At 45.2% G+C, this 57,671-nt stretch carries 40 protein-coding genes (1 of these 40 running past the window's edge); 16 read left to right on the plus strand and 24 right to left on the minus strand.

The window, feature by feature from the left end; genetic code table 11:
- Positions 1–115 precede the first annotated feature (115 nt).
- From panC to sfsA, 7 genes are all read right to left on the minus strand, one after another.
- Positions 116–1,006: a pantoate--beta-alanine ligase gene (gene panC, locus AACT19_RS10595; RefSeq protein WP_076646242.1), complete on the minus strand. Its 891-nt coding sequence runs from the start codon at positions 1,004–1,006 to the stop codon at positions 116–118.
- 8 nt (positions 1,007–1,014) lie between these two features.
- A complete protein-coding gene (gene panB, locus AACT19_RS10600; protein WP_004735458.1) occupies positions 1,015–1,809 on the minus strand; it encodes a 3-methyl-2-oxobutanoate hydroxymethyltransferase in 795 nt (264 codons plus the stop codon).
- Positions 1,810–1,831: 22 nt separating this feature from the next.
- Positions 1,832–2,317, minus strand: coding sequence for a 2-amino-4-hydroxy-6-hydroxymethyldihydropteridine diphosphokinase (folK, locus tag AACT19_RS10605; protein WP_004735459.1), 486 nt, complete (start codon positions 2,315–2,317; stop codon positions 1,832–1,834).
- Entirely contained in the window at positions 2,314–3,669 is a 1,356-nt protein-coding gene (gene pcnB / locus AACT19_RS10610; protein WP_004735460.1) for a polynucleotide adenylyltransferase PcnB, read from the minus strand. The genes folK and pcnB overlap by 4 nt, the downstream gene beginning before the upstream one ends.
- A 183-nt stretch (positions 3,670–3,852) precedes the next feature.
- The gene (gene gluQRS / locus AACT19_RS10615; protein ID WP_065682532.1) at positions 3,853–4,728 is read right to left on the minus strand and encodes a tRNA glutamyl-Q(34) synthetase GluQRS; all 876 of its coding nucleotides are present in this window, start codon (positions 4,726–4,728) and stop codon (positions 3,853–3,855) included.
- 197 nt (positions 4,729–4,925) lie between these two features.
- The gene (dksA, locus tag AACT19_RS10620) at positions 4,926–5,372 is read right to left on the minus strand and encodes an RNA polymerase-binding protein DksA (protein WP_017073117.1); all 447 of its coding nucleotides are present in this window, start codon (positions 5,370–5,372) and stop codon (positions 4,926–4,928) included.
- Positions 5,373–5,507: 135 nt separating this feature from the next.
- Positions 5,508–6,269: a DNA/RNA nuclease SfsA gene (gene sfsA / locus AACT19_RS10625; protein ID WP_019350583.1), complete on the minus strand. Its 762-nt coding sequence runs from the start codon at positions 6,267–6,269 to the stop codon at positions 5,508–5,510.
- 94 nt (positions 6,270–6,363) lie between these two features.
- On the opposite strand from sfsA, the gene hrpB reads away from it, so the two are divergent.
- The 10 genes from hrpB to AACT19_RS10675 all read left to right on the plus strand — a co-directional run bounded on the left by hrpB (position 6,364) and on the right by AACT19_RS10675 (position 23,127).
- Positions 6,364–8,802 carry an ATP-dependent helicase HrpB gene (gene hrpB / locus AACT19_RS10630; RefSeq protein WP_242658941.1) on the plus strand — a complete coding sequence of 813 codons (2,439 nt, stop codon included), beginning with the start codon at positions 6,364–6,366 and terminating at the stop codon, positions 8,800–8,802.
- On the plus strand, positions 8,799–11,192 hold the full coding sequence (gene mrcB, locus AACT19_RS10635; RefSeq protein ID WP_076646246.1) for a penicillin-binding protein 1B: 2,394 nt from the start codon (positions 8,799–8,801) through the stop codon (positions 11,190–11,192). Before hrpB ends, mrcB begins: the two co-directional genes overlap by 4 nt.
- A gap of 38 nt (positions 11,193–11,230) precedes the next feature.
- Positions 11,231–13,564: a patatin-like phospholipase family protein gene (locus AACT19_RS10640; RefSeq protein ID WP_076646247.1), complete on the plus strand. Its 2,334-nt coding sequence runs from the start codon at positions 11,231–11,233 to the stop codon at positions 13,562–13,564.
- 272 nt (positions 13,565–13,836) lie between these two features.
- A complete protein-coding gene (gene acnB, locus AACT19_RS10645) occupies positions 13,837–16,425 on the plus strand; it encodes a bifunctional aconitate hydratase 2/2-methylisocitrate dehydratase (RefSeq protein ID WP_026012369.1) in 2,589 nt (862 codons plus the stop codon).
- Between the two features lie 269 nt (positions 16,426–16,694).
- Positions 16,695–17,063, plus strand: a complete 369-nt coding sequence (locus AACT19_RS10650; RefSeq protein ID WP_017088701.1) for a YacL family protein — start codon at positions 16,695–16,697, stop codon at positions 17,061–17,063.
- A gap of 258 nt (positions 17,064–17,321) precedes the next feature.
- A complete protein-coding gene (gene glnK, locus AACT19_RS10655) occupies positions 17,322–17,660 on the plus strand; it encodes a P-II family nitrogen regulator (protein WP_004738200.1) in 339 nt (112 codons plus the stop codon).
- Between the two features lie 27 nt (positions 17,661–17,687).
- Positions 17,688–18,917, plus strand: coding sequence for an ammonium transporter (locus AACT19_RS10660; protein ID WP_017088370.1), 1,230 nt, complete (start codon positions 17,688–17,690; stop codon positions 18,915–18,917).
- A 297-nt stretch (positions 18,918–19,214) separates the two neighbouring features.
- Positions 19,215–20,228: a Fe(3+) ABC transporter substrate-binding protein gene (locus AACT19_RS10665; protein ID WP_017084266.1), complete on the plus strand. Its 1,014-nt coding sequence runs from the start codon at positions 19,215–19,217 to the stop codon at positions 20,226–20,228.
- 245 nt (positions 20,229–20,473) lie between these two features.
- The gene (locus AACT19_RS10670; RefSeq protein ID WP_076646249.1) at positions 20,474–22,099 is read left to right on the plus strand and encodes an ABC transporter permease; all 1,626 of its coding nucleotides are present in this window, start codon (positions 20,474–20,476) and stop codon (positions 22,097–22,099) included.
- The gene (locus AACT19_RS10675) at positions 22,099–23,127 is read left to right on the plus strand and encodes an ABC transporter ATP-binding protein (RefSeq protein ID WP_076646250.1); all 1,029 of its coding nucleotides are present in this window, start codon (positions 22,099–22,101) and stop codon (positions 23,125–23,127) included. The genes AACT19_RS10670 and AACT19_RS10675 overlap by 1 nt, the downstream gene beginning before the upstream one ends.
- A gap of 152 nt (positions 23,128–23,279) precedes the next feature.
- Here AACT19_RS10675 and AACT19_RS10680 read toward each other — a convergent pair whose 3' ends face one another.
- The 13 genes from AACT19_RS10680 to AACT19_RS10740 form a co-directional block, all read right to left on the minus strand.
- Positions 23,280–24,692, minus strand: coding sequence for a phosphoglucomutase/phosphomannomutase family protein (locus AACT19_RS10680; protein ID WP_076646252.1), 1,413 nt, complete (start codon positions 24,690–24,692; stop codon positions 23,280–23,282).
- A 74-nt stretch (positions 24,693–24,766) separates the two neighbouring features.
- Complete coding sequence (locus AACT19_RS10685; protein ID WP_076646254.1) at positions 24,767–27,172, minus strand: GH36-type glycosyl hydrolase domain-containing protein; 2,406 nt, start codon at positions 27,170–27,172, stop codon at positions 24,767–24,769.
- Between the two features lie 145 nt (positions 27,173–27,317).
- A complete protein-coding gene (locus AACT19_RS10690; protein WP_076646256.1) occupies positions 27,318–29,279 on the minus strand; it encodes a beta-N-acetylhexosaminidase in 1,962 nt (653 codons plus the stop codon).
- 12 nt (positions 29,280–29,291) lie between these two features.
- Entirely contained in the window at positions 29,292–30,176 is an 885-nt protein-coding gene (locus AACT19_RS10695; RefSeq protein WP_076646258.1) for an N-acetylglucosamine kinase, read from the minus strand.
- A 2-nt stretch (positions 30,177–30,178) separates the two neighbouring features.
- On the minus strand, positions 30,179–31,900 hold the full coding sequence (locus AACT19_RS10700; RefSeq protein WP_076646260.1) for a glycoside hydrolase family 9 protein: 1,722 nt from the start codon (positions 31,898–31,900) through the stop codon (positions 30,179–30,181).
- Positions 31,901–31,998: 98 nt separating this feature from the next.
- Positions 31,999–32,994, minus strand: a complete 996-nt coding sequence (locus AACT19_RS10705) for an ABC transporter ATP-binding protein (RefSeq protein WP_017080764.1) — start codon at positions 32,992–32,994, stop codon at positions 31,999–32,001.
- An 87-nt stretch (positions 32,995–33,081) separates the two neighbouring features.
- Positions 33,082–34,065 carry an ABC transporter ATP-binding protein gene (locus AACT19_RS10710; RefSeq protein ID WP_004734530.1) on the minus strand — a complete coding sequence of 328 codons (984 nt, stop codon included), beginning with the start codon at positions 34,063–34,065 and terminating at the stop codon, positions 33,082–33,084.
- 2 nt (positions 34,066–34,067) lie between these two features.
- A complete protein-coding gene (locus tag AACT19_RS10715; RefSeq protein ID WP_004734531.1) occupies positions 34,068–35,093 on the minus strand; it encodes an ABC transporter permease in 1,026 nt (341 codons plus the stop codon).
- Positions 35,094–35,095: 2 nt separating this feature from the next.
- Positions 35,096–36,082: an ABC transporter permease gene (locus AACT19_RS10720; protein WP_004734532.1), complete on the minus strand. Its 987-nt coding sequence runs from the start codon at positions 36,080–36,082 to the stop codon at positions 35,096–35,098.
- A gap of 169 nt (positions 36,083–36,251) precedes the next feature.
- Entirely contained in the window at positions 36,252–37,934 is a 1,683-nt protein-coding gene (locus tag AACT19_RS10725) for an ABC transporter substrate-binding protein (RefSeq protein WP_076646262.1), read from the minus strand.
- Positions 37,935–38,644: 710 nt separating this feature from the next.
- Positions 38,645–42,034: a response regulator gene (locus AACT19_RS10730; RefSeq protein WP_076646264.1), complete on the minus strand. Its 3,390-nt coding sequence runs from the start codon at positions 42,032–42,034 to the stop codon at positions 38,645–38,647.
- A 216-nt stretch (positions 42,035–42,250) separates the two neighbouring features.
- Entirely contained in the window at positions 42,251–43,273 is a 1,023-nt protein-coding gene (gene rsmC, locus AACT19_RS10735; protein ID WP_076646266.1) for a 16S rRNA (guanine(1207)-N(2))-methyltransferase RsmC, read from the minus strand.
- 110 nt (positions 43,274–43,383) lie between these two features.
- Entirely contained in the window at positions 43,384–44,469 is a 1,086-nt protein-coding gene (locus tag AACT19_RS10740; RefSeq protein ID WP_076646268.1) for an AI-2E family transporter, read from the minus strand.
- Between the two features lie 76 nt (positions 44,470–44,545).
- Between AACT19_RS10740 and AACT19_RS10745 the strand changes: the two genes are divergently transcribed.
- Positions 44,546–44,671: a hypothetical protein gene (locus AACT19_RS10745; RefSeq protein ID WP_004734537.1), complete on the plus strand. Its 126-nt coding sequence runs from the start codon at positions 44,546–44,548 to the stop codon at positions 44,669–44,671.
- 141 nt (positions 44,672–44,812) lie between these two features.
- Here the strand turns inward: AACT19_RS10745 and hemL are convergent, their stop codons facing one another.
- Complete coding sequence (gene hemL / locus AACT19_RS10750) at positions 44,813–46,108, minus strand: glutamate-1-semialdehyde 2,1-aminomutase (RefSeq protein ID WP_076646270.1); 1,296 nt, start codon at positions 46,106–46,108, stop codon at positions 44,813–44,815.
- Between the two features lie 296 nt (positions 46,109–46,404).
- On the opposite strand from hemL, the gene erpA reads away from it, so the two are divergent.
- The 3 genes from erpA (at position 46,405) to AACT19_RS10765 (ending at position 51,328) form a co-directional block, all read left to right on the plus strand.
- A complete protein-coding gene (erpA, locus tag AACT19_RS10755) occupies positions 46,405–46,746 on the plus strand; it encodes an iron-sulfur cluster insertion protein ErpA (protein WP_004734539.1) in 342 nt (113 codons plus the stop codon).
- 339 nt (positions 46,747–47,085) lie between these two features.
- Positions 47,086–48,210: an efflux RND transporter periplasmic adaptor subunit gene (locus AACT19_RS10760; protein WP_004734540.1), complete on the plus strand. Its 1,125-nt coding sequence runs from the start codon at positions 47,086–47,088 to the stop codon at positions 48,208–48,210.
- A 10-nt stretch (positions 48,211–48,220) separates the two neighbouring features.
- Complete coding sequence (locus tag AACT19_RS10765; RefSeq protein ID WP_076646271.1) at positions 48,221–51,328, plus strand: efflux RND transporter permease subunit; 3,108 nt, start codon at positions 48,221–48,223, stop codon at positions 51,326–51,328.
- A 96-nt stretch (positions 51,329–51,424) separates the two neighbouring features.
- On the opposite strand, the gene AACT19_RS10770 is transcribed toward AACT19_RS10765, so the two are convergent.
- A complete protein-coding gene (locus AACT19_RS10770; protein ID WP_017088382.1) occupies positions 51,425–52,714 on the minus strand; it encodes a peptidoglycan DD-metalloendopeptidase family protein in 1,290 nt (429 codons plus the stop codon).
- 129 nt (positions 52,715–52,843) lie between these two features.
- Between AACT19_RS10770 and tyrS the strand changes: the two genes are divergently transcribed.
- Together tyrS and AACT19_RS10780 are read left to right on the plus strand one after the other, a co-directional pair.
- Positions 52,844–54,031: a tyrosine--tRNA ligase gene (gene tyrS, locus AACT19_RS10775; RefSeq protein ID WP_004734518.1), complete on the plus strand. Its 1,188-nt coding sequence runs from the start codon at positions 52,844–52,846 to the stop codon at positions 54,029–54,031.
- A 392-nt stretch (positions 54,032–54,423) separates the two neighbouring features.
- Complete coding sequence (locus tag AACT19_RS10780; protein WP_029222732.1) at positions 54,424–55,269, plus strand: magnesium transporter; 846 nt, start codon at positions 54,424–54,426, stop codon at positions 55,267–55,269.
- Between the two features lie 135 nt (positions 55,270–55,404).
- Here the strand turns inward: AACT19_RS10780 and dacB are convergent, their stop codons facing one another.
- Positions 55,405–56,838 carry a serine-type D-Ala-D-Ala carboxypeptidase gene (dacB, locus tag AACT19_RS10785; protein ID WP_076646275.1) on the minus strand — a complete coding sequence of 478 codons (1,434 nt, stop codon included), beginning with the start codon at positions 56,836–56,838 and terminating at the stop codon, positions 55,405–55,407.
- A gap of 112 nt (positions 56,839–56,950) precedes the next feature.
- Positions 56,951–57,671, minus strand: partial view of a porin gene (locus AACT19_RS10790; RefSeq protein WP_076646277.1) — the 3' portion only. The gene runs 329 nt beyond the window's last position; 721 of the gene's 1,050 nt are visible here — the last part of the coding sequence; the start codon falls outside the window, past its right edge; the stop codon is at positions 56,951–56,953.

The following is a 57,671-nucleotide window of genomic DNA, read 5'->3' on the forward strand; positions in this document are numbered from 1 at the left end:
TTTAATGGAATTGGTATTAATCTAAGTAACAGGTAAAGAAAAAGGTCGATATAACATCGACCTTTTTTATGTTTTGCGTTTTGTGCTTTTATTTCGCCTTTAGAGCAGGGAGCGATTACTCCGCTGTTTCTTCTTTCACTTCTTCTTTCGTTTCCGTGACCAAATCGAGAACTTGGTTGTCGATAAGACGAGTCTTACCTAGGAAAGCTGACATCAAGATAACGGCCTGAGTCGATTCTGAAGTGATCGCTTGCAGTGTTTTCGCATCACAGATAAAGATCTCATCTGGTTGTAAGTCAGCTGCGCGTAGCTGGTCTGTCGCATCTTCAATCACTGACGCGTAATCATCGCGGCCACCACGAATAGCGCTGCTGATCCAACGCATAGTGCGCGCTAGAACTGGAGCTCGTTGACGCTCGTCAATCGTTAGGTTGCTATTGCGAGAGCTCATTGCTAAGCCATCCATTTCACGAACGGTCGCTACGCCGACAACTTCAATGTCTAACGCTAAATCTGTTGTCATCTGGCGAATAACAGCAAGTTGCTGAAAGTCTTTCTCACCGAAGCATGCAAAGTTTGGCTGAACGATATTAAACAGTTTAGCGACAATCGTTGATACGCCGCGGAAGTGACCTGGACGAGACGCGCCTTCAAGCATGTGAGATATGCCTGGAACTTCAACAAACGTCTGTTTATCTAATCCATCTGGATACATGACTTCTGGTGTCGGTGTAAACACGAGCTCAACACCTTCGGCTGTTAACTTACTTAAATCAGCTTCTAACGTACGAGGGTAGTTGTTCAAGTCATCAGTACGATCAAACTGCATTGGGTTAACAAAGATGCTTACCACAACAATATCAGCCAGCTCACGAGCTTTCTTGACCAGAGTCAGGTGACCTTCATGCAGGTTTCCCATTGTCGGGACAAAAGCAACCGTACGTCCATCACGCTTAAACTGTTTAATCTGCTCACGAAGAGCCGCTATTTCAGCAAAAGTTTGCATAGTTACTCCTAAGCGATTGTATGAGCATCATCAGGGAAACGTGCGCTCTCTACTTCTTCTTTGTATAGAGCGACGGCTTTACGCATATCACCTGTTTCAGCTAGGAAATTCTTAGAGAATTTCGGCATGTAGTTTGCAGAAATACCGAACATGTCATGCATAACCAAGATCTGACCATCGGTAACATTACCTGCGCCGATACCGATAACGGGTACGTCACAAGCTTCTGTAATTCTTTTTGCCAATGAAGCGGGCACACATTCAAGGAGAACGATTTGAGCACCTGCGTTTTGCAGTGCTAGAGCGTCAGCAACCATTTTGTCGGCTTGCTCGTCGTCACGACCTTGCACTTTGTAACCACCAAAAATGTTCACAGACTGAGGCGTTAAGCCTAAGTGTGCACATACTGGTACGGCACGTTCTGTTAGCATCTTCACAGTATCAACCAACCAGCTTCCGCCTTCGATTTTTACCATGTTCGCACCAGCACGCATCAAGGTTGCTGCGCTCTCACAGGCTTGCTCTGGCGTTGCGTAGCTCATGAAAGGCATGTCAGCCATAAGAAGACAGTTTGGGCTACCTGCGCGCACTGAGCGAGTATGGTAAGCAATGTCTTCAACGGTTACTGGTAATGTGTCGTTATGGCCTTGTAGAACCATACCCAGTGAGTCACCGACAAGCAGAACTGGCATTTCTTGGCTTTCGAATAACTGAGCAAAGCTCGCATCATAAGCTGTCGACGTCGCGAATTTACGGCCTTCACGTTTGCATTTGATCAGGTCGTTAATGGTTACTTTTTTCATTGGTTTTCCTTAATGCGCTTGGCTATTGTTGCCAAACATTGAGCCCGTTCTTATCAACTATTTTGAGTAGTTCTGTCAGCTCAGTCCCATCAGGGAGTTGTAAACTTGGTGCGATTTCAGCAAGCGGGTAAAGTACAAACTCTCGTTCTTTCATTCCGTAATGAGGAACGATTAAGCGCTCTGAATCGATCACCTCATTGCCGTATAACACAATGTCGAGATCCAAAGTTCTTGGCCCCCAACGCTCGTCTTTACGGACGCGCCCTTGCTCTAGCTCGATCTTTTGAGTGCAATCAAGCAGTTCAATTGGCGTTAATTCGGTTTGGATTGCTACTACCGCGTTGATGTAGTCAGGTTGGTTTTGCGGCCCCATTGGAGTGCTACTATATAGCTGAGAGGTCGCAATAAACGTTGATCGCGGTAGGCTTTTTAGCGTTTCGATAGCCAAGTTTGCTTGGCTAACTGGGTCGGCAAGGTTGCTGCCGACCGCAATATAAGCCGTTATCATTCGGACTGCTTACTCTTTTTGTTTCGGTAAGTCTTACGGCGACGATGGCCTGACTTTGATGGTGCTGCAACGTCGTTAGCCATCGCTTGGCGCATGTTGCGGCCTGCGGTCTGATAACGCTCCCACCATTTTGCTAGTTCTTTGGTTTCGCCACCCTCAATCTCGCCACGCATTTCTAAGAAGTCGTAACCAGCACGGAACTTATTCAGTTCCATAAGACGAACAGCACGTTTACCGTTACGACGAGGCAGTCGCAATTGCAGTTGCCAAACTTCACGAACGGTCGCCGTGTGACGACGAGGAATAGCAATAGACTTAACTTGCTGGTCAAGAATGATGTTGCTCGCTTCCATGATCGCATCGTAATGCGCCATACCCTGTTCAGCGACAAGCTTGTCTGCGAGCTTGTTCATTGGGTACCAAAGAATCGCTGCAAACATGAATGCAGGGTTTACTCGCTTGCCATCTTCTATGCGAAGATCGGTTGAGTCGAGTACTAAGTCAAGCATCTGCTCTGTATGAGAGTCGTAACCTTCAGTGAAGTGCTCTGCAATTGCAGGGAACATCTGTTGGAACAGATTGTATTCACGCATTAGGTGATAGGTTTCTAAACCGTGACCTGATTGAAGTAATTTCAGAGACTCTTCGTAAAGGCGCGCTGCTGGGATATCTTTTAGCAGGTGTGCCAGCTCTTCGATAGGGTCTGCTGTGTCTTCTTCAATATCGAAATCCAGTTTAGCGGCGAAACGCATTGCGCGAAGCATACGTACCGGATCTTCACGGTAGCGAGTTTCTGGATCGCCAATTAGGCGGATCAGCTTGTCTTCTAAATCTTCCACACCACCCGCGTAATCGTGAATGCTGTAGTCTGCAATGTTGTAGTACATCGCATTAATAGTGAAGTCACGACGCTCTGCATCTTCATCAACATTGCCGTACACGTTATCGCGTAGCAACATGCCTTCATCAGATTGCGCAGAAACGTTTTTCGATGGCTCTTGGTGGTGGCCACGGAAAGTTGCCACTTCAATGATGTCACGACCAAACATGATATGTGCTAAGCGGAAACGGCGACCGATAAGGCGACAGTTTCTGAAGAGGTTTTTGATTTGTTCTGGTGTTGCGTTGGTCGCAATATCAAAATCTTTTGGCTGTGAGCCTAATAAGATATCGCGAACACCACCACCGACTAGAAATGCGTCAAAACCCGCACCATTCAGGCGATATAGCACTTTTAGTGCGTTGTCGCTGATCTGCTTGCGTGAAATATTGTGCTCTTGACGAGTATATATATTCAGAGCTAATTCGTGGAATCCGCGTTGTTCGCTTGGGGTATTGTCGTTTGTATTCATTAGTTTAGAACAAAGTAGGTATCGCCAACTTTGTTTTTCTCTTAGTCCAAAGTGGTAGTGCAGAGTTTAATTGCGGCTAATGATAGCTTAGCGCGAGCCATTTGAGAACATCGTCTGCTTAACCACTGCTGTTGGTTATGGCATTTTTATGTATCGTTTTTGCTATTTGCCGTTAGTTTTGAGCTAATCGCTGTGCTCTTTTTGTAAACTATCAGGTAACTGGCTGACGTTCCATTGCTGAGTTCCCCATAACAAAATCTCATCCATTGAAGCCTCACTGAGGGCATGCGGGATATCAAAACCTAAGAATCGCATAGCGTCGAGCAGCGTTGGTTTTGGGTTGTCGAGATCGATCGCGGTGGCATGGTTCTGTTTTGACAGTTTATTCCCCAAGCCATCGGTTGCCAATGGTAAGTGCAAGTAACTCACTGTTTTTTGCTTGAGTGTCTTATACAAACTGATTTGTCGACCTGTAGGCTCTATCAGGTCTGCGCCTCTTACGACTTCTGTTACCCCTTGCTCGATGTCATCAAGGACAACGGCCAAGTTATAGGCAAACAATCCATCTCTGCGTTTGATAATAAAATCTTCTTCAGCCAATGCTTTAGGGATTTGAATCGCGCCGTGACGAACATCGTCAAAAGACTCGACTGGAAAGTCCATGCACAAGCGCACGGCTTGTTCGCCTGAATCAATCAAACCTGCGTCTCGGCAGTGACCATTATAAAACCCACCCAGAGACTTTATCTGCTTGCGTGTGCATTGGCAGTAATAGGCTTGCTTGTCAGCGACCCATTGATCAATTTGCGCTTGGTAAAGGTCATGGCGTTGGCTTTGATAGATGACTTCGCCATCCCAAAATAGGTGGTAAGCCTCAAGCGTCTTAAGAATGAGGTCTGCAGCGCCGACCATTTCTCTTGGTGGGTCGAGGTCTTCCATGCGAACTAACCATTGTCCTTGGTTCGATTTCGCTTGAAAGTAGCTACCAAGAGCAGCAACAAGTGATCCAAAATGAAGAGGACCTGACGGTGATGGTGCAAAGCGCCCGATATAATTCATAAGTGAAAAACCTAATCTTGATGGTACCGCAGTAGCCGATTCTTAAGACGTTTATCTATTGCTTTGGTTCGTTTAGTCATCGTATTAATACGTAAAAACAAGCTAAAGCTGTTGATTTGCTATCAAAATCTTGAAATATTCAGCTTGGATAACAAACAAAAAGGGAGCCAAAGCTCCCTTTTTTACATCCGCAAGAATTAACCTTGCATCTGTTTCTCTTTGATCTCTGCAAGTGTTTTACAGTCAATACAAAGGTCAGCAGTTGGACGAGCTTCAAGACGACGAATGCCAATCTCGACACCGCAAGAGTCACAGAAGCCGAAATCGTCTTCTTCGATCTTGTCTAGTGTCTTCTCAATTTTCTTGATAAGACGGCGCTCACGGTCACGGTTACGTAACTCTAGGCTGAATTCTTCTTCTTGAGAAGCACGGTCAACTGGGTCTGGGAAATTTGCTGCTTCGTCCTGCATGTGGTGCACAGTACGATCAACTTCTTCCCTGAGCTGGTTGCGCCAAGCTGCTAAAATTTTTGTAAAATGTTCCGTTTGCTCAGGTGACATGTATTCTTCACCTGGCTTTGCTTGGTACGGTTCAACACCTGCGATGGCTAGGATGCCTAGCGCTTTTTTCTTAGATTCTGGCATACAGCATCTCCTATTTACACCTAGTCAACTGCAAAGCAGCTAATTTTAAGGCGGGTATCTATAGCAGAAAGAACGAATGGTGGCAAATACTCTTGTTCAAACTTGCAATCAATGTGAATAGTTCAGCATTTTTGCTTAGCTATTGATAAATTCAACAGCTTGTTTTAGTTGTATTTGAGTACTGCTGAGCTCTGCTTTATAGCAAAGCACTTCAACACCAGCGTCTTGTGCTTGTTTAAGTAATAACGAATATTTGGCGTCTATATGGTGTGCCGCAGACACTTTTTCAATACCTGAATGCAAAACAGTGAATAAAAGTACGGCTCTATTTCCAGATTCGACCATTTCTGTGAGTTCACGCAGATGTTTCTGGCCTCTAGTGGTGACCGCATCAGGGAAAAAGCCTTGTCCTTTGGTTGACGTTTTTTGCTTAGTTGATATTTGTTGCTTAGTGGACGTTTGTTGTTCGTCGAGCAAAGTGACGCTTTTTACTTCGATATAGCAAGGCGGCTTTTCGTTATCTTCAAGCAGAATATCAATTCGACTATTCTCACTGCCATATTTCACTTCGGTTCGTAACGCGTTATAGCCTAAGAGTTCAACTATAGTATTATTTTCAATTGCTTCCACTGCCAACTGGTTTGCTCGCGCAGTATTTACACAAATACGGTGACCTTTGTCTGTTTCTGAGATCTCCCAGCTGTTTGGGTATTTTCTTTTTACATTATCTGAGGTTGAGTACCACACCGTATTGCCAGGGGTCGCACATCCCGTCATTGCTCCAGTGTTAGCGCAATGAATAGTACGTTCGCTGCCGTCTGGAAGTTGGATGTCAGTGAGAAAACGTTTATAGCGTTTAATAAGAGTCGCTGGCTCTAATGGAGGATTGAAGTGCATATTACTTATTTAGACAGGTAGGTTTTTATGTACAATGTTGCCAACATTACACCACAAGGTTCTCCCATTGCCACAACTGCCCATAGAAGCTGTGATGCCAGATCTGCTCGCTGGCGTAGAAACACACACTCAACTTATTCTAAAGGCCGCTCCCGGTGCGGGTAAGTCAACATTCTTCCCTTTACAGTTAGTTAAGACCAACGCCGTTCAAGGCAAAATCATTATGCTTGAACCGAGGCGTTTGGCGGCAAGGAATATCGCAACTTACTTAGCCAACCAATTGGGAGAAAAAGTGGGAGAGAGCATAGGTTTTAGAGTTCGTGGTGAATCTAAAACCAGCAGTGCGACTCGCTTAGAGATTGTTACTGAAGGGATCATGACAAGAATGATCCAAACCGACCCTGAATTGACTGGGGTTGATATGGTGATCTTTGATGAATTTCATGAGCGCAGCATTCACGCCGATACCGCACTGGCCTTTAGCTTGGAGATCCAAGAAGCACTGCGTGATGATCTAAAAGTGGTGGTGATGTCGGCAACCTTAGATCAACACGCGCTGCAATCTTTGTTGCCTGATGCCAAGTATGTTGAATCACAAGGGCGAACTTTCCCGGTCGACTTCCGTTATCTGCCATTAGGCTCGAATGAATATTTAGCCCCTAAGATGGCCAACGTGATTCGTTCTCTGATGGAGAAACAGTCAGGCTCACTTTTGGCTTTCTTGCCGGGTGTCTCGGCGATAAAACAAGTCGAATCTCAACTAGAACAACTCGCCAGCGATATCGATGTGTGTCCTTTGTACGGTCAGCTCAGCTTCCCTCAACAACAAAAAGCGATCGCGCCATCAGAGAAAGGGCGTCGAAAAGTGGTATTGGCCACTAACATTGCCGAAACATCGTTGACGATTGAAGGCGTTCGATTAGTCGTTGATTCAGGATTAGAGCGAGTTGCAAAGTTCGATTTGAAAACCGGTATTACTAAGCTTGAACAAGTGAAAATATCGCAGTCTTCTGCTGAACAAAGAGCAGGTCGTGCTGGGCGAATCGAAGAGGGCCTGTGTGTTCGTTTGTACAGCGAAACACAGCTTATGCAGCAACCTGCTGTGCCAGAACCTGAGATTCTTCATTCTGATTTGTCTTCGTTGGTGTCTGAATTGACACAATGGGGAGCCGCAAGTGCTGATGAATTGCAATGGTTAGACATTCCACCGAAAGCTTCAACAGAACAAGCTAAGCAACTCTTACAAAACCTGGAACTGTTAGACGGTAATGGTCAATTTACGGCACTAGGAAAACAGGCTCAACGCTTAGGAATTGAACCTCGCATCGCCAGTATGTTGGTTAAAGCGCAGCAAAGCAGCCAAGAGCTACTGAATGTCGCGATTGTTGCTGCCGCTTTACTTGAAGAGCCAGAGCGCAATGTGACGGATATTCAGCATTCGTTGCATCGACTGAAGCAAAGAAAACACTCAAAAAATAGCGTGGTGATGCAGCGAGCGAAAAGTCTCGCGAGCAAACTCAAACATCACTTAGATTTGTCACAAGTTGACGAATCATTGCTACCATTAGTGCTTTGTTTTGCCTTCCCAGACCGAATTGCACAAGTGAGAAGCGCAACCAGCAGTGCTTTCCTTCTTGCGAATGGCCACGGGGCTGAGGTTCGTGACGATGATTCATTGGCGAACAATGACTATATCGTAGTGATTGATTTGATGCGCAGCACAGGGCGAGCCAGTCAGATTTTCTTAGCCACTGCCGTTGATATTTCGCAGCTAGAAGCTGAATTCCCAAAACTGTTTGTGCGTTCCGATTACGCCGATTGGGATGAAAAACGTGGCCGCTTAGTGGCAGAGCAGCGAGTGTCTTTGGGCAAGTTGATTATCAGCACCAAAGCTTTACCAGAGCCTGATGCGAATCAGGCGAGCAAAGCGCTACTCAATTATATCGCTCGATGCGGGCTGGATCGCTTACATTGGACCCCTTCGGCTAAACAGCTGGTTGAGCGGGTACGCTGTGCAGAACTTTGGATGCCTGAGCATGATTGGCCAGCGATGGATGATGCGAGTTTAGTTGAACATCTTGATGAGTGGCTGTCGCCGTATTTAAATGGCATTAAGTCTGCCAAAGGGCTGTCGAATGCATCGATTGAACAAGCACTGTCGGCATACCTTGGTTGGCCGTTGAATCAAGAAATTGATCAATGGCTGCCTACCGACTATCTGATGCCGACGGGCAGTAAAAAAGCAATTCGCTACCAGTATCAGTCTGAGCCAGTAATCTCAGTACGAATGCAGGAAGTCTTTGGTGAACAAGACTCGCCATTGATCGCGCAAGGGCGTAAAAAAGTGGTGCTTGAGCTACTTTCTCCAGCACAACGACCACTACAAATTACTCAAGATTTAGCTGGCTTTTGGGCTGGCGCGTACAAAGAAGTACAAAAAGAAATGAAAGGCCGTTACCCAAAACATCCTTGGCCAGATGACCCTGCTAACCATGTAGCAACCACTAAAACCAAACGACAGTTGAATCGATGATGACCAAAATGTTAACGCCCAAAAAGGCACCACCTAAAAAAGCGCCAGCAAAGAAGTCACCAGCGACCAAAGCCAAGCCCAGAAAGCCAAGAGCAGCAGCGAAAAAGACTAAACCTAAGCCATCTGGTAAGAGAGGTTGGTTGAAGATCCTGTGGGGCATTTCTTGGAAAGCAGGCTTGGCTCTTGCTGCATTGCTGTTGTTCGTCGGTATTTATCTTGATTCAGTGGTCAAGCAGCGTTTTGAAGGTCAGTTGTTTGATTTGCCAACCGTGGTTTATGCGCGAGTGCTGGACCTGTCTCCGGGAACCCAGGTGAGTTTGGTGCAGGTTAAGAATGAGCTGGATGTACTCAATTATCGTAAGGTGAACGCTCCTCGTCACCCTGGCGAATACTCTTCTTCCTCAACCAAGATTGAAATGATTCGTCGCCCGTTCGAGTTTGTCGATGGACCGGAAGCGGATCGTCATGTGATGCTGCATTTCAACGGTAACGAGTTAACTCGTATTCAGTCGCTAGAGAAGAAAGGCGACATGGGGTATCTGCGTGTTGAACCGAAAATGCTTGGCATGCTTGAAAAAAGCAGCGATGAGCAGCGTCTGTTCTTAAAACGTAATCAGTTCCCTGAGGTGATGGTTGATGCATTGCTGGCAACCGAAGACCGAAATTTCTATCAGCACGATGGGGTATCGCCACTGGCCATCGCTCGTGCGATGGTGGTCAATGTAAAAGCAGGGCGAACCGTACAAGGTGGCAGTACGTTGACGCAACAGTTGGCAAAAAACCTGTTCTTATCTAGCGAGCGCACATTATGGCGTAAGGTTCGCGAAGCCTATATTGCACTTATCTTGGATCATCGTTACAGCAAAGATCGCATCTTAGAAGCCTACTTAAACGAGGTTTATCTTGGGCAAAATGGTGGACAAGCGATTCATGGCTTTGGATTAGCATCTCGCTTGTATTTCGGGCAACCGATTCAAGAACTCCGAATCGACCAACTAGCACTGCTGGTCGGCATGGTCAAAGGACCTTCGTATTACAACCCGGTTCGTTACCCTGAGCGAACTAAGACTCGACGTGATTTGGTTCTACGTTTGCTGATGCAACAAGACATATTGACGCCGAAACAGTACGAAGAAGCCGCAAGCCGAGACTTGGATATTCAAGATAACCCACGTATTGCGAGCCGTCAGCCCGCTTACTTCCAGCAAGTAAACATTGAGCTTAAGAGATATGTCGGTGACCGATTTGAAGCACAGAAAGGCATTCGAGTCTTTACCTCTCTGGATCCGGTGTCCCAAGACAAGCTAGAGAAGTCTATTGCTCGTAAGGTGCCTGATTTATCTAAAACGGCAGGTAACAAGCTCGAGGCTGCTGCTATTGCAGTGGATAGAAATACTGGTGAAATTCGTGCGATGGTTGGTGGTAAGCGTACCGGCTACGATGGCTTTAACCGTGCCTTGAATGCGAGTCGTCCTATTGGTTCTTTGGTTAAACCAGCAATCTACTTAACCGCACTAGATCAACCCCAGAAGTACACGTTGGCGACAACATTGAAAGACACGCCACTGAGCTTGAAAGGCAGTAAAGGCAGCGTGTGGAGCCCGAGAAACTTCGATCGTAAGTTCCGTGGCGATGTGCCCTTGTATGTGGCGCTTTCTAAGTCTTACAACGTACCAACGGTTCGTTTGGGCATGCAGTTAGGTATTGATAGCGTTTCGGATACGATTGGAAAACTGGGTGTCGATAAAAACGAAATTCGCCCAGTGCCATCGATGTTTTTGGGTTCATTCTCATTGACCCCGTTTCAGGTAGCGCAGATGTACCAAACCATCACCAACTCTGGCCGTATAGCACCTTTGTCTGCGCTTCGTTCAGTTGTTGATAACGATGGTGAGGTTTTATATCAGTCGATCCCTCGAGTATCACAAAGCGTTGACCAGCAAGCTGCTTGGTTGACAACGTATGCGATGAAACGTGGCGTGTCTGAAGGTACGGGGCGTTTTCTACAAGGTCAGTTTGCATGGGCAGGATTAGCCGGTAAAACGGGCACCAGTAATGATAGCCGAGACAGTTGGTTCGTGGGTGTTGATGGTCGAGAAGTCACTACCATCTGGCTAGGGCGCGATGATAATAAGCCGACTAAACTCACGGGCTCTAGTGGTGCGCTACGTGTCTATGCCGATTATCTGAAACATCGAACTCCAGAGCAGTTACTGTTGCCTTGGCCGAATGGCATTACGACGGCAAGTTTTACTCGAACTTCTCAAGGGGCTTTAGAGTTTGACTGTGACGGTACGGTTAAACTGCCGGTTTGGGATGAGAATGGAAACATTAAAAAGGGTTGTGAAAGTCAACCAAAACAGTGGCTAAAAAAGCTTTTTCAGTGGTAAAGTCGTAAAAGAAAAGAATGACAAGGATAGTTTAAAGAATGATTTCTCGTTGGATAGTGAGCGGCTTAGGCATTGTCGGTACTGTGATCAGTTTTCAGCTGTTTGCATCTACTGTGACACCGGTGGAACAATCTCAGCAAGCTGGAAAAGCTCATAAAAGACCAACCGTTGCTGTCGTACTTGCTGGTGGAGGAGCCAAAGGAGCGGCTCACATTGGTGTACTTAAAGCGCTAGAAGAGATGCAAATTCCGGTCGATTACATTACCGGTACCAGCATGGGTTCTTACGTTGGTGGGCTTTATGCGACAGGGATGAGTGCTGATGAGATTGAAAGTTTTATTTATACGGTTGATTGGAATCGCGGCTATCGTGATCGCGTTAACCGTAGTGATCGCCGAGTGCGTGACAAAGAATATGAAGACCGTTACCAACTGAACACCGATCTCGGTTTAGGTTGGGGCGAAATCAAAGCTAGGAAAGGTGTGGTTCAAGGTCAGAATATGTTACGTATTCTGCGTGAGACCACAGGTAACCTATCTCCACTCGATTCTTTTGACCATCTTGCTATTCCCTACCGTTCAGTCGCAACTGACATTATTGAGCTTGAAGAAGTGGTCATCGACCATGGTCACCTTGTTGATGCGATGATGGCCAGTATGTCAGTTCCCGGCGCGCTTCCCCCTTATGAATTAGATGGCCGAATGCTGGTTGATGGTGGTGTCACCAATAATATGCCAGTCGACGTTGCTAGAGCGATGGGCGCGGACATCGTCATTGCGGTGGATATCAGTACCAATTACAAAGGCAAAGAAGACTTCACGAATTTTCTAGCGGCAGCTGACCAACTCTCTAATTATCTGGTCCAACGCAGCACTCAAGAGCAAGCTGAAACACTGACGGATGATGATGTTTTCTTGAGTCCTGATGTTGGGCAAATGGAGACAACTGACTTTGATAAAATGCCATCGGCTTTCCTCGCGGGCTATGAAGCCGCTAAGCAGCATACTGATGAGCTTTCTAAGCTATCGCTCTCAAATGCCGATTATCAGCATTATATCGAGGACAAACAAAAAGCACGCAGACAGCTGAAACATGGCGATAAGACTGTCGTCGATAGGGTGGTCATCAACAACAACACCCACTATTCAGATAAGTTGATCGAAAACCGCTTAAATCTCGATTCTGGTGAGGTTTTGAAAACCAGTGAAATCGAATCTAAAGTGAAAGATCTCTATGCACTGGATAGATTTGAATTGGTCACTTATGAGTTTGATAATGTTGATGGCGAGGATCAACTGTTAGTGGATGTGAACGAAAAGTCTTGGGGCCCAAACTATCTCAACTTTCGATTCTTTCTTGAAGATGACTTCTCGACTACCAGTCAATACTCACTCGGTGTCTCAGCCAACTTTACCGATATTAATAAGCATGGTGCAGAACTAAGAACCAATATCGAGATGGGTACTGACAAACGAATTGAAGCGGAACTTTACTCGCCATTTTTTTCGAGTCAAAAACTGTTCACTTCAGCATCGGTTGTTTACAGCAAAGAGAACAGAAACCTACCAGCAGATATTGACGATATTGAAGAGCCGACACTGGACGTAACGAAAGATTACCTCCCAATGACGTATAGTGAATATGTCGGTGAATTGGCATTAGGCTATCAACCAACGTTGTGGCAAGAGCTGAAATTTGGTGTTCGTTATACTGATGGGGATGTTGAGGTTTCTTCGTTACCCTCATTGGGCAGCGGTGGCTACAAGCGTATTGGCGGGTTTATGGGGTATCGACTCGATACTTTGGATAACTTCAGCTTGCCGACCAAGGGTTACTTTGTCGATTTAGAGTACCTCGTCTCTCATGATGATTTTGATAACGACAGCTCTGTTGGTGAATCGGATTTAACGTCTGAGAGTGATACGGTTTATGAATTCTCAGCTAATTTCATGGCAGCAAAGAGTATTGAGAAGCATACTTTAGTCGCAAAGCTTGATTACGGTATTGTAGAGAGTAAGAACTCGATTTTTCCAATCGACCCCAAAGAGCTTGGCGGTTTCTTAAACCTGTCAGGTATTCCAAGGAATAGTATGATAGGTCAGAACTTGGCCTACACCAGCCTTATCTATCGTTATAAGTGGTTTGAAAATGACTTCGGCCTCTTTAAATCACCGTTCTACGTAGGTGCATCCATAGAACATGGTGGTGTTTGGTCGAACAATGATTTAACCATTGATGAAGCACCAATGTACACCGCAGGTTCTGTTTTTGCAGGTGTCGATTCGCCAATAGGACCGATCATTTTGGCTTATGGCCGAACTGAAGATAACTATGATTCGGTCTATTTGATTGTCGGTACTTCCTACAAATAATCATGCGTAGAGTAGCCATTTAACTGCGTAATTAGGCAAAAATAGTGGGACTTTCGTCTTAACTTGCTATGTTGGTCAAAATGATAAGATTTTAATTTAACGTTAAATTTGCTATTCTGTCGCCCACAGTTTGGCCTCTATGACGCCGCTCATCAATACAAATTGAATGACAAAAATGGCAATGGAGAGCCAAGTTTCCAAGGATGTTCACTTCTTTATTTTACTAACAATTATGAAGGTAAGAAGTGAACCGCAATGAGAGGAAAAAAGTCGTGCTTGAAGCCTACCGTAAACACGTCGAAGAACGTGCTGCCGAGGGAGTTGTTCCAAAACCACTAGATGCTGAGCAGGTAGCTGGCCTAGTTGAACTTCTGAAGAATCCACCTCAAGGTGAAGAAGAAATCATTCTTGACCTACTAGAAAACCGCATTCCACCGGGTGTAGATGAAGCTGCTTATGTAAAAGCGGGCTTTCTTACGGCTATCACTAAAGGTGAAGTGACATCTCCACTAGTAAGCAAAGCAAAAGCTGCACAACTGCTTGGCACTATGCAAGGCGGTTACAACATCGAATCTCTAGTATCTCTACTAGATGACGCTGAACTTGCTCCAATCGCTGTTAAAGCCCTGTCTCATACTCTACTGATGTTCGATGCGTTCTACGACGTAGAAGAGAAAGCGAAAGCAGGTAATGCTTCAGCACAACAAGTGCTTCAATCTTGGGCTGATGCTGAATGGTTTACAGCTAAAGACAAAGTAGCGGAAAAAATTACCGTTAAAGTATTTAAAGTCACTGGTGAAACGAACACCGATGACCTATCTCCAGCGCCTGATGCATGGTCACGTCCTGATATCCCAGTACACGCGAAAGCGATGCTGAAAATGGAACGTGATGGCATTACTCCTGACGAACAGGGTAATGTTGGTCCAATCAAACAGATTGAAGAAATGCAAAAAGACGGCATTCAACTGGCTTACGTTGGTGATGTTGTTGGCACAGGTTCTTCACGTAAATCGGCAACGAACTCAGTGCTTTGGTTTATGGGCGAAGATATCCCATTCGTACCAAACAAGCGTACTGGCGGTGTTTGTCTTGGTGGTAAAATTGCACCAATCTTCTACAACACAATGGAAGATTCAGGCGCACTACCCATTGAACTGAACGTACAAGACATGAACATGGGCGATATCATTGATATCTACCCGTACGAAGGTGTTGTTCATAAGAACGGTTCTGTGATTTCAAACTTTGAACTAGGCAAAGTTTTGCTAGACGAAGTTCGTGCTGGTGGCCGTATTCCACTGATCATTGGTCGTGGCCTAACAGGCCGTGCTCGTGATGCTCTAGGCCTAGCTGAAACAGACCTGTTTGCTAAACCAATCGATCCATTAGCTTCTGATAAAGGCTATACGCTAGCTCAGAAAATGGTAGGTAAAGCGTGTGGTGTTGAAGGTGTACGTGCTGGTCAGTACTGTGAACCTAAAATGACGACAGTGGGTTCTCAAGATACTACGGGTCCTATGACTCGTGATGAACTTAAAGATCTGGCGTGTCTTGGTTTCTCAGCAGACCTTGTAATGCAGTCTTTCTGTCACACATCTGCATACCCTAAACCGGTTGATGTAAACACTCACCATACACTGCCTGATTTCATCATGAACCGTGCAGGTGTTTCACTTCGTCCGGGTGATGGTGTTATCCACTCATGGTTAAACCGTATGCTTCTTCCTGATACTGTAGGTACAGGTGGTGACTCGCATACTCGTTTCCCTCTTGGTATTTCATTCCCTGCGGGTTCTGGCTTGGTCGCATTTGCGGCGGCAACAGGCGTTATGCCTCTTGATATGCCTGAATCTATCTTGGTTCGCTTTAAAGGTGAAATGCAACCGGGTATCACACTACGTGACCTAGTACATGCCATTCCACTTTACGGTATCAAGCAAGGTCTACTAACTGTTGAGAAAGCAGGTAAGATCAACGAATTCTCTGGTCGTGTACTAGAAATTGAAGGCGTTGAACACCTGTCTGTAGAGCAAGCATTTGAGCTTTCTGATGCATCTGCTGAGCGTTCAGCTGCAGGTTGTACTGTTAAGCTATCTCAAGAGTCTATCGATGAGTACCTGAACTCGAATATCGTTATGCTTAAGTGGATGATTGCTGAAGGTTACGGTGATGTTCGTACGATTGAGCGTCGTATTACGGCAATGGAAGAGTGGGTAGCGAATCCTGAGTTGCTATCTGCTGATTCAGATGCGGAATACGCGCATGTTATCGAGATTGATCTTGCTGATATTGACCAACCAATCCTATGTGCGCCAAACGATCCAGATGATGCTCGTCTTCTTTCTGATGTTCAAGGGACAGAGATTCAAGAAGTGTTCATCGGTTCTTGTATGACCAACATTGGTCACTTCCGCGCTGCAGGTAAGATGTTAGAAGAGTTTAACGGCTCACTAAATACTCGCCTATGGGTTGCTCCGCCAACGAAGATGGATAAAGACCAACTGACAGAAGAAGGCTACTACGGCATCTTCGGTCGTGCTGGGGTACGTATCGAAACTCCTGGCTGTTCACTATGTATGGGTAACCAAGCTCGTGTTGCTGATGCTTCGACGGTTATGTCGACGTCAACGCGTAACTTCCCGAACCGTTTGGGTAATGGTGCGAACGTTTACCTAGCTTCTGCTGAGCTTTCTGCTGTTGGTGCGATTCTTGGTCGTATTCCAACGAAAGAAGAGTACTTAGAGTACGCAGAGAAGATCAATGCAACCGCTGCTGATACATACCGTTACCTGAACTTCCATAAAATGGGTCAGTACACGGAAAAAGCAGACACAGTTATCTTCCAAGAGCCTGCATAAGCGCTTTATAGATAATCAGTCAGTCGCTACTGCATTGCAGTAACGTACTCGCTGCTAATACAACGCCTTCTCTATACGAGAGGGCGTTTTTGTTTGTGCGCGTTGTTAGTGGGCTTGTTCTTGGTGATTTGTTCTTGCTGATTTTTTATTGGTGGTTTAGTGCAGCATTAAACACACTCGATCTCTCGTAGACTTAGCTATATACTCTCGCCTCATTTTTGCTACACCCTCTTTATTGAATCCTCTTTTTATTAGAGCTTTGGAGCCTTATGGAATTCGAATTTACTAGAAACACTCTAATGGGTGAATACTATGTGAAATGCAGCATGGGTCATGAAATTGTTGGCCGCTGGCTTCAAGAAGAGATCGGGAAAGATAAGCAGAAATTGGATCACGTGATGGCGTTGATTGAACAATCTCGACAGGATCTGAGTAATGAAGTGACGCTGCTTGGCAAAGAGATCAGCCTTGCTATCAATGAAGATGACGTAACGATTCAGGAAAACGTGTTAGCGCATGAGCAAGAGATGGAAGAGGGCAGTGAATTTGACTTCTATAACTGTGAAAGCCAAGCAAGCTGTGGAATCGATGATTTCGAGCGACTTATCGAACGCTGGATGGACTTTTTAGGCTATTAAGGTCTAACTTTCTACTCGCTAGTTAGCCCCTATTCTTAAGTCACTCAGAGCTTTGAAGGCTCCGTTGCCCAAAACTGGAGCAACAATAGTGCAACGCATTAAGATAGTGAAAAGGCCGCACCATATTGGTGCGGCCTTTTTCGTTATTACGAACTTATTATCTTCATGTTGTTTAAAATCAATGATTTAACTTTTTGGCACGCTACTTGGATTGTAATAAGAGAATTAACGGATTAAGTAAGAATTTAAGGAACGAATATGAAATTAATAAATGCCATTGTTAAGCCATTCAAATTAGACGATGTACGCGAAGCGCTCTCTGATGTGGGTATTGAAGGTATGACTGTTTCTGAAGTGAAAGGCTTTGGTCGTCAGAAGGGACACACTGAATTGTATCGTGGTGCGGAGTACCAAGTGGACTTCCTACCAAAAGTGAAGCTAGAGATTGCTACCCAAGCTGAAAACGTTGACCGAGTTGTTGAAGCGATTAGCCAAGCAGCACATACCGGAAAAATCGGTGATGGCAAAATTTTTGTGTATGACCTAAGCCAAGCCGTACGTATTCGTACTGGTGAAATGGATGCTGAAGCACTTTAAAGAATTACAAGGACTGGAGACTTTAATATGGAACTTACGACAACAGTAATGGAACTACGTTACGCACTAGACACTTTTTTCTTCCTCATTTCAGGTGCGTTGGTTATGTGGATGGCAGCAGGCTTCGCAATGCTTGAAGCTGGCCTAGTTCGTTCAAAGAACACAACAGAAATTTTAACTAAGAACATCTGTTTATACGCTATTGCTTGTACGACTTTCTTAGTGGTTGGCTACAACATTATGTACGTAGATAACGGTGAAGGTGGTTGGTTACCTTCATTTGGTACTTTAATTGGTACTCAAGGTGAAGGCGCAGACCATTCACTAGAATCTGACTTCTTCTTCCAAGTTGTGTTCGTTGCAACGGCAATGTCGGTCGTTTCGGGCGCAGTGGCTGAGCGTATGAAGCTTTGGTCATTCCTTATCTTCTCTGTGGTTCTAACAGCGTTTATTTACCCAATGGAAGGTTACTGGACTTGGGGTGGTGGCTTCCTATCAGAAGCAGGCTTCAGTGATTTTGCAGGTTCAGGTATCGTGCATATGGCTGGTGCTTCGGCTGCGCTTGCTGGCGTATTGTTACTCGGTGCTCGTCGAGGTAAATACGGTAAAAATGGTGAAATCTACCCAATCCCTGGTTCAAACATGCCGTTAGCAACATTAGGTACGTTCATCTTATGGTTTGGTTGGTTCGGCTTCAACGGCGGTTCTCAGCTAATGGTTTCAGACTTTGAAAACGCGACAGCGGTTGGCCAGATCTTCCTTAACACCAACGCAGCAGCAGCAGCTGGCGCAATCGCAGCATTACTAGTATGTAAAACAACTTGGGGTAAAGCAGACTTAACAATGATTCTTAACGGTGCGTTAGCTGGCCTAGTCGCAATCACTGCAGACCCTCTATCACCATCACCTTTATTTTCTGTAGCGATTGGTTCGGTATCTGGTGCCTTGGTTGTATTCAGCATCATTGCTTTAGATAAAGTGAAGATTGATGATCCAGTGGGTGCTATCTCAGTACACGGTGTATGTGGCTTCTTCGGTCTAATGGCTGTGCCTCTAAGCAACGCGGATGCAACGTTTGGTGCTCAACTATTGGGTGCAGCAGTAATCTTTGCATGGGTATTCGGAGCTAGCCTAGCGGTATGGGCAGTGCTTAAAGCAACAATTGGTATCCGTGTAACCGAAGATGAAGAACTAGAAGGTATGGACATGCACGATTGTGGTGTTGGCGCTTATCCTGAATTTGTATCAGTAAAGTAATCAAAGCATAAAGCTTAATGTAGACAAAGAGTAAGCTAGTTTAAGAAACCCCATAACCATTGGTTATGGGGTTTCTTGTTATCTATGTCTAAGCAACAATGATCTCTCAAGAGAGAGTGAGCGAGTATTTTGAATAGGAGATGACATGAATATCCCCTGAAATACATTGTTACAAAAGTGCGAGCTTGATGGTGCTGAGTAGACGAATTTTTTGTCGGACATCATTGTAATTATGTTACTGATGAATATAATAACGCAACTGATATAGATTATCATTTCGATATAAAGGATTTTACAATGAAAAAACTGCTAACACTTTCAGCTCTAGCGTGTAGTGTGATTGCCCCGACAGCAATGGCTGCGGAAGAAGTGAACGTATACTCTTACCGTCAACCTTTCCTAGTTGAGCCTATGTTCAAGGAATTCACGAAAGAGACTGGCATTAAAGTAAACGTTAAGTTTGCTAAAAAAGGTTTAGCAGAGAAGTTAGCTCAAGAGGGTGAATACAGCCCAGCTGACGTTGTATTAACTGTCGATATCAGTCGTTTATCTGAACTAACTAAACAAGGTCTAGTTCAGTCTGTTGAAAGTGATGTACTTGAAAAGAACATCCCTGCTCAGTACCAAGATACTGCTAACGAGTGGTTTGCTCTAACAACTCGTACGCGTAGCGTTTATTCTTCACGTGACCGTGTTGGTCGTCTAGGCGAAGAGTTCACTTACGAAGATCTAACTAAGCCTGAATTTAAAGGCAAAATCTGTACTCGTAGCGGTAAGCACCCGTACAATGTTTCTCTAGTATCTTCGATGATCGCTCACAAAGGTGAAGCTGAAACGAAAGAGTGGCTAGAAGGCGTGAAAGCAAACCTAGCACGTAAGCCTCAAGGTAACGATCGCGCACAAGTTAAAGCGATTAAAGAAGGTCTATGTGATGTTGCTCTTGGCAACAGCTACTACCTAGGTAAGATGGTTAACGATAAAGAGCAAAAAGCTTGGGCTGACGCTGTTTACATTAACTTCCCTAACCAGGAAACAACGGGTACTCACGTAAACATCTCTGGTATGGCAATGGCTAAATACTCTCCAAATGAAGAGAATGCCGTTAAGCTAATGGAATTCCTATCTGGTAACACAGCGCAAAGCATGTACGCAGAAGTAAACTACGAGTACCCAGTGAAAGCAGACGTTAAACCTTCTGAGCTTGTTGCTTCATGGGGTGAATTCAAAGCTGATACAATTTCTCTAGACCAGATCGCTGACCACCACGCAGCAGCAATCAAGTTATTAGATGAAGTTAAGTTCGATCTTTAATTTATTACTGTAGGCTTCGGCCCAAGTAAAATGACAACCTCAAGTCGCCATTTCCGGTCACTTGGGGTTGTTTGTTTTTGGAAAATCACTTTTTGATACAAAGCTCGTCGTTGATCCCTTGAGTTATTAGCATCTCACCTTGAAGTCGTTACAGTATATGGGTATAAATAACCCCACCATTAAAAGGATATGAGATGTATTTGCAAATGCATTTGTGTTTCATTAAGCCTCGTTGTAGTTAGGCGATGAAAGAAAAGAATTATTTATGGAACACCAGTAGCGGCATTATTGCAGTATTGCTGGTTTTACCGATCTTAGCGATTTTTACGACGGCTGTTGGAGAAACAGATGAGCTATTTTCTCATCTGATGTCCACAGTGATGCCCACCTATGCTTACAATACGGTGGTTTTAGTCATAGGAACCATGTTCCTGTCTTTAGTTTTTGGTATTCCGTCTGCTTGGATTATGGCTATGTGCCGTGTGCCGGGTGAGCGTGTTTTACAGTGGGCACTGGTACTGCCATTAGCTATGCCAGGCTATATTGTCGGGTATATCTTTACCGATTGGTTCGACTTTGCAGGCCCTGTTCAAGTGCTACTGCGAGATCTGACTGGATGGGGACCCGGTGAGTATTGGTTCCCGGATATTAGAACGTTATCGGGTGCTATTATTGTTCTGTCCCTCGTTCTTTACCCGTATGTTTACTTGTTGTGCCGCGCGGCATTTATGGAGCAAAACGTCTCCTTATTGCAATCCGCTCGGTTGCTAAAATGCTCACCTTGGGAAAGCTTTCGTCGTATCTCTTTACCGCTTGTTCGTCCTTCTATGGCGGTAGGTCTATCGCTTGTCGCAATGGAAACCATCGGTGACTTTGGTACCGTGAGTTACTTTGCAGTCAACACCTTAACGACAGCGGTTTACGATACCTGGTTAGGTTACTCGAGTTTAACGGCTGCAGCGAAAATATCGGCAATTATGCTGGTGATCGTGATCCTACTGTTGAGTTCAGAGCGCTATAGCCGTCGTAAACAGAAACTGTTCCAGAATCAATTCAGCAGTAGTGAAGACTTTCGCTACGACCTGTCCGGTTGGAAAAAGTGGTTGGCACTGTTCTGGTGTTGGGGATTAGTGTGCGTTGCATTCTTGTTCCCTCTCGGTCAGTTGATGATCTATGCCTACAAATACTTTGCGCAAAGTTGGACGCCTGAATTCAGAGAGTATGCGGTTAACAGCCTTTATGTGTCAGTAGTCGCGGCGATTATTGGCGTTACCATTGCGATGATTGTGAATTTTAATCAGCGTGTTAGCCCAGGTAAGAAAAATCAGGCTTACATGCGTATTGCTTCGATGGGCTATGCCGTTCCAGGCACCGTGTTAGCGATTGGCGTGATGGTACCTGTTTTGTTTATGGATCACTTGGTCAATGACATCGCTAAAGTGATGGAGTGGGGACGACCTGGTTTGATCTTCTCTGGTTCCATGTTTGCGCTTATCTTTGCAATGGTCGTGCGTTTTTCTGCAGTGGCGATCGGCAGTATCGAAAGTAGCTTGAGTAAAGTATCTCCTTCATTGGATATGGCTTCTAAAACCATGGGTTGTAATACCAACCAGATGTTACGTCGTGTCCATTTGCCTTTGATTAAACGCGGCGCGTTGATCGCAGGTTTACTGGTGTTTATCGAATCAATGAAAGAGCTAAATGCGGCATTGCTGTTACGTCCTTTCAACTTCGAAACATTGGCGACCTATGTTTATAACTATGCCTCAGATGAGCACCTAGAGTTGGCGGCAATGCCTGCTGTATTATTGGTGTTGGTGGGTTTAATTCCTCTGATCATCGTTAACCGTTCTTTGGAGCAGAAACACTAATGAGTTGTGCATTATCAATTAAAGATCTGACTTGCAAATATGAGTCGCAAACCATCTTGGAATCGCTCTCGTTAGAAGTTGAGCATGGTGAAATTGTTTGTCTTCTTGGTGCCAGTGGCTGCGGAAAAACGACTTTGCTTAAGGCGGTTGCAGGGCTGCTTCCATTAAGTAGCGGAATCATGAGCTTGAACTGTCAAACCATTGATGATGGTGATAATTGGTTGCCACCAGAGCAACGAAACATCGGTATGATTTTCCAAGATTACGCTCTGTTTCCGCACCTAACGGTAAACCAGAATGTCGATTTTGGCCTTAAAGATCTCTCTGAACAGCAAAAGAAAGAGAAAGTCCAAGAGATGTTGGAGCTGGTTCATTTAGATGAATTCGGTGACCGATACCCACATCAACTTTCTGGTGGTCAACAGCAGCGCGTAGCGATTGCTCGTTCTTTAGCATACAAGCCAGATTTATTGTTATTGGATGAACCTTTCTCAAATATCGATACTCAGGTTCGCCATGAGTTGATCTCTCAGATTCGTAAAATATTTAAGAAGCAGGGTGTGACGGCTATTTTTGTGACTCACAGTCGTGAAGAGGCGTTCGCGTTTGCAGATAAGATGGCAGTAATGAACCATGGTGTGATTGAACAGTATGGTTCGGCATCGGAGCTTTATTTCCACCCTTCGAGTAAGTTTGTTGCAGACTTTTTGGGCGGCGGCAGTTACCTCAATGCACAGCGTATTTCAGAGCTGGAGTTTGAAACCAGCTTGGGTGTGGTTGAAGCTAAACCACAAACGGAGATTGAATTTGGCAGTGCGTGTGAGCTTCTTTTAAGACCACAGCATATCCAAGCTAGTTACGAACAAGACAGTGCTATTTCAGTACTAGAGCAGCAATTTATGGGCGATCACTGCCGTTATGTTATTGAAGCACATGGTCAAAAGTTATTGGCAACCTCGTCAGAAGCGCTTGAAGTTGGTATGCCGGTTAACGTAAAAGTGGATACCAAAGGCGTATTGGCGTTCTAATTAGGTACAACTCATAGTACCGCTAATTCTCGATGAACCATAAAAAAGCCCAGCACTTTAATCGAAAGTACTGGGCAAAAGCTCTTCATCTATAGGGGTTAACAAGGCAGTGATTTGTTAAGTCCCATACAAGACTGCTGCGCTCTATAAGCCTATAGAGAGAGGAAGTCTTTCACTTTTTGAAGAACATGTTCTGCAGTGTCTTTATCTTCCATTTCTGCGAAGATTCGTAGCAATGGCTCAGTTCCTGAGAAACGAGCAATCACCCAGCCGCCATTCTTGAAGTACACCTTGGCACCATCTTCATAGCTGACTTTTTCAATTTCGTATTCAAATTCAGGCAGTTGTTTTTCGACGTAGATCTTGGTGTAGAGCGCTTCCTTCTCTGAAGGTTTAAACTTGCAATCGCCTTCCGCCGTATACGCATAGCCATACTTAGAGTAAATCTCATCAAGCAGCTCAGACAGCTTCTTGCCTGTCACACTGATCATCTCAACCAGTAAGCTCGATGCGAACACGCCATCCTTACCTTTGATGTGACCTCGAATGGTTAAACCGCCCGAGCTTTCACCGCCAATTAGTGAATCATCGGCTTCCATTTGAGAGCTGATATGCTTAAAGCCTACAGGAACCTCAAAGCTCTTCTCACCATGACCTGCCGCTACTTTGTCGAGCAGATGTGTGGTGGCGATGTTACGCACGACAGAGCCTTTCCAGCCTTTGTATTCCAATAAGTAGTAGTAAAGAAGCAGTAACACTTCGTTAGGGTGAATGAAGTGACCTTTCTCATCGATGATGCCTAAACGGTCGGCGTCGCCATCGGTACCAATACCAATGTCATAGCCTTCTGCTGCTACCAAATGCTTCAAGCGATACAGCGTAGCTGCATTAGGAGATGGCATGAGACCACCGAAATCTGGGTTCTTACCATCGTTGATCACGTCGACATCACAGCGAGCGCTGATTAACACGGTTTGCAGTGCGTTTTTCGCCACGCCAAACATTGGGTCAATCAGTACACGTAGGTTCGCTTTCTTAATCGATTCGATATCAATAGCGTTGATAATCGAGTCAACAAAGGCGTTCATTGGGTTGATGATCTCGATTTCTTTGTCGTTTAATGCTTGTTCAAAATCGACTCGGATAACGTCTTCGTTGGTCAGTGTTGCGATTTGCTGTTCAATCTTCTCTGTGATGATCTCATCAGCATCACGGCCACCTTCAATGAAAACCTTGATTCCGTTGTAATCAGCAGGGTTGTGAGAAGCGGTAATACAGGCTGAGTAGACACACCCCATCTCTTTCGCTTGGAACATCACGATAGGAGTAGGAACGAACTTGTCGATAAAGCTCACTTTGATGTTGTTGGCGGCCAATACTTCAGCAAACCAGCACGCGGCTTTATCTGAAAGGAAGCGGCGGTCATAGCCGATAACGAAGCCATTTTTCGCTGCATCTTCATTATTGATGATGTTAGAGAGTGCTTGTGCCACTAAGCGGACGTTTTCTCTGGTGAACTCTTCACCAATAAAGGCGCGCCAGCCGCCAGTACCAAATTTAATCATTAGAAAATCCTTTTAGTCTCACTATCTCAAGCCAGTAAAAACTTGAGATAGGAGCTGTTCATCAAATTAAGTGATTAGCCGAGTACAACGATAACTTCGTTTACGCTGCCTTCTGCTTGTACTGGGATTGCGCCTTCAATCTGCTCACCGTTAATAGTGATAGAGGCAACACCTTTGCTTACTGAATTCGGGTTTTGAACTTTGATGTTGTAAGTCGCACCGCGCCATTGACGAGTTACCTCGAATTCTGGCCAATCAGTTGGGATACAAGGATCGACGGTTAAACCTTCAAAGCCTGTGCGAACACCAAGAATGAAGTTGGTTACCGCAAAGTAAGCCCAACCCGACGTACCTGTTAACCAAGGGTGGTTTGCACGGCCGTGGTCTTGGTGGTCTTTACCCATGATGAATTGCACGTACGAGTATGGTTCTGCGTAGCGCGTTTCAATCATGTCGTTTTGGTTGTATGGGTTTAGTGCGTCGTAGAATTTCATCGCACGGTCACCACGGCCTAGCTTCGCTTCGGCTACCCAAGCCCATGGGTTCGGGTGAGAGAAGATAGCGCCGTTCTCTTTAACGCCTTGGTAAACGCGAGTCACAAAGCCAATATCGTCATTTGGTGTAGCAAATGATGGAGAGTTTAGGTGTAAGCCGTATTCAGAGAATAAGTTCTCATCAACTGCGTCCATCGCTTTCTCGCCACGTTCTTGAGATACCGCACCAGATAGAACCGCTAGCGTGTTTGACTCAAGGTGAACTCGACCTTCAGTTTGTTGTGCGGTACCAATCTTATCGCCATTTTTAGTCAGACCACGGATGTACCAGCCACCCTCGTCATCCCAAAGGTGTGTTTCACACGCTTCACGAACGTTAGCGGCCATTTCAGTGTATTTAGCAACGTCAGCATCGTTATTGCGGAACTTCGCAAGGTCTAAAAATTCTTGTAGAGCCCAGAAGTGTAGGAATGAAACCATTGAAGACTCACCGCCACCTAGGTTCAAACAGTCATTCCAGTCTGCGCGAAGACCCTTACAGATACCCGTTTGACCAACGTATTCTGCAGAGAAGTTCAGTGCGGCTTTCATGTGTTCGTAAACGGTCGCTTCGCCGCCGTCTGCGTATGGAATCACTTCGTCAAAGAAATCGTGTTCACCCGTTTCCATCACGTACTTGATGATAGTTGGTACGATCCACAAGTGATCATCAGAACAGGTATCGTCAATGCCGTGGATCTTGTCGTCGTCTGAAGGCGTTGGAACAACCGTTGGTGATTTTGAAGGCTCAACGTCTGCTTTCTCTGGATCGAACCAGTCAGGATCGAACAAGTGTAGACCGTAGCCCGCTTTCACTTGGCCACGAAGCAGATCGATAATACGTTTCTTGGTCATTTGTGGGTTGGCATGAGGTACTGAGATCGCGTCTTGCGCAGTATCACGGTAACCAAGGCCAGTACGACCACCGACTTCAATGAAGGATGCAAAGCGCGACCAAACTACACAGGTTTCCGCTTGGTAAAGCGTCCACGTGTTGATCATGGTGTCTAAGCCTTCGTTTGGAGACTTAACTTGGAACTTGTTGCAACGCTCGTCCCAGTGAGCTTTGATGCCTTGGAAAGCGGCATCGACGTTGGCTGTGTCTTGGTACTTCTCGCGTAGGCGTTCACCGTTGCCTTTACCGATACCTAATACATACGCAAAGCGAACTTCTTCACCCGGTTGAATCGTAAATTGCTTGTGCAGAGAACCACAATGGTTGTAACAGGTTTGAGCGCTGTTAGAACACTCGCCATTTTCAACCGCAATTGGGTTCGCTTCATCTCGGTACATGCCAAGGAAGTTGTCACGTTGGCCATCATAGCTGTCTGGCGAGAAGGTAGATGCTAGGTAGTAGAAGCCTTCAAAGTCGTTGGTGTTGTAGTACAAGTCGTATTCCAGAACACCTTCTTGGTAAGACGTGCCCGCAGAGTACAAGGACATCTGATGGTTCTGGTTGTCTGATTGAATGTGGCTGAAAGAGAACTCAACGAACGAGAATGTGCTGATGGTTCTTGGTTTGTCAGTGTTGTTCTTCAGTACGACATCCCAAACTTCAGCATCTTCTCCCTTAGGAACGAATAGCGTTTTAGTTGCCGTAATACCGCTGTATTCACATTTGAACTTTGAGTATGACAGACCATGACGAACTTCGTAGTTCGCTTCATCTAGGCTTTTTGCCACTGGCTGCCAAGAGATAGACCAGTAATCACCCGTCTCATCATCACGCAGGTAAACATAGTGCCCTGGTCGGTCGAATGTGCCGTTCGGACGGAACTTAGTAACACGGTTGTATTCCGGAGAATTGTAGAACGAGTAACCGCCCGCATTGTGCGAAATTACGGTACAAAACTTTTCAGTACCTAGGTAGTTGGTCCAAGGTGCTGGTACATCAGGGCGAGTGATGACGTATTCGCGATTGTCGTTATCGAAATAGCCGTATTTCATTGTCATTTCCTTTTTAACAAACTGCATCTATGCAGCTAATTTTTAAATAGTGATGCTGAGTCTTATCTGACTGAGCACCTTAATTTGAGTCTGCAACTTAATTTGAGTCAGCAACCGCTCGATGTGAGTGTCGCTTGGTTTTGTTTTATTGAGCTTTCCAAGGGTTGCGATAGTCAACATTGAGTCTGTCGAGTAATGGCAGGTGGCCCTTTAGGCGAGATAGGTAATCTAGCCAGTTTCGGTTGTTTTTATGTGTCCAACATCCTTCAGCTAAAGCGCTAATTCTTGGGAATACCATGTAATCCATACGCTTTTGGTTGGTGACGATCTCACACCATAGAGCACACTGAATTCCGCGGATCCGCTTACGAATTGGGTCGGTGTCGGATATTTCAGCAAGCGCTTCGTAGGTATAAGCTTGTTCTAATGGGATAACGGCAGCCCAATCTACGCCTGGTTCTTCCGGTGCATAATCTTGGGTCATGTCGAGATAGGTAAACTGTGCAGGTTGCAGCACCACATCAAAGCCTTGGCGAGCGCAATTCACTGCAGCTTCTTCACTGAGCCACGAGTAGATGATGGTCTCTTTACTGACTTTGTCGCCGTGTTGCGCTTCTTCCCAGCCCACCATGCGCTTGCCAAGTTGCTTGAGTTTGTTCTCGGCATAACGGAATAGGTGACCTTGCAAGTCTTTGCTGTCTTTATATTGATGCTCTTTCATCAGAGCTTGAGCTGCAGGGCTGTTGCTCCACACTCCTGGTGGCACTTCGTCTGCACCCATGTGGATCAATTCGCTAGGGAAAAGCTCTGCCACTTCTTCAATAACGGCATCTAGGAATTGGTAAGTACCCGGTAAACCTGGATTTAGCACGTTGTCGTTGTAGTGCTGAATGCTCTTGTATTGAGTGATATCAGCTTGCTCTACCAGCATGTCTGGCAGTGATTTGATTGCGGCGCGACAGTGTCCTGGGATATCGATTTCAGGAATAACCGTGATGCTGCGTTGCTCTGCGTATTCAATGACTTCGCGAATCTGTTGTTGGGTATAGAAGCCACCATAGTTGTCAGTAATGTGGGTGTATTGCGGTTCTAATGCATGATCAGGACCACGCCACGCGCCAATTTCCGTTAGCTGAGGCAGGCTCTTGATCTCAATTCTCCAGCCTTCATCATCGGTTAGGTGCCAGTGAAAAACGTTGAATTTGTACTGCGCCAGTTGGTTGATCAAACGCTTCACTTGATCCACTGAGTGGAAGTGACGAGCGCAATCCAACATCATGCCGCGGTACTTAAATCGAGGTTGATCGGCGATTTTGCAACATGGTAGAGAGAAGTTCTCTGCGTCCAGTTGTTGAACTAACTGGATCAAGCTTGCCACAGCGTGTGTAAAGCCCGATTGGCTGCCTGATTCAGCAGTAATCTGTTGTGCAGTGATGGTCAGCTTGTATTCGGCTTCATCTAACGTCGGGTTGCTGCGAAATAGAATGCCGCCGCTTTCGTCTTTTGAAAGTTCAGTTGAAAGCGTGGTCGAAAGAGACAACTCAAAGGTCGAGAGCAATTCTTGCTGGAACCAAGAGACTGCCTTATCAGCAAGATGAGATTGAACCTCAATTCTGCAGTCGTTATTTAGCGCGAAGCTACTTAGCGCGAAACTACCTTCCTGAAATTCAATCTGATTCGGCTGAGGAATCAATGCCACTTGAGCTACGATCACTTCAGGAATTTGATTGCGTTCACGATATGGTGAAGCCAGAACAATCGGTGATATCGCAACAGGCAGTACCGATGTTTCTCCTTGGTGATGTGATTGGATAAATGCATCATTAAGGCCATCCGAATAGAAGCGGAATGGTGCGCTTTGAATACTGAATTCAAGGTAGAAATGGTTATTGGCCTTTAACACTGGCGAATTTGGTTTGAACGAGCAAAAGCTTCCTACTTGAGTCAGTTCACCTTGCGATAAACTCTCAGGAAGGATGAATCGGTCAAAGGCAAAATGCAGTGACCAATCTTGTACGTCGAGGTCACTTAAGTTATGTACCGTAAGGCCGAATCGGCAGTTATTTTTTTGTTCAGAAAGAACAGCTAAGTCGATGCGATAATTCATATAACTTCCCTGCTAAGCCTGTTGATACAAGTTGTGTTGTGATTTCCCGGCAAACATCAACGCGCCTTCGATAGCGTCGAATTGAGGTTTAACGATCCATTGTTGTACTGGTGGCGATAGCCAGTTGTGAATGCGTTCAGCGATACTTCCCATTAAGCACACCTTGTCAGCGCCTTTTCGGTGTAGTGCTAAGACAAACATTTCGATATCAGCAGCGGTTTGCTTGAGCATCTCGATAGCCAGTTCATCACCTTCATTTGCCAGTTGAAAAATAACTGGAGAAAATTGACCGTAATCTTTTGGAATCGCGCCTTTTGACCACGCCACGATCGCATCAACATCATTATTGAAATGATTCATAACGTGTTTGGTCAGCGCGGTTTTGTTGCGAATGCCATCTTCAGCGAGTAGAACTTGCTGAATTAAACGAAGGCCCATCACTGCGCCGCCGCCTTGGTCTGAAATTGGGAATTCACGACCGCCAACCACATGTTGCTCGCCGTCGTTCAGGTAGATACCACATGAACCTGTACCACCAATCATGATTGCGCCGTCTTGGCCATTATGTGCACCAATACATGCACCATAGGCGTCTGTATTGAGTGTCATACTTGCGAAAGGGTGAGCTTGTACCATGAAGTCGAACCATGCCGACTTTTGCTCTGCGCCAGCTAGCGCCAAACCAACATGCATATTAGAAAAATCGTTAGAGTCGAGTTGGCTTTGTTGTGCGGCTTTGGTGATGGCGTCAACGATAGAGTTCATTGCAACATCAACACCCAGTAGAATGTTGGCACTGCCACTCTTTGCTTCACCAACCAGCTTGCCTTGGTCATCGCGAATTCGAGCTCGACAAGAAGTGCCTCCACCATCAATACCTACGTAGTAAAGAGTCATGATTATTGCTCCTTACTTTGTGCTAGGAAGTTGAATTGCGAAGCCGTTGCCAATAGGAACCAAGCGCCGTGAGGGATCCATTGTTCACCCCAGCGCCAGTTTTGAAGCATGTCGTCTTTCTGTGTTGGTGGGTTGAATGCGATGTCTTGTTCGTCTTCGAAACCAGCCGTGATGCCGTTGCAGACACCACCTTTTGCATTGAAGAAACCAAGCTGAGGTAGGTAGTCTGGGTTGTTATGGCCGTGACCATCGAGCATGCACATGTGGTATGGGTTGAGGCCTAAGATCCAATCAAGGCTGTTTTGTGAAAGCTGGATTAGACGCTGTTGAAGGTCATTATCCTTAATGTGCGGTTGAACTAGGTAAGCCATGGTTGCGAGTGAACCAAGGCGAGCATTTTCACCTTGCCACCAGTAACCTGTCTCGTTCTGTTGAGCGACGAAGAAGGCATCACGTTTATCACCATCGACAGATTTAACGTACTGTCTTGGGTAGCCGAATGGGTTGGTGACTTTGTCGGTAATGTTGATTTCGAACTGGCAAGCTTGCTCAACAGCTGTGCGAGCCTGTTCTTTTAATTCAGTATTGGTTTCGTTGTCGATGTATTCGCATAGCGCAATCACCGGAAGGCCAGCTTCTGCTGCATGAAAGTATGGGCGAGAGCCATCAGAGTTTGCCGACCAGAAGTGCTCAAATGAATTATCTGACTGTTGGCGAGAGATTAAGCGAGTCGCCCAAGCTCTTGCTTCTGTTAGGTATTGCTGGTCTTGAGTTACGCGATACAGCTCATTGGCTGCGAGTAGGGCGCAATACTCATCGATGATGTTCTCTTCGCCATCGTTTAGGTACTGAAGGTTGTGTTCTTTAAGGTGCCAATAGCCTTTCGCAGCTGTATCAAGGTAGGTTTGGCTAGAGTAACTGCCAGAGGTTTCAAGCTCAGATGCAGCAGCCAGTGCTGCAATAGCAACGCCTGCACCTTGTCGGTAGCCCGCCTGTAAGTCTGTTGATTTATGACCTTCTTGAGTCGCATAAGCGCAGATGTCGCGCTGATTGATATCTTTGCTCCATTTGTCGAATACCGTCATATAGAAGTATCCGTCGGCGTCTTGCATACGCACTAAGAAGTCGGCACCGAACAGAGCCTCTTCCGTTAGACGAGTCATGGAGAATTTTGGGAAGTCTGGGTTATGGCTAGTCAAGCGTACACTTTTTAGCATGTTCCAAACGACCATTGGAATTTGTTGTGGGTTTAGGTAGTTACCATAAGACAGGTGGCTAAAATACTTACTGACATCTCCTGATGCGTCATACCATCCTCCGTGGACATCGACGTATCTGTCGGTACCTAGAATTTGTGCTTGTCGATCTTTTTTGTCGAAAATACCGCCACAGCGTTGTGACTTAAAGTAATGAAGCACATCAGAGAATATGTGGTTCATTAATAGGTTGCTACCAATCTCAAATGCTTCTGAACGCAGGTTGTCAAAACGTAGGTAGTAGCGACCAGATTCAGTAACTGAACTGAAATCGATAGTGAAGAATTGCCCTTGATGCCAATTTGCTACGCGGCCTTGTTTAACCACATCAAAGCTTCCGACAGTCATATGATTGTCTGCACAGACGAGTAAAGCCGTAGTGCTCGATAGACGAGCTTTCTTTGTTTGTAAGATAGCTTGCTTTGGGCCTGTGGACTCATAGCCAATATGGTTGGTCAATAACAGCATCAATACTCTCCGACAGTCCTAGTTTCTATTGGCTAGGTACTTGAATGTTTTGGATATAAATAGTTAGGGTCCGCAGACCCTAACTTGGACTTTATTGCTTAGCTTTCGTGTAGGTAACAACGTACAAAGTGGTTATCAGCTAACTGTGTAACTCCTGGAAGCTGTTCTTTACACTTGTCCATCGCGTGAGTACAACGGCCTGCAAATGGGCAACCTGCTGATACTGGTGTCCAAAGTGGGATCTCCCCTTTGTTACCTGCTAGTTGGTCGTGGATCGATTTCTTAGGATCTGGAACTGCCGAAACCAATAGCTGAGTGTAAGGGTGTTGAGGGTTAGCAATAACGTCATCGGTATCGCCCCATTCCACCATGTGTCCAACGTACATTACGGAAAGATCTTCAGCGATGTAACGAGCCGTTGCGATGTCGTGAGTGATATAAAGTAGAGACATTTGCTTCTCAAACTTCATCTCTTCCATCAGGTTCAAAACACCAGCACGAATCGATACATCAAGCATTGAGGTTGGCTCATCTGCGAGAACAACTTCCGCACCTACCGCGATGTTACGTGCAAGGTTGACACGTTGACGCTGGCCACCTGAGAGTTGGTGAGGGTACTTTTCTGCTGTCGCTTGCGGTGGTACTAACCCCACTTGCTCTAGAAGATCGTATACACGTTCCTGTAACTCTTTCTTGTTGCCAGGAGATACTTTTTTGTGGATCAACAAAGGGCGAGCGATGTGGTGGAAGATATTGTGTGTTGGGTTCAGTGAACCAAACGGGTCTTGCCATACCATCTGCACACCTTCACGGTAGTGCATGAGATCTTTTCTGCTTGAGATCTCTTGGATATCGCGACCTTTGTATTCGATCGTACCGCCCGAAGGCGCGTACATTTTTGCGATCATTTTTGCTGTTGTTGATTTGCCTGAACCAGACTCACCAACCACCGCTAGGCCACGGCTTTTGTACATCTTGAATGACACGTCGTTAATCGCACGCATCATTGGGGTTTGAATGGTGGTACTGCTTATTGGGAAGTCTTTTACGACATTCTTGCCTTCTACCAATAATTGACCGAAATCTTTGCTCATAATTGTCTCCAGAATCCTTGTTCGCTTTGCTTGCTTTTCGACGGTCGAGCCGCCTTATTCGTTATCCACGCTGATTCAGCGTGCAAGCTATAGCTTCCTTTGTACTATTGGGTCACCGTACAGGTGGCAGTTAGACAAGTGTCCCGGGTCGATAGAGCGCAGCTTGGTTGGCACCTTAGTACAAGCTTCATGTACACGGTCACATCGAGCTTGGAAACGACACCCTTCAGGAATCTCTAAGAGGTTCAGAGGGTTGCCCGGAATACCCGCTAGTTTTGTCTTTGGCCCTGTTAGTGGAGGGAAAGAACTACCCAGCCCTTTGGTGTAAGGGTGGTAAGGGTTTTCTAGAATATCTTGAGAGTTCGCGACCTCGATAAGCTCACCGGAGTACATGATGCCGATACGGTCAGAGAACTCGACCATCAATGACAAGTCATGGGTGATGAACAGAATTGAGAAACCAAACTCTTCTTTTAGTGCATAGATCTTTTGTAGGATTTCGCGTTGAACAACCACATCAAGCGCGGTCGTTGGCTCATCCATAATGATCAGCTTTGGATTTAATGCTAAAGCAATAGCAATAACTAAGCGTTGACGCATGCCGCCAGAGAATTGGTGAGGGTAGTCACTCAATCGGCTCGGGTGAATATCGACGATTTCAAGTAGACCTTCAGCGCGTTGCTTAGCTTGTTCACGAGTCATGTTGGTGTGATGCATAATCACATCACAGAACTGCTCTTCCATTGGAAGTACAGGGTTGAGTGCGTTCATCGCACTCTGGAATACCATCGACATCTCGCTCCAGCGGAACGCTTGCATGCGTTCGTCACTGTATTCAAGGATGTTCTCACCATTGAAGATTACTTCACCACCACTGATGTAAGCGGGCGGCTTATGAAGACGCATAAGAGAGAAAGCAACGGTTGATTTACCACAGCCAGATTCACCAGCTAAGCCGAATACTTCACCCGGAGCGATGTCAAAACTTACGTTATTACACGCGCGAACATCGCCAGACTCTGTGATGTAATCCACGCATAAGTTGCGGATTGAAATTAGTGGTTCAGACATGATTATTTATCTCCGCTCCAAAGTGCATTTTGTGGTGGTAGTTCTGGTTCACGTTCTTCTTTATCTTGAGCCGCTAGTTTTTTCCAACGCTTCATGCCTTTGTGAGAACGCAGTTGCGGGTTGGCAATCTCATCGACCGCGAAGTTAAGCAGAGCAAGGCCAGTTACAAGTAGTGTTAATGCGATACAAGGAGCCAACAGTTCCCACCAAGCGCCAATCAGCATTGATGAAGAGGTTTGAACGTTGTAAAGCATGATGCCCCAGCTGATTGTGTTCGGGTCACCAAGACCTAGGAACGAAATCGTAGCTTCCATCATGATTGCGTACATCACCGAACCGATGAAGCTCGCGCCAACGATAGAGATAAGGTTTGGAAGAATCTCTACGAAGATGATACGGAATGAAGATTCACCCAAAACTTCAGCGGCTTTTACAAACTCTTTTTCACGCAGTGCTAACGTTTGGGAACGAACAACACGCGCGCCCCAAGCCCAGGACATAAAGCCGATAACCAAGGTTATGGTGAGTGGCCCTGCCTCACCGATAAAGGCTGCAACGACGAACAGTAATGGGTATTGAGGAATAACCAACATGATGTTCATTGCGGCTGTCAGAATGTCATCGACACGTCCACCGAAGTAGCCCGCGGAAACACCGATAACCGTTGCGAGTAAACATACGGTAAGGCCCGCACCAAAACCTACAGCCAGAGATACACGTGCGCCGTATACTACTTGTGACCAAACATCACGACCCATACGAGTTGTCCCCAGTACGTGATCTGCCTTTTTAGACATGATAAGTGTGCGACGGTCGTCTGCTAGGTTTTGAGCAACCCAGCCATCAGGATTCGTTTGTGCAGACTTAACGACGAAGCCAGGGTACTCGTGTGGGTTACCTGTACGCTTGTCTGGTACATGTTTGGTGATCAATGGAGCCGCAATAGCACCAAGAATAAAAATACTTAGGATGATGACACCGGTTAGGGCCATCGGATTGCGCCAAATGAGTTTTAGAATATCTTTCATGATTATTTACCACCCTTACGAAGACGAGGGTCAAGAACAACGTAAAGCATGTCTGCAACAAGGTTAAAGAACAGCATGAATAGCGTCATGATAAGCAGTTGGCCTTGCAATACTTGGTAGTCACGAGCGTTAATTGCGTTGAAAAGTACGCTACCAAGACCTGGGTAGTTAAAGATGATTTCGATAATTAACTGACCGCCGATTGCCATACCTAGAGACATCGAAAGTGCTGTCACACTTGGCAGCATCGCGTTACGAGCTGCGTAATTGAATACCACTCGGTTTTCGCTAAGGCCTTTGCCTTTCGCCATGGTGATGTAGTCTTCTGCGAGTAGGTTGATCATGTTGTTACGCATGTTTACTAGGAAGCCACCAATTTGAACAACCGAAGCACATACCAGAGGCAAGAAAGCGTGGTAAGCAACGTCTTTGATGAATGCCCAACTTGTCCAATCAGGTATCGTACCAGCGGTATAGGCGTAGCCAGTTGGGAACCACTTCAAACCAATTGCGAAGGTAAATAGCGCAAGCATTGCAATAACAACTTGAGGAACGGCTTGTAGAATAAGCATCCCTGGAGTAACAAAGGCATCGTATTTACTGCCACGTTTCCACGCTGCAAAAATACCTAGGATTGAGCCAATCGAGAAAGAAAGAATAACGGCAGTGCCTGCTAAGAATAGCGACCAACCGAATGCGCCACCTAACAGTGTATTTACTGAAAGTGGGTAGAATTGAATTGATGTACCAAGCTCCCAGCTTAGAATGTTCTTCATGTATGCGCCGTATTGAACCAGTAAGCCGCCATCAACGAAGCCTAATAGTTCTTTCATTGCCGCAATACGCTCAGGAGTAACTTGAACAGAAGCGTTCGCAAACATCATGGTAACTGGGTCACCAGGCATTGCTCTTGGAATAATAAAGTTTAACGTCGCTGCAACTAATAGCGCGACAAAATAAAATGACAAACGTCTTAAAAAATAACCCATAACTCACACCTTACTCACCCAGATTGTTTCCCTGTTTCTGGATTCAGGTCGCTCCTAGCGAAATTTGGAACGAAAAATCCCCTGACGACTAGCGCCATACTTTCAATTGATAGTGTGGGGATTTTTATAAGCGGCGTAAGAAGTTACGCCGCAAAGATTGAACGATTACTTATTTAACTGGTTTTAGGTCCAGTACATGAAGTAGACGCTCTGGAATACCAGCCCAAATGTTTGGACGGCCTTTTGGATTTTCTTCGTTCCACCAACCAGTGAAGCGAGTCGTGTTGTATTGGTACATGTAAGCACCAGACATCACTGGGATTGTCACTTGGTCTGCAGCGATGATTTGCTGGATACCGTGTGCAATATCTAGCTGCTCGTTCTTATCAGCCGTTTTGTAGAAGCTGTTTAGAAGACCATCTAGCTTGTCGTTTTGGTAGAAGTGCATCGCGAAACGAGGCATACCATCACCAGATTGTAGTGATGAGTTGTAAGCACTGTTCCAGTACGTGTATGGATCCGCACCGTGGAAGTAGTTTGTGTAAGCTACGTCATACGTACCTTCAAGCATCGCTTGGTTGTAGACAGAGAAGTCTGGAGTACGCGCTTTCGCTTTGATGCCTACTTCAGCCAGTTGCTCTACAGCGAGTTGTACTGTGTTGTTGAAGTCAGTCCAACCGTTTGGTGATTGAATTAGAAGCTCAAAAGACTTACCTGATGGTGTGTCAACAAAACCATCGTTGTTGACATCTTTGAAGCCCGCTTTCTTAAGTAGCTCTTTAGACCCTTCAACATTGTACGTGTTGTAGCCTTTGTATTTGTTGTGAACCTTTTCATCAGACCAAGCTTCAAATGCGTAGCCTAGACCCGAAGCGAAGTCATTTACTGTACCGCCACCGTAGAACGCGATGTCAATAATCGTTTGACGGTCAAGCGCCATCGAGAATGCACGACGGAAGTCTACGTTAGTGAGCGCCTCTTTTTTCGCTGGATCTGGATCCTTGAAGTTAACCATGAACGCCTGTGTGCCTGAAGGCGGGTACCAGTAGTGGTGTTTAGGGCTTGCTGCAGCGTATGTACGATCGATATCTGGAACGAAAGAAGACGTCCAGTCCATTTCACCGTTGACAACTTTACCTAGGAATTGATCATTGTTTGCAATTTGTGGAACTCGTAGACAGTCAACATCTAGGTTATCGGCATCCCAGTAGTTCGGGTTTGCACATTGAATGTACAATTGAGCGGTAAACGTATCGATTTCTGTAAACGGACCAGAACCTACTGGGTTCTCATTGGTAAACGTTGATGGATCTTTCACGTCTTTCCAGATGTGCTTAGGTACTACTGGTACTTTAGCAATCTCGTAAGGTACGTTCGAGTTAGCTTCTGTTAGGCTGAACTTAACTTGGTAGTCGTTCAGTTTTTCTACAGAAGTTACCCAAGAGTTGATGCCAGATTGGTCAAGCTCTGGTTTCTCTTTTACAAGGTTGAAAGAAAAAACAACATCATCAGCAGAGAAAGTTTCTCCGTCAGACCATTTAACACCCTTACGAATGTCGAAAACTACGCTCATCAGATCATCTGACATTGTGAAGTTTTCAGCTAGACGGAACACAGGAGTGTTACCGTGCATTTCGTTAAATACTACTAGCGGCTCATAAAGGAAGTCGGTTGTAGTATGTAGGTTGGTAGCACCAAGGTACGGGTTAAAGTTACGTACGAATGTAGTGTACTCTTTAGGGTGAATCGTCAACTCACTGCGTTCTGCAGCTGTTGCTACTGATGCAAAACCTGTTGTAGCAGTTGCAATAATTGCTGTTGCTATTGCTGTTTTTTTTATATTGGCAAGCATAGCTGTTCCTTACTATTTGCTTTCATTTCACTAATGGATTGAATGTTACCTGTCGCTAAATTGTTTAGTAGATACACACTCTAGTTAAAGGCCTACCTCTTCTTCATTGCTCCAGATTCATCGTTGATTCTGAGAAGTGGTAAGAGTGGCCTGTAGGCCTTTGGCAGGAGTAAGAAAACACCTTATCGATGAATTAATCAAACTCGTTTCCCGTCAAAAACGTTAAAAACACACAATCCCACGTCATTAACGTCAAAATGGGGTGCTTTGGTGGTTTTTTGTGCGCAATTGTTAAGGTGATGTGACTCGCATTTGGTTTTGCTGTATCGGTTGGGTGTAAGTGATCACTAACTACCTAGGCTTTTTATTATAAAGCTTTAGGCTAGGGTTTTGTAATTGTAGATCTTGGTCACTTGCCGCTTTTACGTTAAATTTCCCTAGAAAATTAAATCTGCCGTTCTGTTGTGACTCGCTTCTCAAACTGCAACAAAGAGTAAGATAACGGTCAGATATGATTGAGAATAGAACGAAAAGTACTGACGGTTACGAGCACGCACTGTGCGTAATTGGCGTGAATTCCTCCTTGTTTAAAGACGTAAAAAAAGTGCGTTGCAAGCGTTGGGATTCTACTTTTTGTGATTGTTAGGCGTACAAAAAAGCCCACGCTAAGTGGGCTCCATTATTTACAGTATCGTGATCTTACTTCAGGGTTAGCTGGTCAGTAGTTTCTGTAGTTTATCCCTTAGCATCTCGATATGAGTTCTTTCTGGTGTTTGTTCTTTACAGTGCTCAAGTATGAATTCGATAGAGCTCAGTACCGTTCGCCAACGAGGTGTTTTCGGTAGAGTTTCTACTCGTAGGTATTTGTCTAGCGTTCTAGTTTGTAGGGTACTGCGGTCTAAGTAGACTCGCCATAAGCCACTCTTTTCTGCGAAAGCAAACTTGGTCTCCCCAGTAACAGACTCCCAGTAGATAATGGCATTGGTCATGACATCGACTAGTACTTCACGCATCAGCTCTTGCTTGTTTTTACCCTCACCGGTTGCCTTATCAGCAAGGCGAGTAAATTCACCGCCAAGCTCTTTCAGTTGTTGAAGCTTATCTTTGTCACCTTCAAAGGCGTAGCTTGAAAGTGCCTCAACCGCTGTTTCAAGGTTATTGACTCGGTTTGAGTTAACGCCACCACCGACATTGAAGATATACATGGTGTCGAGCCCTGAGCCTTCAGGTAACTTAAGGATGTCACTTGGAATGCGCTGACGTGTGTCGTCTATATAGATATCAATATCACCACAGTAGTGAGCTTGTTCCACCTTCAGGTATTTAGGCGCGATGATCTCGTCGGCCATTGAGCGCTTGAGTTGTTCTTGCCCACGTCTAAACAGCTTAGCAGCCGCTTCGTTGGCAAAGCGAATACGTTGGTCATCACGAATACAAATGATGGCTTCAGGGGCTGACTCCAACTGCTCCAACAAGCGGCCTTGAGTTTCTAGTAGGTTAGCTTCAACCATAGCTCTGTGTTTAAGCTCTAGTTGCAATTGGTCATTCTCAAGACGCCTTTGCTCAGCTTTGCTTGCTGATAAGTGAGCCGTAATTCGCGCCGCCAGTTCTTGTTTGTTGAACGGTTTAGACAAGTAATCGTTGGCACCCGCTTCGAAACCGCGAACACGGTCTTCCGCTTGGTTGAGTGCCGTTAGCATGATGATTGGCAATTGTGCATGGTCATACTGTTTACGTAGCGCCTCACACACTTGATAGCCGCTCATACCTGGCATCATGATGTCGAGCAGAAGTAACTCTGGTTTCTCTTTTTCAATCAGTTCAATGGTTTCAGGGCCGTCACAGGCGGTGCGAACTCGATAACCTTCTAGCTTCAAGAAGCTGTCTAATACGCGCAGGTTCACCGGCTCATCATCGGCGATAACCAATAACGGGCCATCTGGGTTTTCACTGATAGCGCTGTTTTCTTGCTGAGTGTTATCAATTAAATCCGGCGCTTGGAAGTGTGAGTAGCTCCCTGACTCACTGTAGCTATCCAGTTCTTCTTGGGTAGCTAAAGGTAATGTGAAGCTGAATGTAGTGCCAAGCATCGGCTGGCTACTTACGTACAGTGAACCACCCATCAACTCAATTAACTGACGACTGATGGATAACCCAAGGCCGGCACCTTGGCGATAGTTACTTGCGTCTTGGCCAGCTTGAATCAATGGCTCAAAGATGTGTTCAAGATATTCAGCAGGTATACCTTGGCCAGTATCTACAACTTGTACTCGAATGTTGTCGTCGATGACGCTTGCTGAGATAACAATCTTACCTTCTGATGTGTACTTGATGGCATTGCCAACCAAGTTATACATCACTTGCTCAAGTCGTTGAGGATCCGATGAAACGAGCCCTAAATCACTTGGCACTTGGTTAATGATGCGGATTGGCTTGTTACCTAACAGGTGATGAGATAACTCAAGTACTAAGCTGGTGGCTGCAGATAAATCAACAGCAGACTTCTTAATATCCAAGCTGCCATAGCGCATCTTGTGATAATCAAGCAGGTCATCAACCAGTGTCGCCAACCTCTGACCACTATTGATGATGATATCCAATTGGTACTTCTGGTTGGCCGGAATAGGACCGTTAGCACCAGATATTAGCGCTTCAGCGATGCCAACCATGCCATGCAATGGCGTTCTCAATTCGTGTGAGGTGGTGGCTAAGAATTCATCTTTAAGTTTGTTCGCCAGTTGCAACTCTTCGTTTTGCTTTTGAATGGTCTTAAGGTTGTCCTCAAGCTCACCGTTTTGGCTCTTGATGAGCTGCATTTTTTCACGGATCGATCGCTGCATTCTTTCGAAGCTAACCGCCAGTCGGCCTATTTCATCTTTGCGTTCGGTATTGATCATGGTTTCATCAAGATCACCAGCAGAGACTTTCTCGGCAGCCCACGTCAGTTTGAGGAGAGGGGAAGTGATGAAATTGGACAGATAATGCGATGCGACAAACACAAGAATGATCGCTGTGAGCATCACGATCACGAAGATCTTCTCTAACTGATGAATACGGGCAAACGCCTCTTTTTCTGGCAGCTCTACGACAAGAGCCCATGTTGCGTATTTCAGCTCAATTGGGGTATATGCTGCGATGATCGCTTGATCTTGAGTGTTGTTGAACGTACCTACGGCCGTTTCGCCAGCCAATGCTTTGTCGACAACGTCTAAGCTTAAATTAATCGACTCTTGCGAATGGGCGAGGCTGCGTGGCAGGTGATCATCACCCACAAGCAGTGTTTGAATATTTGAACTCTTGTTGAGATCCGCAATTAGCTTAGTAATCCCATTGATTGGCAGCCTAAACATGGCGTAACTGTGCAGGTAGCCTTGTTGAACAATAGGCGCACCTAACCAAGCCGTCTGCTTACCGTTCTCATCTTTAAAGTCAGAAACGATAACCGGTGTATAGTCCTCGTTGGATTTACGTTTGTCTTTTACGTCTTTTGCTAAGCGTTGAAAGGTAACGCCTAGGTTTGAATCTTTGTACTTACCTGTTAGCAAGTTAGTGCCGTAATCATCATGCTTAAAGATTGAGTAAGCGACGTTACCGTTAATGTCGACTAATAGAATGTCATCAAAGTCTGAACGCTTAAGCAATTCTTGGTATGAGTGATGGTAGCGCTTGTGAAGCAGTCGATAACGTTCGCTGCCAATAAAGCTACTAGATTCTGGAAGAATCGATGTCTTGATTTGATCGCCAGAGCCTTGAATGTAACGCTGCTGCGCATTACTGCGCGCTTCGTCAATATCTAACCCTAAGCGTTGGAACGCATTGATTAAACCATAGAATCGCCCGCCACTGGCATTGGCAAGTTCTGAGCGAACAAAGCCCATGACTTGGGACTCTTGAGCTTGTAGGTAATCGACAATTTGCTGTTGCTTAGTATCACGGACCGAAACAAGGTGCGAAGTACTTTGTTCCTGAAGATCCTGACTGTGCGACTGGAGGAAAAATATCGCGATAAGTGTCACTGGGGTAATACTGAGGACAAGAAATGCCAGCATTAGGGTATTTTGAAGGCGCTTAAACTTCTGCTTACGATAGAATCTAAACATAAATTGGGTACTACTTTCCTTTGATGTACTGCTAAAAGGGGTGAAAACAAGTACAGAGAATAGAATTAACGGGTTCCAATTTAACGAAATTAACGAGTTTTTTTACTTTGACAAGTAAGTGGTATTTAAAGCGTGTGCAAAAGCTCATTTTTATAGAGTTTTGACAAAATTATGAACAGACAGCGCAGATAATGACCCTGCGCTGTGCTAGATAGGCTATTTGTTTGCGTGGTAGATCGCGAATTTAGTGGTCTTATTTAGAGTCGCGCATTTTCCAAACGCTTGTTCAATAATTGGAACGTATTTTAAGAAACTGTTCGCAACAATAATCATCTCGCCAGAACGCTTCAAATGCTTAGGAGCCTGAGCAAGTAAGGTCTCAGTCGCGCTGTAGCTTGTGTCCAAACCAGAATGGAATGGTGGGTTACTGATGATGAATTGGTAGTCTTTTGATGTGTCGGAATAGACATCTGAGGCGAAGACATTTCCCGTTAAACCGTTCGCTTCTAGCGTTGCTTGGCTTGATGCCACGGCAAATGCACTGATGTCGCACATTTCTAGCTCGATATCAGGGTGACGAGATGCCATTACCGCGCCTAATACGCCTGCACCACAACCAAAATCCAGTACCTTACCTTTCAGCTTTGGCAGAGTATCAAGTAGCAGTTGGCTACCTACATCAAATTGGCCGTGACTAAACACACCTGGAAGGCTTTTTACAGTCAGTGACTGCTCATCAATGTTAACCGTATAGGTTTTAAACCAGTCTTGCAGATTGAAGGCTTGTGGATGCTCGAAGCATTGACCCCAGTAGAAAGAGCAACGACGTGCCGAATCGTATTTCACGACTTTGCCGTAAGGAGCGAACATCTTCTCGATACTTTTAACACCAGAACGATTCTCGCCAACTACAACGATTTCGGTATCTTTGCCTAGCTTGGCAAATAACATCGCCAACAAAAATTCTGCTTCCGCTTTGGCTTTTGGCCAGTAAAGCATCACTAAGTCAGCTTTGGTTTCTTCGGTAAACTCCGCACCATAAAAACGTTGGATGGTGTTGCAGCCTTCTAATTGACGGTAGTAGCTGTAATTAGAAGTAAACACAGAGACAGATTCACAGTGCTTCGCTAACTCAACAGGGAACAAGTCTTCTGCCTCACCGGCAACTAAAACATGTTTGCCTTCAAAGTAGGCGAGTTGGCGTTGAGCAATCTGGCTTGGGGCAATATAAGCTGACATAGGACACTCTGTTGAATCGTTAGCAAAAAATGAGGGCGGATTTTCGCATAATCCGCCCAAAGCTTGAAGTGTTTAATACTCGTTCGGCAACCAAGTTGTCGAACAGTTGATTAACTCTTGTCTTGCTGGTTTAAAAAGTCCTTAAACTCTTCATCGTAGATGTTGAAAAGGACAATGGTAATCGCAAAAATCAGTGGGCCGTAGATAAGACCAATTAGGCCAAACAATTGAATACCACCTAACAGTGAGAAGAAGATCATCAAGGTATTCATGCCTGCACTGCCTTGCATCAGCAGTGGACGCAACAAGTTATCAATAGAACCAACAATCGCTACACAGTAAACCGTTAGGAAAATCGCCCATGTGGTATCACCAGTTAGGAACAAGTAAGTTGCTGCTGGGATCCAGATTAATGCGGTACCCACAACTGGGATGAAAGAGGCAAAGCCCATCATGGTGCCCCAGAATAGGCCTGGGAAACCGGCAATCCACATACCTAAACCGCCCGCAAAACCTTGCGCTATTGCGGTTAAGAATGAACCCATTACAGCTGATTTCGATACTTGCTCAATCTCGGTTAGCAATTTGTCTTCTTGGCTACGAGATAAAGGCAAAATATGACGAACCACGCTGATGATTCTGTCGTGATCTCTTAATAAGAAGAACAGAACAAACAGCATCAAGAAGAAATCCATCAAGAAATTGGTTGCATCACCAAGGATTTTTGCACTGATACCAACCAGTTTTGAGCCAAAGCTGGTCGCAAATTCACCGACTTTCTGTGCGATGGCTTGAGGCTCAATGTTGTCGAAAGGCAAGTAGTTATTCACAAATGACAGCGCTTTGACCACTAATGGGTGTGCAAATAAAGTCTGAATACCACCGTGGGTCACCCATTGGTAGGTGTTCTGAGAGAACAGAGAACCTTGCTGAACAATTGCTGCGAATACTGCCAATAAAGGGATAACAATAATGAAAGTCAGAATCACACAAGACAGCAGAGAGACGATGTTTTCTTTATTCGGGAGCTTTTTTTCAAGCCACTCATGGATTGGGAACATCAATAGTGAAATGATAAAGGCCATCACGATTGAGTTGACGTACGGCTCTATAAGCAAGTAACAAGCATAAGCCGCCGCAAGTAGGGCAATGATGATCACCCAGTGGCTGGTATTGATTTTGAGTTTTTCTGACACGTTAATGGTCTCTATATTTGCGTTCTGAGTTTATAATGGCTGCAAAACAGAGAGTTAGCAATGAGGAGTTTTGATAATGGGATGCTGTAATAAAGATAAGAAATGCCAAGATGAAGAACAGCAAACAAAAAAAGAGATCCCTTGGTTCAGAATGTTCCTTGGTACCTTGATGTTGTTGGTTTTTCTTTTCTGGGAACGTTAGGCGTTTTTAGTTCAGTTTTAGCCTTAATCGAAGGGTAAGTAAGCTGTCATGTTTGTGATTAGCGAGCGTGATGTATTAAAAAGGGCTGCATCTAATGCAGCCCTAAATTCAATCGGTTAGCAACTTATAAAGTGCTTTCGACTATTTGCTTTCAGCAGCAATGATCGCAAGAGAGCGATCAGCAGCTTCTAGTGTTGCATCCAGTTCTTTTGAACCATGAGCAAGAGAAGTAAAGCTTGCTTCGAATGCTGAAGGTGCAAGGTAAACACCGTGATCTAACATTAGGTGGAAGAAGCGCTTGAAGCGTTCGACATCACACTTAGTTACATCTTCGTAGCACGTCACAGTTTCTTGGTCAGTGAAGAAGAAACCAAACATACCGCCAACTTGATGAACTAGCATCGGAATGCCGTGCTTGTCTGCAAGTTGCTTGAAGCCATTAGCCAGTTGCTTAGTTTTTGATGCTAGACGCTTTTCGTTGCCTTCTTCTCTTAGAAGGTTCAAACACGCGTAGCCAGCTGCCATAGCAATAGGGTTACCTGAAAGCGTACCTGCTTGGTAAACCGGGCCAGTTGGTGCGATGTATTGCATCACGTCTTTACGACCACCGAAAGCACCCACAGGCATGCCGCCGCCAATCACTTTACCAAGACACGTTAGGTCTGGTTTGATGTTGTAGTAAGCCTGAGCACAACCTTCAGCAACTCGGAAGCCTGTCATTACTTCATCAAAGATCAGCAACGCACCTTCTTGGTCACAGATTTCACGTAGACCTTCGTGGAAGCCTTCGACTGGAGGGATGCAGTTCATGTTACCCGCTACAGGCTCAACGATGATACAAGCGATCTCGCCTTTGTTTGCTGCGAAGATTTCACGTACTGAATCTAGATTGTTGAAGGTTGCTGTTAGCGTTAGTTTCGCAAAATCAGCAGGTACACCAGGAGAGCTTGGTTGACCTAAAGTCAGTGCGCCAGAACCTGCTTTTACCAGTAGGCTGTCTGCGTGACCGTGGTAACAGCCTTCAAACTTAAGAATTTTGTCACGACCAGTAAAGCCACGAGCAAGACGAATCGCACTCATTGTTGCTTCTGTACCTGAGCTCACCATACGCAGCTGTTCCATTGATGGAACCATCTCAGAGACAAGTTCAGCCATTTTGATTTCAGTTTCGGTTGGAGCACCGAAGCTAAGGCCGCGTTGCGCTGCATCAATGACAGCTTCACGGATAACTGCGTGGTTGTGACCAAGGATCATTGGGCCCCAAGAGCCAACGTAATCGATATATGCTTTCCCATCAGCATCAAAAAGAAGTGGGCCGTCAGCTCTATCAACGAAGATTGGAGAACCACCTACACCGTTAAAAGCGCGCACTGGAGAGTTAACGCCACCTGGAATAGTTTGCTGTGCCTTTTGATACAGTTCTGCTGATTTGGTCATTGATATATCCTCTTTTGACTGTCGGACCAATTGGCACGCATTGTACCTATCCAGAATCCAACTAGGAATGCTTTCGCCGATATAATCCCCCGAATCTGGTTGTTTTGTGTGGTTACACGTTTTAATTGTCAGATATGGGCGAGTTTAAGGCAGTAAAAGGAACGATCCTGTGGTGAATACTTGAACGTTTCAGTCAGGTATTAGATAATCACCAGAATATAAGAAAATACTCAACAACTATGGTCTCGAATTAGATTTGTATCATGTTGTTTTTGACACAGGTAAGAGAGGTTGTCGTGAGCGAAGTAAATATCCCATTGTCTTTTTCTGATGCAGCAGCTACACGCGTACAAACGCTAATTGCTGAAGAAGAAAACCCAGAACTAAAACTGCGTGTATACATTACAGGTGGCGGTTGTAGTGGTTTCCAATACGGCTTCACATTTGATGAAAAAGTAAATGATGGCGACACTACTATTGTAAACAGCGGTGTTACGCTGGTTGTTGACCCAATGAGCCTACAGTACTTAATGGGCGGCATGGTTGATTACACTGAAGGCCTAGAAGGCGCACGCTTCTTTGTGAACAACCCGAACGCGACAACAACATGTGGTTGTGGTGCATCATTTAGCGTCTAACGAGAACTGAAAGGTAGCTTGATCTGAGAGCTACATTAGAAATATTTTAAACGCTGAGCTCATGCTCGGCGTTTTTTTTTTTAAGAAATACATCATATAAAACAGACAGTAATTCGACCTATTCTAGCCATACACACTAAGAAATATTTAGGGTGGGAATGTGTAATCTTTATTTCATCTACCTGTCTTATAGTAAACGCCATATTTTTTAAACTGTCGATAGAGTCCAACTTCGTTGGGTGTGGGTCTGTTAAGGTTACCGCTGTGCATCAGGATGTTGCATATGACAGTGTTAAGCTAATTAGCGCGCCTTAATAACATCGGACAAAAGGATTTGCTATGCCCACTCTATTTTCTAACTCTCCACTTTTTCAGAAACTGAAGCAGCCGTGGTTGGTTTCTCTGATTCTAGTTGTGCTGTTGTCGATTTGGCTTGGTTTAGGAGTGGGGCAAGCGGAAGAGTCGTCTGAGAAAAAAGTGACAGAAATTCCGTTGGCGAAGGTCTCTTTTCAAACATTTACTTCATCACCGACCTTTAAAACGATTGATCTCTATGGTCGAACGGCGCCCGATAGACATGCTCGTTTGGGGGCTGAAGTTGCGGGCAAGGTTGTTAGATTGAACGTTGTTAAGGGCGATGCGGTTAAAGTTGGACAAGCCATTGCTCAGATAGATAAAGGTGATTTAGAGATTCAACTAGAGCGAGCATCTGCGTTATATCGCTTGAAGCAGAAAGAATTCAAAGCGGCGCAGTCTTTGAAGAAAAGAGGGCTGCAAGGCGAGATAGCCTATACCACCGCTGAGGCTTCATTAACTGAAGCAAAGGCCATGAAGCGCAATGCGGAATTGGCTTTAAAGAATACTGTGATTACTTCGCCTTTTTCGGGTGTGGTTCAAGACTTGATGGTGGAACTGGGCGATTTCGTTGGCGTTGGCGACCCTGTCGCAGGTGTGATTGACCTCGATCCTTTGGTTATTGAGGCCGATGTCAGTGAGCGCCATATCCAGCATTTGCTAGTCAATCAATCAGCTTTGGTTCGTTTGTTAGGGCGAGAAGAAGCGGAAGGCCGTTTACGCTATGTTTCTCGTATCTCTTCTGCTGCTACTAATACCTTCCCAATAGAGATTGAAATCGATAATTCCAAAGGCCTATTACCTGCAGGTGTCAGTGCAGAAGTAACCCTCAACCTAGAAACAAGAGATGCAATCAAGATTACACCTGCCATGCTGGCACTGGATGAGGCAGGTAACCTTGGGGTCAAAACTTTGGTTTCAGTCGATGACTCACCAACCGTGAAATTTGTAGGCATTCAGCTAGTTAAGGCAGAGCAAGATGGAGTTTGGCTCACTGGGCTAGGTCAGCGTGTCGATATCATCACGGTGGGGCAAGGTTTTGTTCGTGATGGTGATTCGGTGATTGCTGTTGAGCAAGGCGCTGAACTCTCTAACGTAACCGCAGAGTAGGAGATAACTGATGTATTCAATTATTGATGCAGCCTTGTCTCGTGCTCGAACAATGCTCTCCCTTTTGGCGTTAATTCTTGTCGCCGGTATCGTTACTTATATCACGATACCTAAGGAATCGAGCCCAGACATCACCATTCCAATTATCTACGTTTCAGTCGGGCACCAAGGAATCTCGCCAACGGATGCCGAACGTTTATTGGTTCGACCTATTGAGCAAGAGCTTAGGTCAATCGAAGGCGTAAAAGAGATGACAGCAACCGCAGCAGAAGGGCACGCCTCTGTGGTGTTAGAGTTTAATGTTGGCGTCGATCTTACTAAAGCGATGGCTGATGTTCGTGACGCGGTTGATCTGGCTAAGCCCAAATTGCCAGAAGATAGCGATGAGCCGACTGTAAATGAAGTTACCCTCGCTTCTGAGCAGCCTGTGTTGTCAGTGGTTCTTTTTGGTACCGTGCCTGAGCGCACCATAGTACAAATCGCTCGAGAGCTCGGAGATAAACTCGAAAGCTATCGTCAGATCCTTGAAGTCGACATTGCAGGCGATCGCGATGACATAGTAGAAATCATCGTTGATCCATTATTGATGGAGAGTTACAGCCTAGATCAAGCGGACATCTATAATCTGATTGCTTTGAATAACCGAGTGGTGGCCGCAGGCTTTGTTGATACAGGCTACGGGCGTTTTTCGGTCAAAGTCCCTTCGGTGTTTAACTCCTTAAAAGACGTACTTGAATTGCCAATCAAAGTTGATGGTAAACAGGTAGTAACCTTTGGCGATGTGGCTACGGTTCGTCGAGCGTTTCGAGATCCTGAAAGCTTTGCCCGTTTAGATGGTAAATCTGCGGTGGTCTTGGATATCAAGAAGCGTGCAGGTGAAAATATCATCGAAACCGTAGAGCTAGTCAAAGCGGTTATGGCTGGTGCTCAACAACAAGCGGAATGGCCAAATAACTTATTAGTTAAATACACCTGGGATGAATCTAAAGATGTGAAGATCATGCTCAACGATCTTCAAAACAATATTTTATCCGCCATCATTTTAGTAGTGATCGTGATCATCGCCATTCTTGGTGTTCGAACCGCGCTATTGGTCGGAATTTCAATTCCTGGATCATTCCTCACGGGATTGTTGGTGTTGTCTGTGTTTGGTCTAACCGTCAACATCGTGGTGCTGTTCTCGTTGATCATGGCGGTTGGTATGTTGGTCGATGGCGCAATTGTGGTGACTGAGTTTGCCGACAGGCGAATGCAAGAAGGTGAAGGGCGTAAAGCCGCTTACCGAGATGCAGCGAAACGGATGGCGTGGCCAATAACGGCATCAACGGCTACAACCTTGGCTGCATTTGCTCCATTGCTGTTTTGGCCGGATGTAACGGGCGAATTCATGAAGTTCTTGCCATTAACATTGATTGCAACCTTAACCGCTTCATTGATTATGGCGTTGTTGTTTGTGCCTGTACTCGGTGGTTTGATTGGTAAACCTCAATACGTATCGCCCAAAATCCAAGCGAGAATGGTGGCACTGCACAACGGTGATTTCTCACAGGCTACAGGCTTAACCAAAGCGTACTACCACACGTTGTCGATTGCGATTAAGCACCCCTTTAAGATTCTGTTCAGTGCGATATTACTTGCGGTTGCGGTTGGATTTACTTACTCAAAGGCAGGTCTAGGCGCAGAGTTCTTCCCAGAAGTGGATCCGCCATTCTTTAACGTCAAAGTTCGCTCTCATGGTGATCTATCAATCCAAGAGAAAGATGTCATCATGCGTGATATTGAGTTGATGATGCTTAATCATGATGAGTTCGATACCGTTTATACGCGTACTGGTGGTGACGATCAGATTGGTTTGATCTCGATTACCCCCGTTGATTGGCAATACCGTCGCAGTGTTAAGGCGATCATTGAAGAATTAAAGGTGCACACCGATCAATACGCAGGGGTCGAGATTGAATATAAGTTTCCTGATGCAGGGCCTCCGGTTGAAAATGACTTAGTGATTGAGCTCTCGGCAAGAACACCAGAGCAGCTGAATCAGGCTGCAAAAATTGTAAGAAACTGGGCGGATGGTAATCAGGCGCTGACCAATATAAGTGATACCGCGAGTAAAGATGGCATCGATTGGAAAGTGGATATTCGCAGAGATGATGCTGCGCGTTTTTCGGCTGATGCGACCTTGGTGGGTAATACGGTTCAATTCGTCACTAACGGGCTAAAGATTGGTGACTACCTACCTGATGACTCATCAGAAGAAGTCGATATCTTGGTACGCTACCCAAGCGATAAAAGAGATATCGGGCGCTTTGACCAGTTAAGAGTTAAAACACCAGCAGGCTTGGTGCCGATCACTAACTTTGCTCAGATAGTGCCAGACCATAAGCAGGACACGATAAAGCGTCTTGATGGAAAGCGAGTCGTGAACATCATGGCGGATATGGAAGAGGGTTATAACCTTGCACTCGAACTGCCAAAGATTGAGCAAGCGTTAAGTGAGTTAGGTTTACCAAGTAGTGTCGAGTTTCGTATTCGTGGTCAAAATGAAGAACAAGAAAACTCGTCAGCCTTCTTACAAAGTGCTTTCTTAGTTGCATTGGCGGTGATGGCTTTGATTTTGATTACTCAGTTCAATAGCTTCTATCAAGCGTTTTTGATTCTTAGTGCGGTGCTGTTCTCAACGGTTGGTGTGTTTGTTGGTTTGCTTATCTTCCAGCGTCCGTTTGGCATTGTGATGTCCGGTATTGGAGTGATAGCGTTGGCAGGAATTGTGGTAAACAACAATATTGTGCTGATTGATACCTATAACCAACTGATAAAACGCGGCTTGGACAAGCGAGATGCGATTCTCAGGACGGGTGTTCAGCGTTTAAGACCAGTAATGCTGACTACGGTTACCACCATTTTAGGCTTGATGCCGATGGTGTTAGAAATGAACATCGATCTGATTAACCAGAAAATAGAGTTTGGTGCCCCGAGTACCCAATGGTGGTCGCAACTTGCTACAGCCATTGCGGGAGGTTTGGCCTTTGCTACAGTACTAACCTTGGTGCTGACGCCTTGTTTGCTGATGCTAGGGCGAGATAAGAAGCCCGATGTGCTCCCAAGCAACGACGGTTAAAGATAAGTCCTAGTTCGACGGAAATAAAAAGAGCGCCTTGGTTGGCGCTCTTTTCGTTGGTTTATATGGCTATTAGTCCAATTAGTCGCTAGTAACCTAATTAGTTGCTAGTAACTGGCCGTATCGCTCTAGGTTACTCAATCGAATTTCTGAGTTCGCAATAAATGTTGCTTTTGCTTTACCTGTTAACGACTTAGATTGCGGTAATTTTACGGTACGCGCATTTTTATGTACGCCATTAACCAAGAATTCATAATGTAAGTGCGGGCCAGTCACACGGCCTGTACCGCCCAAAGTACCAATGGTTTGGCCTTGTTTTACGCGCTGACCTGTTTTCACCATACGTCGCTTCATGTGCAGGTACTTGGTGATGTAGGTGTTGCTGTGGCGGATAAACACGTAGTTACCATTAAATTGGTTGTAACCAGATTTCTGAACAATACCGTCACCGGCTGCCCAGATAGGCGTGCCAACAGGAGCTGCGTAATCGGTGCCGCGGTGAGCTCGAACCTTACCGGTTACTGGGTGTCTCCTGGTAGGATTAAAGTTCGATGTTACGCGACGAAAATCAATTGGTGAGCGCAAGAACGCTTTCTTCATTGCTCGACCATTCTCATCGAAGTAGTTGCCGCTCTTATCATCCAATACCGCGGTAAATGAATCGCCTTGGTTTTTAAACACAGCTGCCATGATCTTACCGCGACCAACCACTTCACCTTCAACCACTTTCTCTTGGTATAAGATTTTGAAGCTGTCGTTCTTACGAATATCCAATGCAAAGTCGATATCCCAACCGAAGATGCCCGCCAGTTCCATGATTTGGTTTGCGGTTAAACCTGCGCTGACGCCTGCATTCCAGAAATTAGAGGTGATATTGGCTTCGGCATAATTGTATTGGTAGGCGACTTCTTTTTTGTCGAAACTTGATGAGAATGAATCGCCAGACTTAGTGATCTTGAAGCTTTCAAACGCACTAAGTTGTCTTTTTAACTGAATAAGGTCGTTGTTTTCGTCAAAACCGAATTGCAATACATCGCCAGGTCTTAGGTTAGACAGCTGCTTCTTAATATCGTTATTGGTATTGAGTAGCGTGATCAGCAAGCGGTATGAGAGGCCAATACGTTCAAATAAGACAGAGGTGCTTTCGCCAGAACGAACGGTGTATTTCTCCCAATTAAGCACAGCCGTCGGCGGTGCGTCACTCGAGCTAACAAGTGCAGATGCATTGATAGTCAGTGGGTAATGTTTCCCCACCACTAAAGCGCCCGTATCGTCACGTAAACTGCTGACATCGGGGAGTAAGAAGATCGCGACGAAAATTACGGCACTAAAAAATGCGATAAAAGCCCGGTGCAAAATAGGAAGGCGTGCAAAAATAGACAACATGTTCCGGTTCGTTCTGTAAATATTATGAAAATCGACGACGGAATAGTGTAACTGGTTTCAAAATACATCGCTATTCAAGTAAGATGTCTAATTATTATATTTTTGCCAAATCTGTGGGAGTGAACAAGAATGGCGAGTATTGAAGCTGCATTAGCCGAGATCAAACGTGGCGTAGAAGAACTGATTCCAGAAGACGAACTGATTGCTAAATTAAAAGAAGGTCGTCCTTTACGCATTAAGCTGGGTGCCGATCCAACTGCTCCAGATATCCACCTAGGCCATACGGTTATCTTTAACAAGCTTCGTGCTTTCCAAGAGCTTGGTCATGAAGTGACATTCCTTATTGGTGATTTCACTGCAATGGTTGGTGATCCATCAGGTAAGAACTCAACGCGTCCACCGCTAAGCCGTGAAGACGTATTGAAGAATGCTGAAACTTACAAAGAGCAAGTATTCAAGATTCTAGACCCTGCGAAAACGCAAATTCGTTTCAACTCTGAGTGGCTATCTGAGCTTGGTGCTGAAGGCATGATTCGTCTTGCTTCTAACCAAACTGTTGCTCGTATGCTTGAGCGTGATGACTTTAAAAAGCGTTACGCTGGTGGTCAACCGATCGCTATCCACGAATTCATGTACCCACTTCTACAAGGTCACGACTCTGTTGCATTAGAGAGCGACGTTGAGCTTGGCGGTACTGACCAGAAGTTTAACCTTCTAATGGGTCGTGAACTGCAAAAAGCAGCAGGTCAAAAACCACAAGCGGTATTGATGATGCCATTACTTGTTGGTCTAGACGGTGTTAAGAAGATGTCTAAGTCTGCGCACAACTACATCGGTATTAGCGAAGCACCAAGCGAGATGTTTGGTAAGATCATGTCTATCTCTGACGATCTAATGTGGAGCTACTACGAGCTATTATCTTTCCGTCCACTTGAAGAAGTTGCGGAACTGAAAGCTGGCGTTGAGGCGGGCAAAAACCCTCGTGACGTTAAAGTACTTCTAGCGAAAGAGATCATTGCTCGTTTCCACAGTGAAGCTGATGCTGAAGCCGCTGAGCAAGAGTTCGTTAACCGTTTTGCTAAGAACCAAGTTCCTGATGAAATGCCTGAATTTGAATTCGAAGCCGGCCTACCGATTGCGAACGTTCTAAAAGAAGCGGGTCTTGTAAACTCTACTTCTGATGCGATGCGTATGATCAAGCAAGGCGCTGCTAAGCTTGAAGGCGAGAAGATTGAAGACAGCAAGTTTGTACCTGAAGCAGGTACTGCAGTTTACCAAGTAGGTAAGCGTAAGTTTGCTCGTATTACTATTAAGTAATAACACACATCAATAATTGAACAAAAGGCATCCACGGATGCCTTTTTTATTGACACAAAGTTGACGAAGTTTTTGAACGTGCATTGCTACACTATGCGCGCTGTCATATTGACAGTAATTCTGGAGATTTTTATGAACAATACCGACCATCCTCCTAGTTTGAATGGAGAAGAATAACCCGTCTCGGTATTGATCTATTGTCCTGCCGTTCGGGTAGGGTATCTTTGTTTTTCCCCCTCATTCTTTTCCACACACTAGATTCTAACAAGTAGACACACCAGTAGCTTTCAGTTCTTGGTGCGCATAAATCTATAAATCTATAAATCTATAAATCTATAAACTTATGCTATTTGTTTTGATGGTCGTTACCTTTGCCAATCGGGAGATTCGCCATGACGGTAATGAACAACACTTTTTTATCTATCGAAGCTTTGTACACAGAGCAAGACATCCAAGCTGTATCGAATGCATTTCAACAGTATGGGCGTGAGCAACAAATTAACCTTTTGAACCGAATGCCGCTTGAAGATGCGGTGTTAGTACTTGGGCAATGCTCTCTCAGTATTATTCAGACTTTACTTAGTGAGCTAGAAGAGCAGGGCTTTGAAAAGCGCTCTCGACATCTAGCTCACCAACTAGGGCTGATCTACTCAGAGGTTGAGCCTCAACAAGGTTACCTTTCAACTGGAGTGCTAAGCCACGTAAGGCAACGTATCGGTTGGATTATTGCCTTAGCGCTGTTGGGTATTGTCTCTGGGCTTATCATTGCTCAGTATGAAGACATTCTTAGTCAGCTAGTACTTCTGGCGATCTATATGCCGGTGATCGCTGCTGCGGGTGGCAATACAGGAACACAAGCTGCGACTTTGGTCATTCGGGCCTTAGCCACAGGCGAGTTGAAGAAACGCCAGTGGGCCAACGTTCTATGGAAAGAGCTTAGAGTCGCGATTTGCTTAGCACTTGCGATTGCCTTGGTGATGATAGGCCGCATCTTACTGTTCAGTGACAACCAATCAACGGGTGGTTACGACATTAATATGATTGCTTACGCGATTGCTGTCGCTCTGTTTATTCAGGTGACCATATCAACCGTGCTAGGCGCTGGGTTACCGATTGTTGCTAGGTTATTCAAGTTAGATCCTGCGGTGCTGGTGAGCCCTGTTTTGGCTTCAGTAGTCGACATTTCGGGGATGTGGATTTACTTCACGGTAGTGAATTCATTCTTGGGCATTGCTTAACGCCTTTAAATAAAGATACTGGAAACAAAAAGCACTTTCGAAGAAAAACATCTTAGGAAGAAAAATGGCGCTGAAGATCTTAAACCTTCAGCGCCATTTTTATTGTTTAAGTAGAAGCTTACAGAGAGCTAAACATTACTTAGATTTGCTTTGTGTTTGACTGAATTCGACCACATCTTTGTAGAAAGCACGTTCAAACTGGGTGATTGGTGCTTCCACTGGTTTGTCTGGATCTTGTTCTTCAGGGAAGTAATCACGGACAAATTGCACAAACAGAGAGTTTGGTTTTCCCGCCTTATCTAATCCGTATCCCGCCATGTTGTAACTGCCGTATAGAGAACCACTTTTGGCGATAATGTTGCCTTGAATCGGTGCTTTTCTCATGCTTTGACGGTATTTGAGCGTTCCATCAGTGCCAGATGTAGGCATAGCCTCAATCAGGTTGAGCTGTTGATCGTTTTCCCAGATATAACGAAGCACTTGAGCCATGGTCTGTGACCTCATTCGGTTATTTCTGGATAACCCTGAACCATCGACGAGCTGCGCTTTGCTGAGGTCAATATTAGCCTTGGTCAGCAGTATCTGTTTTATTGCTTCAGTGCCGTTATTGAAGCTGCCCGGTTGAACATAAAATGTCGCACCCAACGTTTTAGTTAGATTATCTGCGATAAGGTTATCCGACTTCTTGAGCATGATATCGATCAGTTCAGGAAGCTTTTCTGAGTTGTGACTAGCGACTAACGTGGTTTTGTCTGCTTTCTCTTTTTTACCAATAATCACATCACCTTTTACGTCTATTTTCAGTTCTTTGAGAAGCGACGTAACGACTTGATAGGTGTAAAGTTCTGGATTTTGAATCGCGAACTTGAGTGGCAGTGGCTTTTTACGTTCAACTAAGCAACCAGAGAGCTTGTAAGCGTTATCTGGAGTGGTGATGAGCTCTAAGTCGCATTGTGTCGCCTTCTGCCCTGATCGAGTTACGGTGGCTACGGTGGTTGTCACGTCTATCGGATAGTGAGCGGGAATATAGACACGAGTGCTGCCGTTATCTTTTGTATAAATAGAGGCTTGTGCGCAGTTGCTGTCTAAGGTCATCGCACTCGAAGGCGCGCTGTAACAAACGCCTAAAATGTCCCAAGGCCAACCCACCGCTCGTTGATAGCCCGTATAAGCCGAGTTATCGAGATACAGGTTACCGTTAATGGTTTTAGATTGTGATTTAGCATATTGAGCTAAAAGCCTTTTTAGCTGCTCTCGTTGTAGCGTCGGGTCACCACTAAATGAAATGATTGAGTCATTCCCAGAACGAGCAATACTGGTTGTGTAGTGAAAGTTATCCCCTAACTCCAATTTAGCCGCCAAAGCCGTAACCAGTTTTAAGGTGCTGGCGGGTGGATAAAATCCATCGCTATTGGTATTCATTTGATTTGAATTACCACTCAGTTGTTGCAAGATTAAACTTGTGCTACTGCCATCGGGTAGTTTATTCAAAGGGGCGTAAGCGAACGTGGTAAGTGAGTAACTACTAAGTGATAAGCCACATAGAAGTAGAGTGGGTAGAAGGCGCATAGAAGATTTTCTTGGATGGCTGATTTTTTCAGTATACAGATATAAAAAACGCCCGCTAGATAGCGGGCGTTTTGATTCTCAATTAACTAATTAATCAATTAGATAATCAGAATTAGAAGTCGTAACGTAGACCTAGAGCTAGCTCGTCTTCAGCTTGAGCAGAAGTAGCACCTGTGTTTACTGCGTTTGTTGAGCCAAACTTGTCACCTTTCGAGATAAGGTTGAAGTTGTACGAGATGTACGTACGGAAGTTAGGCTTGAAGTAGTACGTTGCGTCGATTGCGATGTTATCTGCAGATGTATCACCGTCAGTTTCTGCATTGTTGTACGTCAGAGTGAATGCAGTTTTATCTAGCGTGTATGCAGTAGCAAATTCGTAACCAGTGTAATCACCGTTATCTTTCGCTAGCTCACCGTCTGTGAATACACCTGCAAAGTATAGAGCTTCAGTACGGAAAGATGCCGCTAGCATGTACTCGTTTTGCTCGTCTTGGTCAGCGTAACCTGCACCTAGCTTAAAGCCAGAGTCGCCGATTGCGTAGATACCTGATAGAGAGTAGCCGTCTGCTTCGTTATCATCGTAAGAAATTACAGTATCGCCAACTTTGTTTTCTGTACGGTCAGCAAAACGGTAGCTTGCTTTAACGCTTAGGTCTTGGAATTGACCTTTGTATGACGCCATGTTGTCAGCACGGTCTGCTGCGTTGATTTTGTATGCAGCTGAGTTACCGTGGTAAGACATGATATCGGTAAAGTCAGTGATTACGCCTAGTGCGCCGTCATTTTTACCGTAAGTCACTTCACCGAATGTACCGCCAAGTCCAGCGTAAGCG

The organism is Vibrio sp. 10N.222.47.A9 (genome assembly GCF_963872585.1).
GTDB lineage: Bacteria > Pseudomonadota > Gammaproteobacteria > Enterobacterales > Vibrionaceae > Vibrio > Vibrio splendidus.

Excerpts from the sequence above, each read along its gene's own strand:
- AACT19_RS10695 (WP_076646258.1), bottom strand. The coding sequence starts at position 30,176 with ATGACTCTTTACTACGTAGGTATTGATGGTGGAGGCACTTCTTGTCGA.
- AACT19_RS10745 (WP_004734537.1), top strand. The coding sequence starts at position 44,546 with ATGGGATGCTGTAATAAAGATAAGAAATGCCAAGATGAAGAACAGCAA.
- AACT19_RS10675 (WP_076646250.1), top strand. The coding sequence starts at position 22,099 with ATGAGTTGTGCATTATCAATTAAAGATCTGACTTGCAAATATGAGTCG.
- AACT19_RS10705 (WP_017080764.1), bottom strand. The coding sequence starts at position 32,994 with ATGAGCAAAGATTTCGGTCAATTATTGGTAGAAGGCAAGAATGTCGTA.
- AACT19_RS10770 (WP_017088382.1), bottom strand. The coding sequence starts at position 52,714 with ATGTTGTCTATTTTTGCACGCCTTCCTATTTTGCACCGGGCTTTTATC.
- AACT19_RS10760 (WP_004734540.1), top strand. The coding sequence starts at position 47,086 with ATGCCCACTCTATTTTCTAACTCTCCACTTTTTCAGAAACTGAAGCAG.
- tyrS (WP_004734518.1), top strand. The coding sequence starts at position 52,844 with ATGGCGAGTATTGAAGCTGCATTAGCCGAGATCAAACGTGGCGTAGAA.
- AACT19_RS10680 (WP_076646252.1), bottom strand. The coding sequence starts at position 24,692 with ATGATTAAATTTGGTACTGGCGGCTGGCGCGCCTTTATTGGTGAAGAG.
- panC (WP_076646242.1), bottom strand. The coding sequence starts at position 1,006 with ATGCAAACTTTTGCTGAAATAGCGGCTCTTCGTGAGCAGATTAAACAG.
- AACT19_RS10720 (WP_004734532.1), bottom strand. The coding sequence starts at position 36,082 with ATGGGTTATTTTTTAAGACGTTTGTCATTTTATTTTGTCGCGCTATTA.
- pcnB (WP_004735460.1), bottom strand. The coding sequence starts at position 3,669 with ATGAATACAAACGACAATACCCCAAGCGAACAACGCGGATTCCACGAA.
- AACT19_RS10665 (WP_017084266.1), top strand. The coding sequence starts at position 19,215 with ATGAAAAAACTGCTAACACTTTCAGCTCTAGCGTGTAGTGTGATTGCC.
- AACT19_RS10765 (WP_076646271.1), top strand. The coding sequence starts at position 48,221 with ATGTATTCAATTATTGATGCAGCCTTGTCTCGTGCTCGAACAATGCTC.
- glnK (WP_004738200.1), top strand. The coding sequence starts at position 17,322 with ATGAAATTAATAAATGCCATTGTTAAGCCATTCAAATTAGACGATGTA.
- AACT19_RS10710 (WP_004734530.1), bottom strand. The coding sequence starts at position 34,065 with ATGTCTGAACCACTAATTTCAATCCGCAACTTATGCGTGGATTACATC.
- dksA (WP_017073117.1), bottom strand. The coding sequence starts at position 5,372 with ATGCCAGAATCTAAGAAAAAAGCGCTAGGCATCCTAGCCATCGCAGGT.
- hrpB (WP_242658941.1), top strand. The coding sequence starts at position 6,364 with ATGCCAGATCTGCTCGCTGGCGTAGAAACACACACTCAACTTATTCTA.
- rsmC (WP_076646266.1), bottom strand. The coding sequence starts at position 43,273 with ATGTCAGCTTATATTGCCCCAAGCCAGATTGCTCAACGCCAACTCGCC.
- AACT19_RS10650 (WP_017088701.1), top strand. The coding sequence starts at position 16,695 with ATGGAATTCGAATTTACTAGAAACACTCTAATGGGTGAATACTATGTG.
- gluQRS (WP_065682532.1), bottom strand. The coding sequence starts at position 4,728 with ATGAATTATATCGGGCGCTTTGCACCATCACCGTCAGGTCCTCTTCAT.
- dacB (WP_076646275.1), bottom strand. The coding sequence starts at position 56,838 with ATGCGCCTTCTACCCACTCTACTTCTATGTGGCTTATCACTTAGTAGT.
- AACT19_RS10730 (WP_076646264.1), bottom strand. The coding sequence starts at position 42,034 with ATGTTTAGATTCTATCGTAAGCAGAAGTTTAAGCGCCTTCAAAATACC.
- folK (WP_004735459.1), bottom strand. The coding sequence starts at position 2,317 with ATGATAACGGCTTATATTGCGGTCGGCAGCAACCTTGCCGACCCAGTT.
- mrcB (WP_076646246.1), top strand. The coding sequence starts at position 8,799 with ATGATGACCAAAATGTTAACGCCCAAAAAGGCACCACCTAAAAAAGCG.
- panB (WP_004735458.1), bottom strand. The coding sequence starts at position 1,809 with ATGAAAAAAGTAACCATTAACGACCTGATCAAATGCAAACGTGAAGGC.
- AACT19_RS10715 (WP_004734531.1), bottom strand. The coding sequence starts at position 35,093 with ATGAAAGATATTCTAAAACTCATTTGGCGCAATCCGATGGCCCTAACC.
- sfsA (WP_019350583.1), bottom strand. The coding sequence starts at position 6,269 with ATGCACTTCAATCCTCCATTAGAGCCAGCGACTCTTATTAAACGCTAT.
- AACT19_RS10690 (WP_076646256.1), bottom strand. The coding sequence starts at position 29,279 with ATGAATTATCGCATCGACTTAGCTGTTCTTTCTGAACAAAAAAATAAC.
- hemL (WP_076646270.1), bottom strand. The coding sequence starts at position 46,108 with ATGACCAAATCAGCAGAACTGTATCAAAAGGCACAGCAAACTATTCCA.
- AACT19_RS10685 (WP_076646254.1), bottom strand. The coding sequence starts at position 27,172 with ATGAAATACGGCTATTTCGATAACGACAATCGCGAATACGTCATCACT.
- AACT19_RS10700 (WP_076646260.1), bottom strand. The coding sequence starts at position 31,900 with ATGCTGTTATTGACCAACCATATTGGCTATGAGTCCACAGGCCCAAAG.
- AACT19_RS10670 (WP_076646249.1), top strand. The coding sequence starts at position 20,474 with ATGAAAGAAAAGAATTATTTATGGAACACCAGTAGCGGCATTATTGCA.
- AACT19_RS10780 (WP_029222732.1), top strand. The coding sequence starts at position 54,424 with ATGACGGTAATGAACAACACTTTTTTATCTATCGAAGCTTTGTACACA.
- AACT19_RS10640 (WP_076646247.1), top strand. The coding sequence starts at position 11,231 with ATGATTTCTCGTTGGATAGTGAGCGGCTTAGGCATTGTCGGTACTGTG.
- AACT19_RS10660 (WP_017088370.1), top strand. The coding sequence starts at position 17,688 with ATGGAACTTACGACAACAGTAATGGAACTACGTTACGCACTAGACACT.
- AACT19_RS10725 (WP_076646262.1), bottom strand. The coding sequence starts at position 37,934 with ATGCTTGCCAATATAAAAAAAACAGCAATAGCAACAGCAATTATTGCA.